The organism is Erythrobacter sp. JB1-15 (assembly GCF_057365035.1).
In genome coordinates this window covers 3,080,668-3,137,787 of the sequence record NZ_CP200295.1, presented here as the reverse complement: position 1 = coordinate 3,137,787, position 57,120 = coordinate 3,080,668, and the positions used below count along the sequence as shown (strand labels likewise).

Here is a 57,120-nt window from a genome sequence, read left to right as displayed (position 1 = left end):
TTTGCACAAGGAGAAGCGGCATGGCTGCGCAACACGTCGGCAACCACCCGAGCGCATGTGCGTGTTCGGATCGCGGGCACGACCAGCAATCTGGGAATGGGCTATCAGGAGTGGAACTCTCCGAAAAACGAAGAAAGCGTACAATGAGAAAACTGAGCTTGGCGCTTACCGCCATATCGCTTGTCATAGCCATTCCCGTTCAAGCGGGCATATCCAAAAACAGCAATGTGCCCGCCGGGGCCGCGCTGGTCATTGGAGGCGAAACGCCCAAACGAATCGACGTGGATGGTCAAAATCGCAGCTCTGTGCCGATAGACATGCTGGTTGAAAGCACAGCGGAAGATGGCGCGATTACCCGCCGGTTAGTCCGCACTCTCGCCCCGCGAGAGCGCTTCGTCCAATATATCCGTAAGGATGAAGCGGTGGTGTTTCGCAACACGTCGGGCACGGCGCGCGCGACCGTTTACTGGCATGTCAGCGGCTATTCGAAGCAAGCCAATCCGCGCATTGAGATGTGACTAACGAACAATCTCAAGCTTTACCCGCGCATGCCCGCGCGAAATCATGCCGAGCTTCTCGGCCGCGCCGCGTGACAGATCAATCGTGCGCCCTCTGATAAACGGTCCGCGATCATTGATCCGCACGATAACAGCGCGGCCATTGCTGGGATTGGTGACGCGGACCTTGGTACCAAATGGCAGCGTCTTGTGCGCCGCGGTCATAGCCCGCATGTTGAACCGTTCACCATTGGCGGTCAGGCGGCCGTGAAAGCGCCGCCCGTAATAGGAGGCAACCCCTGTGCCAAGGCTGCGAACGACCCGGCCACCCAAAACGGGCGCGCGCTTTTCGCGCTTGGGCTTGAAAGTTGAGAGGTCCACCGCGTCCGCCGGAATGCGCAGATCGGTCGCGGTATCGTCGTTATAGGGCGCGAAACTGTCGGTGAAAGAGGGCGAGGCGCCTGGGGCCCTACCAGAGGCTTGGTCCTGCATTGCTTGAGCAGGCGCAGCGGTGAAGCCAAAGGCAAGACCAAAGACAAGAGGTGCGCACAGCATTGCCGCCTTGGCGGCGCGAACCAAGCGCACACGCCGCAATGCGTCTGGCAAGCCAGGCAAATAGCGTTTTCCTACTCCCATCGCGCACGGTATAGGCAGGCGCGGTCGGAGGTTGCAATCGCCCGCGCGCTCATACGGGACACAATGCATACGGCCTGAGGCAAAAAGACCATAATTGTTGCATAGGGTACCGTTGGCAAAGCAGGATCGCATAGAGAAAGGAGCGGCGATTCTCAATACGCCTGTTTGCAAGGTTGCAATAGCGGCCCCAAAAGCAAATGGGGCCGGCATTGCTGCCGACCCCACTCTCACCAGCGCGTGGTCGCTTCGGGTCCGCTCCTTTGCCAGCAAGCTGGCTTGGGTGCTTCGCCATTGAAGTGCACTTGGCGCCCGGCGTATCTGCCTGACGCGTCGCTCCCGGGGGAGTAACTGGCGTCAGGTTTCCTCACCGGCGCTCGCACCGGCATCCGGCTTTTCTGGTCAAGTTCGGTCTCGTCTCATTCCAGCCGAAGCTGTCATAATTCGTCCGTCTCTTATCCTTCAAACCGAGGTCAAATCGCTTATGCGTCTGCTCTTTCAAACGGTTGCTGTTCTGGTTTGACCCAGCGCTGGTTTGACCCAGCAAAGCCCCCTCAATCGCCGACAAGCGTTTTGGCCTTAACGGTGATACACTTCGCGCTATCCTCAAACGATCCGTCTTAATTCGAGCATCAGTTCCGAAAAACCTCAGCTGTCGTTAATCCGACTCTCGAACAGTGCGTGGACAGTAACCACCGTATTCTTAATTCAAAGTCATCCAAATCAATCAAGGTCTTGCAACCGACTGTTTCGAACTCTTTTGCCTCAAGAACAGTTGTAGACTGCGCTTGGAATCGGATTTGGACAAGCCTCGAAAACGCAAGTTGTCCACTTTTGGCAGAATCGCTTGTGGAGGAGAGTGGACAACTGAACGGCTTATCGCAAATGGGTTTGGCGAGCGGCGTTCTTCGCCAGAGCGTTCACTCTGTTGGGAATGAAATGGCCAGTACCGCTTTTCGAAACTTGCGTTGGTCAGCGCAAAGGTGTCGCAGGCATCGCCGCGACTCGAAAAACTCAGCCGCGATCGCGCTGGGCGAGCAGTTTGAGCCGCAGGGCGTTCAATTTGATGAACCCTTCCGCATCGTGTTGATCGTATGCGCCGGCATCGTCCTCAAAAGTCACATGCGCCTCGGAATAAAGCGACTGGTCCGATTTGCGCCCGACAATGCCGGCAACGCCTTTGCAGAGTTTGAGGCGCACTGTGCCGCTCACTTGGGCCTGCGACCGGTCAATCGCGGCTTGCAGCATCTCGCGTTCAGGCGCGAACCAGAAGCCGTTGTAGATCAGCTGCGCATATTTGGGCATCAGCTCGTCTTTGAGGTGGGCAGCCCCGCCATCCAGCGTGATCTGCTCAATCCCGCGATGCGCGCGCGCATAGATTTCACCGCCTGGTGTTTCGTACATGCCGCGCGACTTCATCCCGACAAAGCGGTTTTCAACGAGATCAAGCCGCCCAATCCCATGCTTGCGGCCGAGCTCATTGAGAGCGGTCAAAAGCTGTGCTGGCGACATCGCTGTGCCGTTCAAAGAGACGCCATCACCGCGCTCAAAGCCGATCTCGATATACTCAGGCGTGTTGGGGGCATCTTCTGGGTGATCGGTGCGCGAATAGACATAATCAGGGGTCTCTTCCCACGGATCTTCGAGCACTTTGCCCTCAGACGAGGTGTGCAGCAGGTTAGCATCGGTGGAAAACGGTGCCTCGCCGCGCTTGTCCTGCGGAACGGCGATCTGATGCGCTTCGGCCCATTCGATCAGCGCGGTGCGGCTGGTCAAATCCCATTCGCGCCAAGGAGCGATCACTTTGATCGACGGGTCAAGCGCATAGGCGGAAAGCTCAAAGCGGACCTGATCATTGCCTTTACCTGTAGCCCCGTGCGCAATCGCATCCGCGCCCGTTTCATGCGCAATCTCAACCAAACGCTTGGAGATGAGCGGGCGCGCGATCGAGGTGCCGAGCAGATAATCGCCTTCATACCGGGCATTGGCGCGCATCATCGGAAAAACGAAATCGCGCACGAACTCTTCGCGCAGATCCTCGATAAAGATGTGCTTATCAGGAATGCCCATGGCGCGAGCCTTGTCGCGCGCTGGCTCAATCTCTTCGCCCTGGCCGAGATCGGCAGTGAATGTCACGACTTCCAATCCGCGCTCGACGCTCAACCACTTGGCGATAACCGAGGTATCAAGACCGCCCGAATAGGCGAGAACGACGCGCTTGATGTCTGACATACCTAAAAACCTTGAAAGGGGAGAAAAACGGATGCGCAGCGCGGCTAGCAGGGGGAGAGCCAGCGGCAACGGTTTCAGCGGTTTTGCGGCCAAAAGACTTGCGTAAGGGCTTAACCATTCCAAGATATGGAAGCGCATCAGGGGAGGCTGGCAATGCTGAAAATGTGGTCGAAAGCGCGCGAGCTGGCGCAAATGGCCCCGCCAGAGCGCAATCGCTGGGTTGATTTCCTGCGCGCTGTCTCGATTTTGGCGGTGGTGTTCGGGCACTGGCTCATGGCGGGGCTGTACGTCGATGAAACGGGCGCGTTGCAGCGCGGTGATCTGCTGTCGGTCGCCAATTGGACGCATTGGCTGACCTGGGCTTTTCAGGTGATGCCGGTGTTCTTTCTGGTCGGCGGCTATTCGAACGGGGTCAGCTGGGACGCTACCTTGCGTAAAGCTGAACCGGGCCAGACAGGTGTCTATCGCGACTGGCTAGCGAGCCGCGTGCAGCGGCTGATCGCGCCGACTTTTCCGGTGCTGCTTTTGTGGGCTGTGCTGGCGGTTGTGATGACGCAGGTTGGGCTTGATCGCCAGCAAATCCGCGACGCGACAGAGGCTGCCTTGATCCCTGTCTGGTTCCTTGCGGTGTATCTGCTGGTCACTGCCTGTACCCCGCTCACTCGCAAAGCGTGGGACCGGTTCGGCTGGCTGAGTTTCGCCGTCTATATTCCTATTGCAGTGGCGGTCGATTGGCTGACATTCACCGCAGGTTGGCCGTACATCAACTTCACCAATTTCATGTGGGTGTTTTTGGCCATCCATCAGCTGGGTTATGCTTGGCGCGATGGACGATTTGACAATCGCGGCTTTGCGTTTGCGTGGTTCGGTCTGAGCGCCGCGGCACTGGTTTCGATCACTGTATACGGTTTCTATCCTGTCTCGATGGTGTCTGCACCCGGCGGTTTCTCCAATTCGCTGCCGCCAACTCTCGCGCTGTTTGCTTTGGGGGCGGCGCAGGTTGGTCTGGTGCTGGCATTGGAGCCATTGGGCAGGAAAATGCTAGACAATCTGACCGTTTGGACCGCGACTGTCCTGATGAATGGCATGATCATGACCGTCTATCTGTGGCACCTCACTGCGTTTGTTCTGGTAATGACAGTGGTGTGGCTCGGATTTGGCGGGGCGGGTCTCGACAGCGTTCCTGGCACCGGGGAATGGTGGGCAACGCGCCCGATCTGGCTCGGCATCTACATTCTTGCACTGCTGCCAATGATAGCGATTTTCGCCCGACATGAGCGCACTTTTACCGCGATCAGAGGCGGGCGGACTGTGCCCAAAGTGCGCGTGGTTCTTGGTGTGCTGCTCATCTGCGCAGGCCTTGCCGCAACCGCAGGCGTTACGATTGCCAGCCCAGACAGCTGGACCGGCATCCGCCTTTCAGTTGTGGCAGCGCCTCTTATTGGGGCAGCTTTGTTAGGGTTTGGGCCAGCCTATCGCTCAAGCCAAAAAGGCGAGGCACCCAAGAGCAATTAAGGCTGACCGCTATTTGGCGAGCAACCGCTTTTCCTCCGCCTCGATATAGCCGCGCGTTATCGGCAAAGCATGGCGGCTGCGCGCGAACTGGATTTGGTAATTGCACATGCTGCCATATTCAAAAACGGTCGCAGCGCCGGCCAGATAGAACGTCCACATGCGGAAAAATCGCTCGTCATACATGGCGATCATCTGATCTTTGTTCGCCATACAATTGGCATACCAGCAGCGCAGGGTTTTGCCGTAATGCAGCCTTAGCGTTTCGACATCGGTCGCGATCAGACGGAATTTCTCTGACGAGGCAACCGTTTCGGAAAGCGCGGGGATATAGCCGCCGGGAAAGATGTATTTGCGGGTAAAGGCATCGGTTGATCCCGGCGATCCCATCCGCCCGATGGTGTGAAGCAGCATGGTGCCATCATCGCGCAGCAGGTTTGCGCAGGCTTCAAAGAAAGCATCGAATTGCGGCTGGCCGACATGCTCAAACATGCCCACCGAGACAATCCGATCAAACTTGCGCCCGGCAGCAGCAAAGTCGCGATAATCGACGAGTTCAATGCTCACCTTATCGGCAAGGCCCGCATCGCGCACCTTTTGGCGGGCAAGATCCGCTTGTTCTTCGGACAAGGTGATCCCAGTGACATTCACATCGTAGTTTTGGGCAAGAAAGATCGACATGCCGCCCCATCCGCACCCAATGTCCAGAATGCTGTTGCCGGGCCGAACAGCTAACTTTGCCGCGATATGCGCAAGTTTTGCCGTTTGCGCCTCGCCAAGAGTTTTGACGCCATCAGGCCAATAACCGCAGCTATACTGCCAATGCTCAGGATCGAGCATCAGGGCGTAAAACTCGTTGCCGATATCATAGTGGTGCGCAACGTTATTTTTGGAGGATACGCGGTTGTTGACCCGTTCGATTGCAAAGCTTGCTTTACCTATGAGCCGCCGCGAGAGGCTGGGCGGGCCGATATCGCCGCCTTTGTCCCATGCATTGTTTGCGCGCAGCAATGTGACGAGGCCCATGACATCGCCTTCCTCAATCACCAGTCGCCCATCCATAAAAGCCTCGGCAGCACCAAGGCGCGGGTCCATGATGATATCGCGCGGCACTTTCCCATCGGTTAGACGTAGGACGATTTCGGGAAAGCCTTTGGCTGGTTCGCCAAATGTTTCTGCGCTGCCATCGGCAAATACAACGCCCAATCGCCCCTGCTTCACGCCAGAGGACAGAAATCGCCTTAGAAGGGCCTTGCTCATACTTGTCTCCTGAATCTGTCGAACGGTGTTCTAAAGAAATGCTCGATCCGTTACAGGGGAATTGTCAAAAGCGAGGGGATAAAATGGCGGAGCTTAAAACCAAACCAACCGATGTCGCGGTTGAGGACTTTATCGCAGCGGTTGAGCCGGTCTCAAAACGCGACGATGCGCGGGTCCTGCTTGAACTGTTTGAGCGGGCAACTGGAGAGAAAGCGCATATGTGGGGGCCGTCCATCATTGGTTTTGGCAGCTATCACTACAAATATGATAGCGGACGCGAAGGCGATGCCGCACGTTCAGGGTTCAGTCCGCGCAAGGCCAAGCATTCGCTCTATCTGATGGGCCGGTATTGCGATGAAGTCACCGGAAAGCGGGTCGATCAATTGCTGGCCAAGATGGGCAAGCACAAGACGGGGGCAAGCTGTGTGTATGTGAACAAGCTTGCCGATATTGACCTTTCCGTTTTGGAAGAGATCATTGCGATTTGCTGGAACGCGATGGAGCGCAAATACCCCGCCTAAATGCCCGCATACCATTGGTAACCGTATTCATCTTCCCAAAACCCGCCTTTACCTTTGCCGATATCTGCGAGGTCTGAAACAGCCTCAATCCCGGTCAGATACTTGGCATGCTTGTAGCCCAATTGCCGCTCTATCCGCATGCGCAGGGGAGCGCCGTTTTTCTCGGGCAGGGGGGCGCCATTCAGAGCATGGGCGATTATCGTTTGCGGGTGATAGGCATCGACCAGATCGACGCTTTCGTAATAGGGTTCTCCGTACAGCACATCTGCGCAGCGAAAGACGATGAACGCTGCCTCGCGCTTGACCCGCGCCGCATCAAGCAAGGTGCCAAGCTGCGGCCCTGTCCATTCGGCAATCGCGCTCCACCCCTCAACACAATCGTGCCGCGTGATCTGTGTGCGCTGGGGCAGGGCCTTAAGCTCCTCAAGCGACAGCCGCAAAGGCTCCTCAACCAGCCCGCCAACTGACAGCCGCCAATCGGCAAACCCTTTGGCCAATTGGTCTCGGTAAAGATCGCTGTCGACTGTGACTGATCCATTGCCTTTGACATCGGGCGACCGGTCCTCGGGTGCATATTCACGTGCGAGCGCTTGCTTCCCGGCCAATGTGCGGTGAGCTGCGCGGTGCCAGTCTTCAGCAGCATCGAACATGCGGCCCGCAGCATCTGTCTTGCCCAGATCTGAGCACGCCCCTGTTCCCAGCGCGGCCAAGCCTGCAAGCAATCCTCTGCGCGGGATGTCTTTGCCGTCCGTTTCACTCATCAAAGTAGCCCTTATTGCCCGTCCGCATTGCCCCGCCTGTGATCATGCCTCGCACCAGCCGCCATGGCCCTGCCACCAGCACCATAGTGATGTGTAGCGCTGCAAAGCCTGCGAGCCCCCAAGCAGCGATGAAGTGCAGCGAGCGCGCGCTTTGCCGCCCGCCCAGCAGATCAACCAGCCACGGGGCAGCTGGCTCAAAGCCAGGACTGATCGCCAGCCCTGTTGCGATCATCAGCGGCAGGCCGATGCCCAGGACTGCGCCATAGAGCAGCTTTTGAACTGAATTGTACTTGGCCCCATCCAGCGCCTTGGTTTTGCGCGGGTTCGACCGCAGCACTGCCCACCATTGGCGCGGCGACCAGTCACGCGCGCTTGCCATGATGTCACGCGTGAAGTGCCGGTTCACCAGCATCGCGGTCCACATCACCAACAAGGCGATCCCGAACACCCATGCCGCGATGCTATGCCAATCGCGCGATGCAGCCAGATTGTAGGTTGAAGGCAGCGTGATCCATCCCGGAAAGCGCATCACGCTCATCCACGCATCTGCCGGGTCATAGCCATAATCGCCCCAATACAGGTGCCGATGCGCGTTTGAGATGCCAAGGCCCGACATGAACAGCACAAGCAGCGCTGCCGCGTTGATCCAGTGCCAAGCCCTCGTGATGAGCGAATGGCGTTTCATACCTGCAATCCTGCAAGCGCGCGGGCGAGGTAGATGACATCGCGGTCCTGATGCATTGCGTGCTGGCCGCTATCGATGAACAGGGTCTGCCCGCTCTTCATCACGCCAGTGCTGAGGAACAGCGCAGCATCAGCGATCTCGTCCGCGCCCGTCTTGCGGCCAAGCAGGTTGAGCGTGTGCGAGATGTCGGTTTCCTCTTCGCTTTGATCGTGGCTTGCCAGGATCGCGCCTGGCGCGATGCCATAGACCCGGTCGTCCTTGCCCGCCGCGCCCATGGATAGCATGGCTATGGTGGAGGCCAGCGCGTGTTTTGACATCGTATAGCTGAAGAAGTCGGGATTGGGATTGGCGATCTTCATGTCGGTGATCTGGATCACGCTTCGCACTCCGTCACCTTGCGCGGCAGCGAGGAAGGCCTGCGCCATGCGCGCAGGGGCCAGCGCGTTGATCTGCATCGCTTCCCGGTTCATGACAGGATCAAGCTGGCGCGCATCGTCATAGTCGAACACCGATGCCGAGTTCACCAGGCACCGCCAATTGGGCATCGCGTCTGCTAACCCTTCGATCATGCGAACAGCCGCGTCGTCATCGGTGAGATCGCACTGCGCGACTTCAGCCGATGGCAAGGTGTCCGCCAGTGCCTGAGCGGGTTCAGCAGAGCTCTTGTAATGGATCACCACATGCCAGCCTGCCTCGGCAAAGCCGCGCGCGATGGCAGCCCCGATGCGGGTTGCGCCTCCGGTGACGAGCACGGCCGGCAGGGTAGGCTGGGCAGCAGCGGCGCTCATGTCCGCACCGCCTTAAGCCGCTTGGCTGCCGCATCGCGCATGACCTGGGCAAGGGGAGCAAGGCGCGCGAGCGCTTCCAGTTCTTCAGCGGCAGCCTTGCCTGCGATCAGCGCGCCGAACACGCGCTCAACGCTCCACGCCTCATCACCCAGCTCGGCCCGTTCCATCACTTCGCCTGCCTCAGCCTCGCCAGCTTCCAGCACACGCATGTACCAGCCTGACCTGCCTGTCTTCACGATCCGCGCTGTCATGCCTTTCACGCCAAAGCGGTGATCAACCTTCCAGCATGGCTGGCGCGGCTGGCTTACCTCAAGCAGCGCAGTGCCAAGGCGAAAGCGGTCGCCGATATGCACGGCGCCTTCTGTGATCCCGCGCAGAGCCAGGTTCGATCCGAACGCCCCCGGTTCATCCAGCAGCGCTATTGCGGCTGCATCCTCCAGCTCAGCGCGCCAGGCATCGTGGTGATCGAGCGGATAGACATGGACCGCCTTGTCAGGCCCGCCATGCACGCGCTTGTCGGCCTGTTCATCAGGGGCAAAGCCATCGGCGAGCACTTGCACTGCGCCTTTGCGCGCCCGTTTCGCAATCGCGCTCAGCTCCGCCCCGTTGAAGGGGCGCGCTGTGCCGGTGCAGATCGCCTCGATTCTGCGCTTTCACGCTGCGGCCTCTTGTTCAGGTTCGAAGGCCAAAGCCTGAAGCATGGACCGCATGTTACACGGTCCTGGAAAGAAAAAGTCACCAACCGCAAGGCGCTTAACAAGCGAGAGTGAGAGGGATGATGCGAATGCCATAACACACTTGCAGCACATAACCGGGCCGTAGGAAAGGCGCACCGATCAAGCTTCCTTTTGAACCGTGATCGCGATCCAGTCGCGCTGGGTGCCATCTGAACCTTTACCAGCGAAGATATCCTCCGATTTTATGGCAAAACCTGCATCTGTATAGGCGCGCCGCACCCAATTCGCATCGGGGAAGTTGTGCAGCCGGCCCAGCAAATCGCGCCCTTCGCCGGTGCCAAGCTTGAAACTGGCATAATGCCAGCCATCCGGGCGCAGTGATTTCCAGATCCGGCCAAGAATATCGGGCAATTGCGCGCGGGGACAGTGCAGCAGGCAAGCATGCGCCCACACCGCATCATAATCTGCATCGGCGGCCAATTCATCAAACCGCATGAGCCGCGCGGCCACATCGTGGCGCTCATTCGCTTTGGCAATCATCGCAGGAATGCCGTCTGTGGCATCAAGGTCGAACCCGCGCTGCTTTATCCGGTGCGCATCACGCCCCGCGCCGCAGCCCAGTTCAAGCACGCGGGCACCGGGTGATAAACGATCCAGAAATGTGTCGAGATGCCGCGAATGGCTGATCGCCGAACTCAGCGAAAAATGCGGCGCGCGCGATTGGTAGAATTTGTAAGTGGCCGGGTCGATCATCATCCGTTTTGCTCTAGCCCTTAACGGGGAAGGGACAAAGCGCCCCGTGACAAGCTAACGCCCGAAACACAGGTTCCGGGCGTCTGTCTTATGGGTTTTTTGCGAGTCAGTATTTGAAGCGTTTTACGCTTTTGCGCTTGAAATGCTTCGCTTTGAGATTGTGATGATGAAAGTTGCGGTCATGCGCAAAGTGATCATGGTGCTTAAGATGCGTTTTCTTTTGAACGCGAAAGCCTTTGTGATGCCCATGAAGTTTTCTGCTGTGAAAGCCTTTGTGCTTGAGCTTTGCGATCCGCTTGTGGCGCAGGCTGCTGTAACGCTTGCCGCGCAATTCGGCAGTTTCAATCGAAGTTTGAACCGGTGTTTTTACATCAACACTATAAGTAATAGTTTGGCTCGGGGGAGGTATTGAAATATTAGCGGCTGCTGCATTGGTTGAAAGAACTGCGAGAGCGGCGGTGGCGATAGCAATCATTGTCTTTTTCATTGTCAGTGTTCCTTGTTTAATTTGGAGTGTGATTTTCATCACATGTAACACTGAGTAGTTCGGCTGATTTGTGGTTTGCGTTACAAAAGGAACGGAGACGACTTCATTTTTTGGTCGTCCCCGTGGAATTTGGCGCGTAACCCTTTGATTTAACGCTGTTATATGTTCGAAATTTCTGCGTCGATTGCTGCCTTTGCAGCCGCCTCGCGGTCTCTTTGCGCTCGGCTTTTCTTTTCGGCGGCCGTTTTCAGCTGGCCGCAAGCTGCATCAATATCGCGCCCGCGCGGGGTGCGCACAGGCGCGCTGATGCCGCCTTCGAATACGATATCGCTGAAGGATTTGATCCGTTCAGGAGTAGAGCACTCATAATCAGCCCCCGGCCACGGGTTGAACGGGATAAGGTTCACCTTGGCGGGCAGATCAAATTGTTTGAGAAGGCGCACCAATTCATGCGCATCCTCATCGCTGTCATTCTTGTCTTTCAGCATCACATATTCAAACGTGATGCGCCGCGCATTGGACGCGCCGGGGTAATCGGCGCACGCCTGCAGCAATTCTTCGATGCCGTATTTGCGATTAAGCGGCACAATCTCGTCGCGCACAGGCTTGGTCACCGCGTGGAGCGAGACCGCGAGATTGACGCCGATCTCTTCGCCGCAGCGCTCCATCATCGGGACAACGCCGCTGGTGGACAAGGTAATGCGCCGCTTCGACAGACCCAGCCCATCGCCATCCATCACCAGATGCAGCGCGTCGCGCACATGGTCAAAGTTATAGAGCGGCTCGCCCATGCCCATCATCACGATATTGGTGAGCAGGCGGCCATCAGAGGTGTAATGCGCGGCGGTTTCCTCATCGCCAAAATCCATCGCGCCTTTGGGCCATTCGCCCAGAGCATCACGCGCGAGCATCACCTGACCCACAATCTCGCCCGGCGTCAGATTGCGCACCAAGCGCATCGTTCCCGTTGCGCAGAACGTGCAATTGAGTGTGCAGCCAACCTGGCTGGACACGCACAAGGTTCCGCGCGTCTCATCAGGGATAAAGACCATTTCGAAATCGTGGCCATCATCGGTTTGGAGCAGCCATTTGCGCGTCCCGTCGGATGAATGCTGCGCTTCGACCACATTGGGCCGGCCAATGACAAAGCGCTCTTTCAGCCATGGGCGCATCGTTTTCGCGATATCGGTCATCGCGTCAAAATCAGTCACGCCCCGGTGGTAGAGCCAGTGAAACACCTGTTTGGAGCGCAATTTGGCCTGCCGCGCATCGAGGCCAGCCTCTGCAAACAGTTCGCGAATGCGCGGGCGGGCAAGGCCGATCAGATCCACACGCCCATCTTCGCGCGGAGTGATATCGCGCGGGGCAGGGACCGGGTTATCGCCGCCCGGAATGGTCATGAGAGTTGTATCTGGCATGGTGTGTGCCCGCGCATATAGGCGCGCGCGCATGGTTTGACTAGCCAGCGCAGGCCTTACCGCTTGGCGCAGCCCACGACGCTGGCATCCATCGCGGTTGCAACCCCTTGGAGGCTGTAGCGATCGGTAAAGCGCCGGCCATTGGCGGCAGTGAACGAAAGGTTCATATTTGATGCGGACCGCACGGCGGCAGTGATGGCGGCATCCATGCGCGCATCCTTGGCCCAAGCATTGCGCCCATTTGTGGCAAGTTCAAAAGTGTCGCTGCCGATCCGAAGCCGCGCCGACGTGCCACCGCGCGCCGCTGCTGACAGCCGGATATGCAGCTGATTGCGGATATTGCGGCGGGGCCATGTGCCAATGCTGGCGAAGCTGCCTGCCTTTTTGGCATTGCGAGGCTTGGCGATGGCGTAACACCGCGGCGTCTCCGGATCACGAAACGCGGCCCAATTGGAATACACGCCCAGCAGAATCCTTCGCGGCGACAGGGGCTGCGACCACCAAAGCGGTGAGGATAAGGGCAAGGGTAGCGGCTCTATTCATAGTGGATCGCCATCACTTCCCATTCTTTCGCGCCTGCGGGAAGTCTTACTGTGCGCAAATCCCCGACACTTGCGCCTTTCAGCGCCTTTGCCATGGGCGATTTCCATCCGATCCGCCCTTTGCTGGCATCTTGTTCGTCATCACCGACAAGCTGCACCGTCTGACGCGCATCATCCTCATCCGCCAATTCCACCCTTGCGCCGAAAAACACGCGCGTTTTGTCAGGCTGGTTCGCCGGATCGACCACGCGGCACAGCTTCATCCGGCGCGCCAGATAGGCTAGCTCGCGGTCAATCTCGCGCATGCGTTTGCGGCCATAAAGGTAATCGCCGTTCTCGCTGCGATCGCCATTGCCCGCTGCCCAGCTGACAATCTCGACGATTTCTGGGCGCTGCGTGCCGAGCAAATCGTCATAGCGCGCCTTTAACGCGGCCATTCCCGCAGGCGAGATGGGCGGGCCGGGCTTCGTCGCCATTGTGCGTTACGGCAGAAAGGTGTCGACCCGGCGCGGCAATCCGGCTTCATCTGGATACATGTGGCTATACGTCACCCCATTGCCGATCACGCGCATGATATAATAGCGCGTTTCGAAATTGGCGGGGATTTTCTCCACCCATGTCACCCAGTCAATCTCGCCCTTGCGCGGATCACCGTTTAAGCGCAGCCACTGGTTCACGCGGCCCGGCCCTGCATTGTATGCGCCCACAGCCAGCGGATAAGCACCGCCGTAATAATCCATCATCCGCGCAAAATATCCATCACCCAAGCGGATGTTGTAGGACGGGTCGGAATAGAGGCTGGCTGACATATATTGCAGCCCCAGCTTGCCCGCCTGTTCGCGCGCAGTGCCCGGCATCAATTGCATGACCCCGCGAGCGCCCGCATGGCTGGTGCGGGTCCGGTCAAATTCGCTTTCCTGACGGCTGATCGCGTGGACCATGGTCCAATCATTAACGCGCGGCGTGGGATAAGTGGGAAAGCCGATCCGCTCAAACCCCTTGAACCCTGATGCGCCCGCTTCCATCCCGATCACGACCGACATTTCCGGCATGCCCAATTCGGTTGCAAGCTGATGGGTGAGCATCAGGTCTTCAGCCGTTTTCGCAGATGATCCGATGGCCTGGAAAAAGCGCCGCTCGGTCCGCCAATCGCGCCGGTTCGCCGCCATAGCGCGGATCGCCATGGTCAGCGGGCGGCTGTCAAATTCAGCTCTCACTTCAGGAGAAATCCGCATTTCAGGCAGGGGCGCAAATTCGGGCATTTGCCGGCCCAAAGCGCCGATGGACAGCTGTCCGTAATAATAGTGCGGATACTCTGCCGCCATTTCGAAATAGCGGTTCGCCTCATCGCGCATGCCTGCCTGACGTGCGGCGCGGCCTGCCCAGTAAAAGCCCTTCGATTTGGTCAAAGGCGTGCGCGCACCCTTGCCATAGCGTTCGAACAAGGGCGCCGCCGCGCGGCCATCGCCCTGCCGCCACAAAGCGTTGGTGCCGCCTTTCCACATCAGATCGGTATAGGTGTCGCGCAATTTGAACGAACCCTTGGAAATATCCGTACCCGGCGCAAACAGATCGTCGATCTTGCTCGCAATGCGCACCGTGTCGGAAACGCTGGCGGCCTTGGCAGCGGTCAGCATTTCTTCGACCAGTTCTTCAGCTTCCAATGCAGGCGCATCAAATGGCACCCGGTTCGCAAGCGTCTGTATCATCGCGCCTGTCTGCCGGCGCGCGCGCTGATTGCTGGCAAGGTTATAGACATAACCTGCATCGCGCATCGCGCTTTGCGGTACGGGCACGCCGGCGGCCGCTGGCGTGGACCCATTCACCAGAGCGAGCCGCGCCATGGCGAGCGGGCGATCTCCAGCCCCGATATTCATCATCTGGCGGGTCGCTGCCGCGCCGTTCTTTTGCCACAGCAGCGCATCCATGCGCGCTGTGTGGTCCTCGTTTGAGAATTGCGCGCCGTAAAGGCTTTGCAAATACGCCTCGCTTGATGAAGCCATCGTGCCCCCGCGCCATGCAGCGCGCGCCGTCTCCAGCGCCTCTGGCCGTCCGGCCCCTGCCAAGGCGAGCGCATAACGCGCGCGGCCTGCATTGGTCAGCGGCGGATTGCGATCAAAATATTGCAATAGCAAAGCAGAACTGGGCGCTTCGTTATCGAGCGCTTTTTCTGCGCGCAGCCGGATTATCTCCATGCGCGGGAAAGTCGGAAATTCGAGCGCAAGGCTGGCATATTCGCCAAAACTGGCCGTGCGGCTTTTTTGAAGGCGTTCCCAGCGCGAGATTCCGGCGGCCACTTCGCCCGGCTGTTTGGCGACCATCTGCCCGCCGCTGTTTTGCTGAGCCCCATCAGAGCTTGCAAATTGGGCCGTGCAGGGCGCAGCAAGAGCAGCAGCCCCGGCAGCGATCAGAACGGCGAAAGTCTTGGGATAAGAATGCAATGTGTTAGCCATGCTGGACATTATGCAAAAAGGCTCCTTATCAAGCGCTGAACGACGCATCGGGCGAAACGCTTGATGGGTGATGTGAAAAACTAAAACTGCTGATTGGAATAAAACAATGTTTGCAGGGTCCATACCCGCTCTTGTGACACCTTTTCGCGAGGGAGAATTTGACGAGAAAACCTTTCGCGCGCTGGTGGATTGGCAAATAGAGCAGGGCAGCGCTGCCCTTGTTCCATGCGGCACAACGGGAGAGGCTTCAACCCTTTCCAATGCAGAACACCACAGAGTTATTGAGGTATGCGTCGAACAGGCTGCGGGCCGGGTGCCAGTGATTGCGGGCTGCGGCAGCAATGATACGCGCAACGCGGCCATGCACATGGTTTTTTCAAAGAAAGCGGGCGCGGCTGCCGGATTGTGCGTCGCGCCGTATTACAACCGGCCAAGCCAGGCGGGGCTGATCGCGCATTTCAGCTATTTGGCAGAGGAATGCGAGCTGCCCATCGTACTTTATAATGTGCCGGGCCGCACCGTTACCGATATTGCGCCTGCCACCACGATAGAGCTTGCCAACCGTTACCCCGACCGGATCATCGCGATTAAAGATGCGAGCGAGGATCTGTCACGCGTAGCCGATCACCGGCGCGGGATCGGGCATGAATTTTGCCAGCTATCGGGCAATGACGAACTGGCGCTGCCGTTTAACGCGGCAGGCGGCAAAGGCTGTATATCGGTGACGGCCAATGTTGCGCCCGCTTTGTGCGCGCAATTTCAGGCCGCGTGCAGCGATAATGATCTGGTGGAGGCGCGGCGATTGAACGACCTTTTGTACCCGCTGCATTATGCGATGTTTTCAGACAGCTCGCCCGGCCCGGTTAAATATGCGCTCAGCAGGGTGTTTGACGGGATCACGGACGAAGTACGCCTGCCGCTTGTGCCCAGCAGCGATGCATCGCGCAAAGCTGTAGACGAAGCGCTCGCCCATGCCGGGCTGATTTAGGGTCAAGGCCCCGTCGTTTAATCCGCAGGATTGTGCTTTTCGACAAAGCCGACCGCTTTTTTCAGCATTTGCTGCCGGGTGGCGGATAGCGAAAGCCAATGGTCCTCGCCTTCCAGCGTGACCATCTCATACGGCTTTTTGTGGTCTTTCAGCTTGTCCGCCATTTTCGACGAATGGCTATAGGGCACCACAGTGTCATCCTCGCCATGGATCAGCATGATGGGGGCATCAGCCCGGTCAGCAAATTGCAGCGGGGATGCCTCTTTCCAGCGCGATGGATCGCCCAATTGTTCGCGCAGAGCGATTTTGGTGGTGCGATCCCGGCCAGATGCGCGGTAATCTTCGCGGTACATATCGTTGATGTCGCTGACCGGCGCGACCGCGACTGCGCAGCGGTAAATGCCTTGTTGCAGAGTGACACCGGCAAGGGCGGCATATCCGCCATAGCTGGCCCCCACAATGCATGCACGGCTGGGATCGACAATTCCAGCTTCGGCGAGCGCTTTCAGGCCGTCTGATTTGTCCGTCTGCATCTTGCGGCCCCATTCGCCATATCCCGCGCGGCGAAAGGCCACAGTGCGATTGGTTGACCCTCTGAAATTGGGTTGGAACACGGCATAGCCGCGTGATGCAAATGCCTGCGCCCACCAATCAAAGGTTGGCGTGTCATAAGAATGCGGTCCGCCATGGGGCAGCATGACAACGGGCAGGTTTTTCGCTTCGCGGCCGGGCGGCAATGTCAAAATGCCGTCCAATTCCAGCCCATCTGAGGCGGTGTATTCAAACGTGCTGATTTTGCCGACATGCTTGGGTTCAACCGCCAGCCTTTCATAAGCGATGGCATTGGCGCGCGATGTGTCGAGATCGACCGCGTAATAGGTACCGGAATCGCCATTACCGCTGGTGCGCACGATCACATCGGAAAGATCGCTGGTCCAGCCTGACATCCATGATTCAAACGATGCAAACGCCTTGCGCACCCGCTCGGCGCGTTCCTGCAAGGTTTTGTCGGTGAAGATGTGGCGTTCATTGTCGTCTTCGCCCACGGTGTAACCCATCATTCGGCCCGTTGCGGGATCAAAGAGAATGGTCTCCCACTCTATCCCTTCAAGAAACGGGGTGGGGGTGCCGCCATCCTGACCGATAGTAAACCAATTGCCACGCGAATCCTCTTCATCGACAGTGACGCGATAGATCGCGCGGCTTCCGTCATTGGTCAGCCCGCGAAGGCCGATGGATGCGCGCTCCTGCTGACCTTTGGCGACCGTTTTGCCTTGCGCATTGGTGATGCTCCAAGCGCCTGTGGTGTAATTGACATCGCGCCGAAACGCGATTTCACCCTTTTCATCAATCAACCAGTCGCGCCCTTCATTGGTCCGGGCAGCGTTTTGTATCTTGGTCGCTTCGAGTGTTTCGAGGTTCACTTTGTAAAGATGCGGGCGGCCATGATCGAAAACATAGCGCGAGGTGTTTGAGCCCCCACGGCGATCCTTCTTGAATTCCAATGCGCCGAAAAAGCCATAATGCGTGCCGCCAATCTTGCGGATGCCGTGTATTCCTATGATCGAGTTGTAGACCTTTTTCACATTGCCAAAGATCAAAGCGCTTTCTTGATCTGCGGGAATTGGAATGACGGTCGCGATGTCGAATTCAGCTTTATCGGTGGTGAAATTGCGCCCGAGATCTTGAGTTTGGCTGGTCACCATCAAAATGCGATCTTCGCCAATCCAGCGAATGGAGCGGATTTTCATATCGCCGACCTTGACGATTTTGATCGGGTCGGTCTGGTTCTCAACCGCAAGCAGCACGCGCTGGCCCTGAACGGTCGCCACCAAAGCATGCCGGTTCCCCGATGGTGACAGCGCAGTGCGCTCTACATCGGGCAGTTTGCCGTATTCTTCGAGCGGGGGCATTTTCAACGCGGCGGCGCTGGCATCATCCTCAGCCGCAGCGCCCACTGGCAGCGACAGCACAGGCAAAGACATCGCACACAACAGAGCGACAACAGACGAACGCATTTGTAAAACCCCTTAGAAAATAGCCCCAAGCCCAAAGTAGAGCCAAATTGTGTGTCAGTTTCAAGAACAAACTCGTAAAATCAATAGCTAACGCGTGCATGGTTTGCCAATTGCGCCAAAATCCCTATGTCGCGTTTCATCATGGCACGCCCCAAACCCAAGACTTTCGATAAAACCAAAACCGTCGCGGAAAATCGCCGTGCGCGTTTTGATTATCATATCGAGGATAAGTTTGAGGCCGGGATCGCTTTGCAGGGGACAGAAGTGAAAGCTTTGCGCGCGGGCGAGGCGACGATTGCGGAAAGCTATGCCGAGGTAAAAGGCGGCGAGGTGTGGCTGATCAATTCAAACATCCCGGAATACAGCCACGGCAACCGCCAGAACCACGAACCGCGCCGCCCGCGCAAATTGCTGCTGAACGCGCGCGAGATTGGCAAGATGTTCGGCGCGGTTGAGCGCAAAGGCATGACGCTGGTGCCTTTATCGGTGTATTTCAACGGGCAGGGCCGCGCGAAAGTTGAACTGGCTCTGGCCAAAGGCAAGCAGGCGCATGACAAACGCGCGACCACCAAGGAACGCGACTGGAAGCGCGACAAGGCACGGTTGATGCGCGAAAAAGGGTGAGGATTTTCGTAAAATATAAATGGCGCGATTCACCCACTGGTCATAAGGGATGCGCTACCCATATCGCATGCATGAAAACGCTGATGTCCTGATGCAAAAACCCGGCGCTCCCAGACGCTCGAAAGCCGGCTCCAAGACCTGGGGTGCGGATACGATCCGCCGGTTCATGCCATCGCGTGAGCAATTGGCGAACAACAAATATCTCGCCCCAATTGCGCACCGTTTTCTCTCGCCTGAATTGTGGCGTTTCACTCGCCGCTCTGTTCCGCGCGGGGTCGCTTTGGGATTGTTTTCCGCCTTTATCATTCCGGTGGGCCAGATATTCCTTTCCGCATTTCTGGCCTTGCCGATGCGCGCCAATGTTCCGCTGGCAGCCTTGGTCACTTTCATCACCAACCCCTTCACGTTCCCTTTCTGGATTGTCGTTGCCAACCGCGTGGGCGCTTTGTTCATCGAATTTGACGCCGTCGCCGAAGAGGAATTGAACAGCGACACGTGGAGCTGGCTCACCGATTTCTTTGAGCTTGCGGGCACAACCGTGCTCGGCTTTGTCGTTCTGGCAGTTGTCACATCTTCGCTGGGTTACCTGATTTCGAGCGCGGGATGGCGCGTGCTGGTTGCACGCAGGCGGGCAAAACGTCTGGCAGAAATGGAAACCCGGCTCGACCACCGCCGTAACTCCAAGTAAGACAATCGCCAATCCGAAGAAGGGATCAGCCGGGCAGCTTTCCGTTTGAACACCCTTCGCAAGCAAGCAGGCGCGCGTGAGCAAATTGTCTTCCATACCCTCTGCATCTTCTGCACCCGCTGAGCCGGGGCTCGGCCTTGGCATGGCCCATGGTATAGTCCAGCCTGTGCCTGTCATGGGCCGCACTCTGGTCGCAGGCTTTCTTGCCGCGATCCTGGCAAGTGCAGGGCTGATTTACGTCGTCACCGCCAGCCTCGCAATGACGTTGGTGTTTGCTTTTGCGTTAGTCATCCTTGTTGGCGGAGTGTTTGCGCTCGAACATATGCGCGTCGCCCCTCAGCCAATCGAGGCAGGCGCCGCCGACTGGTCAGTCACTATCGCTGCGATTGAGGCGATGAGCGAGAAATCGGGCGAAGCCATCGCCATCACCGACAGGGCCAACAGGCTGGTCTGCGCCAATGATGCGTTTGCGCAGAGTTTTGGCATCGAAAACGCGCCGCCGGCTCTTCCGCTCGAACGTGTAGGGCTGGAGGCGATCACCAAAGCGGCAAGAGAAGCCTGGCGCGATGGGGCAGCAGGCGTTGAGGAGATCGAAAACGCCGCCGATCTGTCCTTGTGGAGCGCGATTGCGCACCGCGCCGGCCGGGGCGAGGATCACCTGATCTGGCGGTTCACCAAACTGCTTTCCTCCAGCGAGGAGACATTGGCCGAACTCGATCTGCGCGGCGCTTTTGGCAAAATGCTCAGCAGGGCAGGGATTGAAACCGCGATCACTGGCGCTGATGGCATTGTGCGATCCGTCAGCAGCGGCTTTGCCGAACGCGCTGCGGGCGATCCGAATGCGACCTTGGCAGGGCAGGATTTTGTCTCTTTCCTGCGCTCTGATGAAAGAGAGCGTCTGTTCTTCACGCGCGAAGGGCGGGGCGGCACTCCGCAAACGCTGATCGATGTGCCGCTGGTGGATCTGGAAACCCGGCCCGTATCAGCGGGCGAAGCTGGCCCGGATGATACGACCACCTTGATGCTGGTGGTCGATAGCGGTGTGGGCATTGGCAGCGGCTGGGATGGATCAGCACAAGCGGGCGTATCGCAGCTTGACGCGCTGCTGGCGCAATTGCCGCTGGGCCTTGCAATGACAGACCGCGATGGCCGTTTCCTGTTTGGCAATCAGGCATTCCTGCGCGTGGTCGAACGCGAAGGGCGCGGGCTGCCGTCTTTCCCCACCGATCTGGTGGTGCGTGAGGATAAAGCGGCGCTGTCCGATGCCGTGCGCCGCCATGGCCGCGGGCCAGCGACCAGCGGCGATATGGCGGTGCGTCTGTCCGCGCGGCCCGATGAACCGGTTTCGCTTTCGCTGGCAGGTGTGCGCGGATTGGGCGAGGCAGCGGTGCTTGTCAGCCTGACCGATTCTGTCGGAGGAAAATCAGCTCAAACGCCAGGTCGCACAGGCCACCAAGATGCAGGCGGTCGGCCAATTGGCAGGCGGCGTTGCGCATGATTTCAACAATGTCCTGACCGCGATTATTGGCACCTGCGATCTGATGCTGCTGCGGCACACGCCGGGCGATAGCGATTATGATGACATCCAGCAGATCCGCGCCAATTCCAATCGCGCCGCGTCCTTGACCCGCCAATTGCTCGCCTTTTCGCGTCAGCAGACCCTGCGGCCGGAAATCCTGCAATTGCCCGATGTGGTGAGCGAGGTAAGCCCGCTGATCAAGCGGCTGCTGGGCGAACAGATCACCTATTATGTCCAGCATGACCGCGATCTGGGTGCGGTGCGTGCCGATCCTCAGCAGCTTGAACAGGTGATCATGAACCTGGCTGTCAATGCGCGCGATGCGATTCAGGAAACCGGGCGCGGGGACGGGCGCATCTCGCTGTTCACGCGGTCCATGCAAGCCAAAGAGGTGATGAAGCTCGGCTCCGAAGTGCTGCCAGCGGCGGATTACACCGTGCTGTTGGTGCAGGATACAGGCGGCGGGATACCCCCGCATGTGCTGCCCAAATTGTTCGAACCCTTTTTCACCACGAAGGAACAGGGCAAAGGCACAGGGCTGGGCCTGTCGACCGCCTATGGCATCGTCAAGCAATCGGGCGGCTTTATCTTTGCCGACAATGTGATGGACAAGAACGGCCAGCCAACCGGCGCGCGCTTTACCGTCTATTTCCCCGTCCACCGCGGCGAGGTTCCCAAACGCAAAGAGGCCAAAGCGCCTGCCCCGTCATCCGATTGGTCAGTCGGCGGATCGATCCTGCTGGTGGAAGATGAGGACATGGTCCGCGCGGTTGCCGAACGCGCTTTGACGCGGGCAGGTTATGAGGTCACCGCATGCCCCGGCGGCGAAGAAGGGCTGGCCGCGATCGGAGAAGGCAAAGCGTTTGACCTCGTTGTCAGCGATGTCGTGATGCCCGGAATGGACGGCCCCGCCATGGTGCGCGCCATCCGCGAACGGCTGCCTGACATGCCGATCCTGTTCATGTCCGGCTATGCCGAGGAACAATTGCGCAAGGATATCGACATTCCCGATATGCATTTCATCGCCAAACCGTTCAGCGTTGCAGCGATTGGCGATAAAGTCGGCGCGGTGCTGCAAGCCGCCAAGGACGCATAAAGGTATTGTTTCGCAATAGGTTAGATCGCTTCCAACCGCTGCCGATGCGGCGATATTCGCGGTGTTGGAAATAAAATTCCGTTCCCCTCTTGTTCTTTTGGAACAAACGCGGTACATAGTGTATCCACAGAGGGGCCAATAAAATCTCTTAATGGCTCTGGTGAACCTAAGGAGGCCGTGCGATGTCTGCGAAACTTAAGCTGGTGGAAAAGGAAAAAGGCGTGGACCGTCAAAAAGCGCTCGATGCTGCGCTCTCGCAGATAGATCGGGCTTTCGGCAAGGGGTCAGCGATGAAGCTGGGCTCGAAAGAGGCGATGGAGGTTGAAGCGATTTCAACCGGATCGCTCGGCCTTGATATTGCCCTTGGAATAGGCGGCCTGCCTAAAGGTCGCGTGATTGAGGTTTATGGCCCGGAAAGCTCGGGCAAAACCACGCTTGCACTGCATGGTTATTGCGGAGGCGCAAAAAGCAGGTGGCACGGCGGCTTTCGTTGATGCGGAACACGCGCTTGATCCGGTCTATGCCAAGAAACTGGGCGTGGATATTGACGAACTAATCGTCTCGCAGCCCGATACTGGCGAACAGGCGCTTGAGATCACCGATACGCTGGTGCGCTCCAATGCGATTGATGTGCTGGTGGTCGATTCGGTGGCGGCTTTGGTTCCACGTGCAGAGATCGAAGGCGAAATGGGCGACAGTCATGTTGGCCTTCAGGCCCGGCTGATGTCGCAATCCTTGCGTAAGCTGACAGGGTCAATCAACCGGTCGAAATGCATGGTGATTTTCATCAACCAGCTGCGCATGAAAATCGGCGTGATGTATGGCAACCCGGAGACAACCACGGGCGGCAATGCACTGAAATTCTACGCATCTGTACGCCTCGACATTCGCCGCACTGGCCAGATCAAGGACCGCGACGAAGTGATCGGCAATTCCACCCGCGTCAAAGTGGTGAAAAACAAGGTGGCGCCGCCGTTCAAACAGGTCGAATTTGACATCATGTATGGTCAGGGCATCTCGAAAAAGGGTGAGATACTCGATCTGGGTGTGAAAGCGGGCCTCGTGGAGAAATCAGGTAGCTGGTACTCCTATGACAGCGTTCGCATCGGTCAGGGCCGGGAAAATTCGAAAACCTATCTCACCGAAAACCCCGAAGTTTGCGACAAATTGGAAGCCGCTATCCGTGGCCGCACCGATGAAGTCGCCGAAGAGATGATGACAGGCCCGGACGCGGAGCCTGACAGCTGATCTTCAAGCGGATGGCTGGCGTATCGCTGGCGCGGGCAGGGCGCTTTAGCCCACAGGCGTAAGTCTTGGCGTAAATTGCGCCGCTCGATTGTCCGGGAAAATGGAACACCGGTTCATGTCCCTTGCGGGTATGGGCCGGTTTTCCGTTTGGCGCGCCCATTCGCGATAGCGGTGGCGGTAGTTGCGGCGGCGGTGTCGGGTGCTGCGGTGGGGCTGCGGCGGGGGCAGCGACTCTCCATTGCGCATCCGGTAACGGCTTCGTCCGTGCCGATTGTGCCGAATTGATCGCAATGGCTTGTCGGCCCGGCTTGGATTGCCTAACTGCCGATGCATGTCTTCGAGCACTCTAACTTCCACCAACGATATCCGCCGCTCATTTCTTGAGTTCTTCGGCAGAGACGATCACGCCATTGTGCCAAGCGCACCTCTGGTGCCCCACAACGATCCGACGCTGATGTTCGTCAATGCGGGCATGGTGCCGTTCAAGAATGTGTTTACGGGCCTTGAAACACCCCCTTCACCGCGCGCGACATCCTCGCAGAAATGCGTGCGCGCAGGCGGTAAGCACAATGATCTCGACAATGTCGGCTACACCGCGCGGCATCACACATTCTTTGAAATGCTCGGTAATTTCTCGTTCGGCGATTACTTCAAGGAGCAGGCAATTGAAAACGCCTGGACGCTGCTCACCCGGGAATGGGGGCTGTCGGCTGATAAACTCACTGTGACTGTTTACCACACCGATGATGAAGCCTTCGATCTGTGGCGCAAAATCGCAGGTCTTCCCGAAGAACGCATCATCCGCATCGCCACGAATGACAATTTCTGGTCGATGGGCGATACAGGCCCGTGCGGCCCGTGCTCAGAGATATTCTACGATCACGGCGAACACATACCCGGCGGCCCTCCCGGCAGCCCGGACGAAGATGGCGACCGCTTTGTTGAGATCTGGAACCTCGTCTTCATGCAATTCGACCAGAGCGCTGATGGCACGCGCCGCGATTTGCCCAGCCCGTCAATCGACACGGGCATGGGGCTGGAACGGGTCGCCGCCGTCATGCAGGGCGTGCATGACAATTACGACACTGACACATTCAAAGCGCTGATCGCCGCATCGCAGGCCATCACTGGCGAAGCGGCATCCTCGGAACAGATCGCAAGCCACCGTATCATCGCCGATCACTTGCGTTCCTCCAGTTTCCTGATGGCGGACGGCGTGCTCCCGTCGAATGAAGGCCGCGGCTATGTCCTTCGCCGGATCATGCGCCGGGCGATGCGTCATGCTCATTTGCTCGGTGCTGATGCGCCGCTGATGCACAAATTGGTTGGCCAGCTGGTCACCGAAATGGGTCAGGCCTTTCCCGAATTGCCGCGCGGTCAGGCGCTTATCGAAGAAGTGCTGCTGCGCGAGGAAACACAGTTCCGCAAAACGCTCGATAAAGGGCTCAGACTGCTAGACGAGGCAACCGTCTCGCTCAGCGAAGGCGGCGAGCTAGAAGGCGAAACCGCGTTCAAGCTCTACGACACCTACGGCTTTCCCTATGATTTGACCGAAGACGCGCTGCGCGCTCGCGGGATCGGGGTGGACAAAACCGGGTTCGATGCCGCCATGGCGCGCCAGAAAGAGGCTGCACGCGCGGCATGGAAAGGGTCAGGCGAAGCGGCTTCGGGTGAGGTCTGGTTCGACATCGCAGAACGCGAAGGCTCGAGCGAATTTACCGGCTACACCGCAGTGCAGGGCAGCGGTCAGGTGACAGCTTTGGTCAAGGACGGGGCAGAAACTGATCGCGCTGGCGCGGGCGATGAAGTGACGATTATCACAAACCAAACGCCGTTTTACGGTGAAAGCGGCGGGCAAGCGGGCGATACAGGCACCATCACGAGCCCTGACGGCTTGACGGCGAAAGTCACCGATACATCCAAGCCTCTGGGCCGGCTCCACGCGCATCATGCGGTGATTGAGGCGGGTGAGATTGCGGTGGGCGACAATGTCCAGCTTGATATTGATGCTGGCAGACGGGACCGTATCCGTGCAAACCATTCTGCGACGCATCTTGTTCATGCCGCCTTGCGCAATCGGCTTGGCGGGCATGTGACGCAAAAAGGATCGCTGGTGGCGCAGGACCGTTTGCGTTTCGATTTCTCCCATCCTTCCGCTTTAACCGATGACGATATCGCTGCGATTGAGGCGGACGTGAACGCGGAAATCCGCGCCAATCAGCCCGTTTCAACCCGCTTGATGAGCCCGGATGACGCGGTTGAAGCGGGCGCATTGGCTTTGTTTGGCGAAAAATACGGCGATGAAGTGCGCGTTTTGTCCATGGGCCGCGCAGGCGATGAAGGCCGCGAGTTTTCAGTGGAATTGTGCGGCGGCACGCATGTGAGCGCGACGGGCGATATCGCTTTGTTCCGCATCATTTCAGAAAGCGCCGTGTCATCGGGCGTGCGCCGCATCGAGGCATTGACTGGAGATGCTGCGCGCCAGTGGCTGGTGGGCCGCGAGGATGCGCTAAAAGCGGCTGCGAGCGTAATTAGGGCGGCTCCCGATGAGGTTCCAGCGCGGATCACTGCATTGCTTGAAGAACGCAAACGGCTTGAAAAGGAGCTGGCGGAAGCGAAGAAAGCTCTGGCGCTCGGCGGCGGGGGTGGCAGCGATGGGGGCGGCGCATCTGCGTCCGATGAAGATGTGGGCGGGATCAAGTTCTCCGGCCAAGCGATCGAAGGCCTAAGCCCCAAGGAATTGCGCCCGCTGCTGGATGAGGCGAAGCAGCGCCTCGGCTCCGGGGTGGCAGTGATTGTCGCTGTCAATGATGGCAAAGCGAGCATTGCGGTTGCGGTGACCGATGATCTGACGGGAAGCACCAGCGCGGTCGATCTGGTGCGCGCCGGGGTCGAAGCGCTGGGCGGCAAGGGCGGGGGCGGACGGCCCGATATGGCGCAAGGTGGCGGTCCCGATGGCGGCAAAGCGGATGCGGCCATCGCTGCGGTGAAAGCGGCTTTGGCGGGGTAGGACTAACCGAAGGCCAAGATCGCCGTGCGCTTACGCGGTGCTTTCCTCACCCGAGCTGCGCAGTTTTGGCTTTTCGCTCAAACCGCCATCGCGCTCCAACGTCTCGCGATATTCGTCGCGCTTGGCGTGGATGGAGGCGATCACTGGCCCCATCGCCACTCCGATATCGACCAGCACAGCCTCTGACAGTTGCAGCGAGCTTTCCAGCGTTTCGGGCACGGCATGGCTTGCCCCTGCGCGGTAGAGCGCGGCGGCGTGATCCCCGTCGCGTGCACGCGCAACGATCAGAAGCTCAGGATAGTTCGCGCGCAGTTTGGTCACCAGACGCTGTGCCAAAACGGGTTCATCCATTGTCAGGACAACAGCGGGCGCCTGTTCAATGCCAAGCCGGGACAGCGCATCCCCGCGCACTGCATCGCCGAATGTGGCGCGGTAGCCATCGCGTTTGACTCGCGCGATCAGATCGGGATCGGAATCGAGGATCACATAGGCTTTGTCATGCGCGCCCATCATATCAGCGACCAAGCGGCCAACCCGGCCGCCTCCAATGATGATGGTGCGTGATGCGTCGGTGTCTTCTTCAGGCAATTCGGGCACGTTTTCGATCCGGCGCGCGATCACCCTTCCAAGCTTTGCAAGCAGCGGCGTGATCGTAAGGCCAATCGCCGTCACGATCTGCCAGAATTGTGCGGTTTCCCGGTCAAGCACCAGCGCACTGGTGGCCGCTGCCAGCACGATGAGCGTTGTTTCTGATGGGCTTGCCATCAACACGCCCGTTTCCGCCGCCGTGCTACGGCGCGCGCCCATCAGGCGTAAAAGCACACCGGTAACAATCGCCTTGAAAGTCAGCACGCCGACCACCGCGACCATTAGGGGGCCAAGCATTTCCCAGATCTGGAGGAGGTCAATGCTCATCCCGATAGTGATGAGGAACACGCCCAGCGCTAGGCCTTTGAACGGTTCGATGATCGTTTCCACCTCGCCGTGATACTCTGTCTCTGCGATCAGCAGTCCGGCGATCAGCGCGCCCACAATCGGCGACAGGCCCGTGGCAGCGGTGGCCAGGCTGGCTCCGATCACCACCAGCAAAGTGGCAGCCAGAAACAGCTCAGGGCTTTTCGTGCGCGCGGCCTGCGAGAACAGGTGAGGCAGGGCATAACGGCCCAGAACCAGCAGGACCAGAACCACCAATCCCCCCTGAATCAGCGTGTTGGTAAGGCCTGAAACCCCCTCTGCCGATGCATTGGGAGCAAGCGCGCCAAGGATGAACACAATCGGCACGATCATGATGTCTTCGAACAGCAGCATCGACAAGGCCGCGCGGCCAACCGGGCTTTTGGTGCCCGATATCGGCAGCACAATGGCGGTGGAGGAGAAGGCGAGCGCAAACCCCAACGCAAGCGCCGCAGTGCCATCCATCCCGCTTGCATAGAACAGGAACGCCGCGCCCGATGTGCCGATAATCAGCAATTCCAGCGAGCCAAGGCCGAACACGTATTTGCGCAATTGCCACAAGCGGTTGAAGGACAGCTCCAACCCGATGGCAAACAGCAACAGGATGATCCCGAAATCGGCAAATGGGGTCAGCCTGTCGGGGTCTGATATGGTCACATATTGCAGCCATTCGATATCGCTGACCAGCTTGCCGAGGCCAAAGGGGCCAACCAGCACGCCGATCAGGATGAAACCGATAATCGGCGTGACGCGGAACCGGGCAAAGACGGGAATGACAATCCCTGCCGCGCCCAGGATCACCAGCGCATCCTGCATTACAGGGGAAAAGGAAAGCTCACCTGCCATAATCCGGAATTAGCGCTCCTTGAGGGGCAAGTCACCTGTGCTTGCGCGCGATTGCGCCGGAACAGATGCGTTTTTGAACCGAAAAGGGCGGCCCATCCCAAAGGAATGGCCGCCCCTTTCATCCCGGCACCCTATACGCGCCGATTTTCAGGTAGGAAAGCGGGTTATCACCCTGCCTTTTGCATTTCCTTTTCAAGATTGGTCACAATCGCTTCGAAGAACTGCTCTGTCGTCAGCCAGTTTTGCCCCGGACCGATCAGCAAAGCCAGATCCTTGGTCATGGAGCCTTTTTCGACTGTCTCGATGCAGACGCGTTCCAGTGTCTCGGCGAATTTCACCACTTCGGGTGTCTCATCGAATTTGCCGCGATACATCAATCCGCGCGTCCATGCGAAGATGGAGGCGATGGGGTTGGTCGATGTTGCTTTGCCCTGTTCGTGCTGGCGATAGTGCCGGGTGACAGTGCCATGCGCTGCTTCGGCTTCGACGGTTTTGCCATCGGGTGTCATCAGCACGGATGTCATCAGGCCCAGTGAGCCAAACCCCTGCGCGACCGTGTCTGACTGCACATCGCCGTCATAGTTCTTGCACGCCCATACGAACTTGCCCGACCATTTCAGCGCCGATGCGACCATATCGTCAATCAGGCGGTGTTCGTAGTGAATGCCGGCTTCTTTGAACTTGTCTGCAAATTCCGCTTCGTACACTTCTTCGAACAGGTCTTTGAAGCGGCCATCATACTTCTTCATGATGGTGTTCTTGGTCGACAGATAGACCGGCCATTTGCGATCAAGCCCGTAATTCATTGAAGCGCGCGCAAAGGCACGGATCGAATCGTCAAGGTTGTACATCGCCATCGCGACGCCGGCGGTCTCAAACTCGAACACATCAAGGTCGATTTTCTCGCCATCCTCGCCTTCGAACACCAAGCGCAGCTTACCCGCGCCGGGGATCAGCGTGTCAGTGGCGCGGTATTGGTCGCCAAAGGCATGGCGGCCCACCACAATCGGATCGGTCCAACCCGGCACCAGACGCGGCACGTTGTCGATGACGATGGGTTCGCGGAAAACTACGCCGCCCAGAATGTTGCGAATGGTGCCATTGGGCGAACGCCACATCTTCTTGAGGCTGAATTCCTCCACCCGCGCTTCGTCAGGAGTGATGGTCGCGCATTTCACACCAACGCCGAATTCCTTGATCGCATTGGCCGCATCCACAGTGATTTGATCGTCTGTTTCATCGCGCTTTTCGATGGAGAGATCGTAATATTTCAGGTCAATATCGAGATAAGGAAGGATCAGCCTTTCGCGGATCCATTGCCAGATGATCTTTGTCATCTCGTCGCCGTCGAGTTCGACAACCGGGTTTTTGACCTGAATTTTCTGCATAGCTAACTGCTCATCCCACAAGAGTGATTGTGCACAACAGTGATGTCTGATGTGATCCCTGTGCGCGCTCTAGCAGAGGTGCGCGAAGGTTCAAGATGGTGCGGGCTATTACTCGTGTAGGCCCCAGACACTTCAGAAGACATGGACCGAGACATGGCCATAGACATGGACCGCATGTTACACGGTCCTGGCGAACAAAACTCTGCCACCAAAAACGCACCGCATGCGCCTGCTTGAAGGCAGCGGATCGGCGCAAAGAGGTGAGGGCGGGGGGCTTGCATTGCGAGGGGCGCTTTACCCCAGCCGCAGGCGTGTAGGAAAGCGGTCCATGACGGAACCGCATATCCAGTACCGTATCTCCGGCATGGGGCCCCTTGCGGGGATCAATCTATCAGAAAACCGTCAACGATGGTGGGCGTAGGAAGAGTTGAACTTCCGACCCCTGCAATGTCAATACAGTGCTCTACCACTGAGCTATACGCCCGCACTATCGTCGAAATGCTTCGGTTGTACCAACTGGTCATCCCAATTGGCTGGCCCAAAGCGAAGCGCGCAACTAGCGAAGCTGGCGCGCAAGCGCAAGAGCCTAAACGCTCGCTTCGCGCTGCTCTTCGAAAACGCGCTGCACTTCGAGCACCAGATCGCGCAGGTGAAACGGTTTTGACAGCACTTTGGCATGGGGCTGTTCGCGGCTAGCGCGCAGCGACACAGCGGCAAATCCGGTGATGAACATCACCTTTGTGCGCGGCGAAATTTCCGCGCAGCGCTGCGCCAGCTCAATCCCATCCATTTCCGGCATCACAATGTCGGACAATAGCAAATCAAACTCTTCCGCCTCCAACATAGGCACCGCATCGGTGCCGCGGTCAACCGAGCTGACATCATATCCAGCATTGGTAAGCGCACGCACCAGATAGGTGCGCATGGCCTCATCATCTTCGGCCAACAGGATGCGGGGATTGGAAGTTTGCGTCATGCGAGAGCCATTAGCACGCGGCTGTTAAGAAATCTTTCTCTCAAACGCCAAGTGTCGCACTTTGAGATGGCCTCGCGTGAAAGTGTAAAGATTGCACAGTTTAGCGCGCATTGCGGCTTTGACTTGGGGGCTCAAACGGGGCAGCACATCCGGCAAATGGCTGACAATCCATCCAACCCCGAAAACTCGCCGCCGTCTGCCGCGCGGCCCACTTCTGTTCGTCCCACTTCTGCTCATCCGGCATCGTATCGCCGCGAATTGGCGAAAGTGCAGGGCGGTCAGATCGGCTGCGGCGCAGATGGCGCGTCTTTGGGAGCAGCATTCACCTATATCGCGCCCACCAGCATGCCGCTGCCGATTGTGATCGCGGTGCCGCATGCCGGGCGCGCTTATCCGCCATCAGTGCTAGCCAATATGCGCGATGAGGAACTGGGCCAATTGCGGCTTGAGGACCGCCATGTCGATGCGCTGGGGGTTGAGATTGCAAAGGCCACGGGCGCAGGGCTGCTGGTGGCGCATGCCCCGCGCGCGATGCTCGATCTGAACCGCGCGCCCGAAGATGTTGATTGGGATATGATCGCGGGGGCAAAGCGTGATCCCGCCCGGCGCAAATCGCACTATGGCTCACACACCGCAGGCGCGCATTCTGGCGGGATCAATCGCCGCGCGCGCAGCGGTCTGGGACTGGTCCCGCGCCGCTTGCCCGGATTTGGCGAGATATGGCGGCAGCAGATTGACCGTCCCGAACTCGATCGCCGGATTGATTGCATTCACCGGCCTTACCACGAATTTTTGAGCCAGGAATTGCAGCGCATTCGCGATATCTGGGGCGCTGCTTTGCTGATTGATCTGCATTCGATGCCGCCTTTGCGCGCGCCAGTGGGCCATGATGCTGCGCCGCAAATTGTGCTGGGAGACAGGTTTGGCGCATCGTGCCATCATGTCTTCATCGCGCGGGCTATGCGCTATCTTGAGGAAAGCGGCACGGCTGCGGCGCATAATCGGCCTTATTCGGGCGGATATGTGCTGGATCGCCACGCATCGCCCACGCGCGGCCTGCATGCGGTGCAGGTCGAAGTGTGCCGTTCAGCCTATCTCGACACTCGCTTAAGCGAGCTGACTGGCGCGCTGAAGCCTCTGGCTGCAATGCTGGCCGGTCTGGCGCGCGAATTGGGCGGAGAGGCCGCGCGCCTTGGCGGTGAGGGGCAAGCCCGGCAGGCGGCTGAATAGGCTTTTGGACTGCGCCTTAAGTTTGATGCGCAACACTCTGATAAAATGAAAAAACCACCCCGTGCAAATAGCACGAGGTGGCCTAGGTTCAGGGAGGGCTGCACCTGAAGGTGCAGCGCCAGAGCGGTCAGTGAGGGGGGGACCGCTCAGGCCTGAAAATAAGTATCGCAAAGCGGGGCTTCAAGAGGCCTGCAAGCATTTTCGCGGCGCGATCGCTTGCAGGCCTGAAAGCCGATCAATTGATCGTTTGCTGCTCCGGCACTTTGCCTTGTGCGGATTGCTTTTCAAAGATGACACGCATCAGGTTCATCGAGAACATATGCGCCGTAATCAGCATCAGCATGCCGTTTTTGTTGAGCGCCTCAACCGTCTCAGCTGGCAATTCGCGCAGCTTGTTTTCATCGACCATTTTGAAGCCGCGATAGACGAATGGTTTTTCCGGATTGTCTGACCGGGTGATCGCAATTTCGCCATCCATCAAAATGTCGAGCTTTTTCAGCTCTTCCAGAAACGCTTTGGTGCGCTGGCCGGATTCCTCGAACTTCTTGCAGAATTCGAGCACGCCTTTGGTGTATTCGGTCGCTTCGCCATTGTCGAACAGGACATTGCCATCATCCTGTTTTTTCACGACATCTGCGCTGGGGTCAAAGCACAGCGACATATCGTCTGTGTCTTTTTGCAACTTGGCAAGCAGGAACGGATAGCGGCGTACATAGGCGGGGACATAGACGTCCGAAACCATCAGGCCATCATCGCCAATAAAGACATTCACGCCTTCATTCAGACCCATAAGCGCAATCGGCAGCGGGTCTTCGCCAGCGGTGAACACGATGGGGTAATTGCGCTGCGCATCGACAAATTCATCGACGGTGAGCGGAATTGCGTGCGTTTCGGCAAGGAAAGCGGCGTTGCTGAAAGCGCTGACTTTCCAATCGCCATGATCGCGGCTGTTTAGCGGAAGCAGGTCTTTGTAAAACAGCGGAAGTTGCGGCTGCGGCGCGCTGGCCATGGGGTAGTCTCCGAAAATAGAGGTGAAAAACTGGTCTCGGTGTGTGTTGGCATGGGAACAAACCCGCGCCGCAGACCGGATGGAAAAGGGCTTTAGGCGCTCATCCGAATTGGTGCAAGCGCGGCTGTGATTATGCGCTGATCTAGCGGATCAGGCGTGCGCAGGCGGCACCAGCTTGCCTGGATTAAGAATGCCATCGGGGTCAAGCGCGTGCTTTACTCGCCGCATCATCGACAAAGCGGCCGGATCGCCAAGGCGGCCAAGCTCATCCACTTTCATCTGGCCAATGCCGTGTTCTGCGCTGATCGATCCGCCCCACTGGGTGACCAGATCGTGCACGCGCGCGCTGATCTGTTTGCCCTGCGTCTCCTCCCATTCGCCGCGCACGGCGCTGGCAGGGGCAAGGATGTGGAAATGCACATTGCCATCGCCCAAATGACCAAAGGCAACGCCGCGCGTGCCTGAAAATTCCGCTTCGATTGCGGGAATCGCGGCGAGGATGAATTCCGGCATCACCTCTACAGGGACAGAGATATCGTGCTGCATCGCTGGACCCAAAGCGCGCTCTGCCGCCGATATCGAATCGCGCAGGTGCCAGAAAGCGTCCGCCTGCGCCTCATTCGCAGCAAAAGCGGCATCGTTCAGCAGCCCGTCCTCCATCGCCTGCGCCAAAGCCGCCTGAAGCGCTTCGCCAAGGCTGGCATCATCGCCGCGTGCGGCCACGCATTCGATCAGCGCGTTCCATTCGTGCCGCCCGGTAAGCGGAGAGCGGCTGCCCGGCACATGAGCAAGCACGCTATCGAGGCAATGGGCAGGCACCACTTCAAACCCTTCGAGCGTATCGCCCATCGCTGCCTGCATCGCGGTGAGCAATGTGCGCGCCTCTTTAATGCCGGTCAGGCCCGCCCACGCCGTCGCCCGCGCAGTGGGAGAAGGCAGCAGGCGCAAGGTTGCCGCTGTGACAATGCCCAATGTCCCCTCTGACCCGATCAGCAATTGTTTCAGATCAAATCCGCGATTGTCTTTCTTTAGCGCGGTAAGCCCCTCGTAAATCTGCCCATCGGCCAGCACCGCTTCTATCCCCAGCACCTGCGCGCGCATGGTCCCGTGGCGCAGCACCTGAGTGCCGCCCGCATTCGTCGAAATCAGCCCGCCAATCGTCGCCGATCCGCGCCCGCCCAGCGTTAAGGGAAAGCGCATGCCCGCCGCCTCTGCTGCTTCCTGAAAGGTTTGGAGGATTACGCCCGCATCCACCACCGCCTGGCCTGCATCCTTATCGAGGGAGCGGATCGTATTCATCCGCCGCAAAGACAGCACGAGCGCTTCCCCGCTGTCATCGGGCGTTGCCCCGCCGACCATGCCGCTATTGCCGCCTTGCGGTACAATCGCGACCCGGTGCCGGGCGCACAGGGCGACAGTGTCAGCAACCTCGCGCGTGTTTGCAGGCGACGCCAGCGCAAGTGCGCGGCCCTGATACCGCCCGCGCCAATCGGTCAGCCATGGCTCAACCAGATCAGGATCGCGCGTCAAACCCTTGGGGCTCAGCACCTTGGCTACCTCGTCCAGAAAGGCTGCATTGCTGCGGGAAGTTTCGGATAGGGTGCGCGTCGCCATAATTGTTGCGCCTATGCCACATTGTAACACCGCGTGACCAGCCTTTTACCGCGAGGCCCGTGCGCAGTTAAGCCGCTGTTCAATCATCAATGTTAGGGCGGCGATGCAGCCGTGCGAAAATTGCGGCTAAGGGATCTTCAGGAGGGAACCCGAACCACAATGCCAAGCCTGTTCTCCATCGCTGCACCCGCAGTGCTGCTTGTGCCAGCTATTGGCATGGGGCTTAGCGGCGAGCTGAGCGCAAGCGAGGGCGCGCCGATTGAAGCCGCTGAAGGGAATGCTGGCGACAAATCCGAGCAGCGCGCAGCGTCTGCGCAGATCAAATCACAGGCCAGCTCACAGGCTATTTCACAGGCCAAATCGGCCGATCCGCAAACTCTCACACAGGCCAGCGATCCGGTGCGCCAGTTCCGTCAGCATGCCGTCTGGCGCCAGACCCGGATCGAACAGCGCGTTATCATCCGCATCTCGCCGCGGCGCACCAGCAGCAGCGGCGGAGACCTGTTTTCGCGCCTGCCGCGCCGATCACTCAATGCACGCTATGTCGAACGCAAGACCGATAAATGCGTGGCAGTGGACAAGATTTCGGGCGTGCAAACAGGCAGTGGCAATCGGCTTTTACTGTTTATGCGCAATCAGAAAATCATGTCGATCAATCTCGAAAAAGCTTGCCGCGCGCGCGATTTCTATTCCGGTTTCTATGTCGAGAAAAACAAGGACGGCAAGCTTTGCGTCAAACGCGACCGGCTGCATTCCCGCAACGGGGTGAAATGCGAAGTGAAACGGATGCGCCAATTGGTCGCAGTAACCGAGTAAGCCCGCGCGCCAGCTGTCTCACTGGCATGCCCATACGCGTACACGGCGATTTCCAAGGCGATTTCTTGACTTTTTGCTGAATTTGCGACTAAGGCGCGCTGTCGCGAGCGAGGCTTTCTTGCTCTGCGCATACCCGGCAGACATTCTTTCTGCCTCCTTACCGATCATCGGCGCAGCTTCTTAATACAAAAGAACCTGCAAAGGGATCGCCTTTTCAAAGATTGAACACGCTGCATGACATTTGCCGATCTCGGCCTCTCACCTGAATTGCTGAAAGCCGTGGACCTTGCGGGTTATACGGAGCCGACCGCCATCCAGGCCGAAGCCATCCCCGCCATCCTGATGATGAAGGACATGATCGGGATCGCGCAGACGGGCACCGGCAAAACGGCGAGTTTCGTGCTGCCGATGATCGACGTGATGGCTTCCGGGCGCAGGCGGGCTTTGATGCCGCGCTCGCTTATCCTGGAGCCGACCCGCGAATTGGCCGCACAGGTTGCGGAGAATTTTGAAAAATACGGCGCGAACCACGATCTGAAAATGGCGCTGCTGATCGGCGGCGTGCAGATGGGCGACCAATTGAAAGCGCTGAACGAAGGCGTTGACGTGCTGATCGCGACACCGGGCCGGTTGATGGACCTGTTTGAGCGCGGCAAAATCCTGCTTTCAGGATGCGAATTGCTGGTGATCGACGAAGCGGACCGGATGCTTGATATGGGCTTTATCCCTGATATCGAATTCATCTGCTCCAAATTGCCCGAAACCCGGCAGACCATGCTGTTTTCCGCGACCATGCCGCCGCCGATTGAGAAGCTGGCCAAGACCTTTCTCACCAATCCCAAACGGATCGAAACCGCCCGCGCGGCCACCACGAACAAAGATATCACCGCGTTCAAAGTACCCGTCGAAGCGCGCAAGAAGCGCGAGACTTTGCGCTGGCTTCTGGCGCATGATCAGGTCGATACCGCGATCATCTTTGCCAACCGCAAAACGACCGTTCGCGAATTGAACAAGAGCCTTCAGGGCTACGGCTTTGCCTCAAGCGAAATCCATGGCGACATGGATCAGGGATCGCGCCTGAAAGAGCTGGAGCGATTCAAAGCGGGCGAGGTCAATATCCTCGTCGCCTCTGACGTGGCAGCGCGCGGGTTGGATATTAAAGGTGTCTCCCACGTTTTCAATTTCGACACGCCCTGGCACCCCGATGATTATGTCCACCGCATTGGCCGCACGGGCCGGGCAGGGGCAAAGGGCGCGCCTTCACCTTTGTGGCGAAGGAAGATGCTGAGGCAATCGACAATGTCGAGAAGCTGACAGGCTCCAAGATCAAGGTGTTTGGCAAAGACGATGTGCGCGTCGAATTGGCCGATCCGGGCGAGAAAAAGCGAGCGCAAAGGGATGATGCGGAAGCCCAGGAGGAGCGCGAGGAGCGCAAACCCCGCTCTCGCAATCGCAAACGTGACGAGGACGGCGAAGCCGCGCCCAAACCCCGCCGCAAACGCGCTGCTTCCTCGGATGACAAATCAGGCGACAAATCAGGCGACAGATCAGGCGAAGGGGCACAGGAAAAGCCCGCGCGCCAATCGCGCAGCCGCCGCCGCGATGAGGATGATGAACCCGTCGCGCCGGGCGAATGGAACGGACCAAAGCCGGGCTTTCTCGATGTCGGATTTGGCGGTTAGACCGGGCCATTTTCGCGCAGCATACCGCCTGCGCGCCCTTTAACCGATAAAGTAGGTTGCCATGGCCTATCCCAGCACCACGCGGGCAGAACGCTTAGCCGATGGGATCATCCACGCGGTCAGCCTTTCAGGATTTGCCATTGCAAGCGCGGTTCTCGCCTTTCGCGCCGCGCAAAGCGGATCGGCAGCGCTGCTGGTGGCGGTTAGCGTCTATGCGCTGGCTGCGATATTTTCGATCAGCATATCTTTCGCCTATCACCTGCACCCGCGCCACGATCTAAGAGCGCGATTGCGGCGGTGGGATCATGCGGCGATTTATCCCGTGATTGCAGGGACTTTCAGCCCGCTCTTAATATCGGCAGGCACATTTTACGCTTACGGTCTGCTTACCTTGATCTGGATATTCGCGCTGATGGGGGTCGCTTTCAAAGTGGTGAGCAAGGACATGGATCTCGCGCTGGTCGCTGGTATCGTATCTGGGCATGGGCTGGTTCGCGCTGTTCGCTTTGCCAAGCTTCTGGGCGCAATTGCCGCCCTTTACGACATGGGCGATTGCCGCAGGCGGGCTGTTCTACACCGCAGGCACCGTGTTCTACCGCCGCAAAGGCATGGCCTACCGCTATCCCATCTGGCACGCCTTTGGGACACTGGGCGGCACAAGCTTTTTCGCAGGCATCTGGGTTGCGGTGACGGGGTAGGGTGAGGGGTGAGCGGGGGGCAGTCAGTTTCTCTCCCTGAATCCGCGTTCCCACTTGTATTTTTAACTTGGCAAGGTGCTATCGCGCTGTCCGTTGTCGGCTCTACTGATATGCTTGGGCAATTTCCTGCGAAAGCAGTTTGAAGCTTATTTGATAACGATAGAACCTGATGTCTCTGGCCACTGACAACGCTCGCCGGATGCGCAAATCGTCCTCCAGAGCTATGATAGCACCTGCGACTTGTTGCTGGTCATTCGCAAGCTCGCTCGCAACATATCCCATATAGCGTTGCACTTGCCCAACAACGGCATCGCTGGCTCGTCCGCGCTTAAGTTCGACGACCAGCAGAGTCTTTTGATCCTTCGATATAGCGAGAATATCCATTGGACCTGTATCGGTTGGGTATTGCTGACCAATCAGCTCCTCATCATCAGAAAAGATGTCGAAGTCTCGACCTAGCTCGGTTTGAGACCAATTGTTCACTAGGAAGTCTTCAAGATGTGCTTCAAGCGCAAAAGCACTCGCGTCCTCGATTTCAGGATGCGTCGCAACAACATGTGGCTCCCGGCTGGGACCGAAAAGTCCTTCGATCTCGCTTGCGTGACCGTCGATCCGCGCAATCGTTCCCGGCCCGTTTGTAGACTTCTTCAAAGCCTCGCTTAGCTTTGACCTGGGAATCCGAATGTCCAGCCAATTAACTTTTCGGCGCTGGGGAAGCGGCTCGCTCGGAGCACAGAAATAGTCGCTGGCGATTTCACCGATCATAAAGTCGCCAGTTTGATCGGGAGACATCACCACGTCCCCAACGTTCATCCCTTCGCCAAGTGTCCATAACATGCCGCAGGCCAGTCCAGCTGCGACAGATGTCTTATCTGGGTTTCGATCCAGAAATACAGGCCTCATCCTCGCATTGAAGTCGCGCCAATTTTCATCGAATTGGCCTGATAAATCGCGGTCGAAACCCCAATGGACACCAATAAAACCGTCTCGCGCTGCATCTTCTGCAAACTTTGCACCCCGGCCAAGTCTTACACGGTAATATGAGCGATCCGGCAAGTTGAACTCCATGTTGTTAACTGTTTACACTCCGCAGCCTAACCCACCACGGTCACAAAGCTATCGATCACGCGCTTGGTGCCGACGCCTTCAAACTCGATTTCTAGCTTATTGCCTTCCTGGTCCACCACGCAGCCCGTGCCGAATTTCGCGTGCTCAACCATCGCGCCGATGCGGATGTCGGGGCGCGGGGGACTGGCGAAGCTGGCGGCGGATCGGCCCTGTTCGCGCACGCGCACCTGTTTCGTTTCATAACCCGATGCCACCGCGCGCTGCCATCCGGGCCCGCGCGTTTTGGCAGCAGCCGGGCGCTGGGCGGCGACATGAGCGAACGGGTCTTCGTTTTCCGACCAGTTTGCCTGCCACAGGCTGGCACCGCCCGTCATCGTGGTTTCCGCCTCGATATGTTCGTCCGGCAATTCCTCGATAAAACGCGACGGGATCGAGCTGATCCATTGGCCGTAAATGCGCCGGTTGGCAGCGTGCAGGATAATGCAGCGTCGCCGCGCGCGGGTGATCGCGACATAGCCAAGGCGGCGTTCTTCTTCGAGGCTGGCAAGGCCCCCTTCGTCAATCGAGCGCTGAGAGGGGAACACACCTTCTTCCCAGCCCACGCAAAAGACATGGTCAAATTCCAAGCCCTTGGCCGCGTGCATTGTCATGATGGTGACGGTTTCTTCAGCGTCGCCGCGATCATTGTCCATGACCAGGCTCACATGCTCTAAAAAGTCGCCCAGCGTTTCATATTCTTCCATCGCGCGCGCAAGTTCGGAGAGGTTTTCGGCCCGGCCCGCACTTTCAGGAGAGCGATCGCTTGCGAGCATATCGCTATACCCGCTTTCATCCAGCACTAGACGGAGCAGATCCGCAGGGGTCATTTCCTCTGCCGCCTGCCGCCAGCTTAGAAAGCTGCGCATCAATCCGCCAATGGTGTTCGCCGCGCGCTTGGGCATTTCGTCGCTGTCCGCCAGTTCCAGCGAAGCGGCGGCCAGCGGCAGCCCGGTGCGGCGCGCGTGCTGGTGCATTTTTTCCAAGGCTTTCGCGCCAAGCCCGCGTTTGGGTTGGTTATAGATCCGTTCAAACGCCAGATCATCCTGGGGTTGGGCAATCACGCGCAGATAGGCCAGCGCATCGCGAATTTCGGCGCGTTCATAAAAACGGAAACCGCCAATGATCCGGTAATTGACGCCGATCTGGATAAAGCGGTCTTCAAATTCGCGGGTCTGATATTGCGCGCGCACCAAAATGGCGACCTGATCGAGCGGCGCGCCTTCCCCTTCCAATCGCTCAATCTCTTCGCCCACGCGCCGCGCTTCTTCGGGCGCGTCCCACACGCCGATCACGCGCACTTTGTCGCCCGCTGTTGCCTGCGTCCAAAGCGATTTTTCATGGCGTTCAGAATTAGCGCGGATCAGGCCGGATGCCGCCCCCAGAATATGCGAGGTGGAGCGGTAGTTTTGTTCCAGCCGGACAACATGCGCGCCGGGAAAATCTTTTTCAAACCGCAGGATATTGGCAACTTCGGCCCCGCGCCAGGAATAGATCGACTGATCATCATCGCCCACCACGCAGATATTCTTGCGCGTTTGAGCCAGCAGCCGCAGCCACAGATATTGGACCGCATTGGTGTCCTGATATTCGTCCACTAGAATGTATTTGAACCGGTCCTGATACCCGGCAAGCACATCTGTGTGCGCGCGAAAGATGTTGAGGATGTGCAGCATCAGATCGCCAAAATCGCAGGCGTTCAAAGCTTTCATCCGGTCCTGATACAGCCGATACATGGCCGCGCCGCGCCATTGGCGTAGGCTTCATTTTCGGCTGCATCGAGATCACCGGGGTTCAGCCCCCGGTTCTTCCAGCGATCAATCAGCCCCGCCAATTGGCGCGCGGGCCAACGTTTTTCATCCAGATCATTGTCATTGATGAGCTGTTTTAGCAGCCGTAATTGATCATCGGTGTCGATAATCGTGAAATTGGATTGGAGGCCCGCGAGTTCCGCATGGCGGCGCAGCATCTTGGCGCAGATCGAATGGAATGTGCCTAGCCACGGCATTCCAGCACCGTTTGGGCCGTCACCGCCAGAGCCACCGGACGGGTCCAAATGCCCCGCCACCCGTTCGCGCATTTCGCGCGCGGCTTTATTGGTAAAGGTAACGCACAATATCTGGCTGGGCCAGGCGCGCCCGGTTGCGACCAGATGCGCCAGGCGCGCTGTCAGCGCCGCCGTCTTGCCCGTGCCAGCGCCCGCCAGCATCAAAACCGGGCCTTCTGTTGTCAGCACAGCTTCGCGCTGCGGCGGGTTCAGCCGCGCGGCATAGGCAGGCACGCTGCCTTGCGGCGGGGGAGGGGCGTCGGCGGTTTGGGGGAGAGTGTTTTCCATGGGTCTGTATGTGAACAGGTAGAGAACGAAGCCCCGTCAAGCAAGGGCGCATTGCACAGCTTTACCCGGCATCGTCACCGATCTGGCGCAGTCATCACCAGCAGCCATTTTCGATTTATCCCGCTTTTCCAACGCCTCTCGCCGGGATGTGCCATGGGCGCGGTGCCGGGGCGGCGCGGCTCTGGCCAGCGCGAGGTTGCCTGCGCATAAAGAATGCGTCCGGTCATAAGGGGATCGCAAAACCGGGCAAACGCAGTGTTCGTCGCGCTTGGGAGAAAACGCACAAATTCCATTGGAGAACACCCTCATGCGTACCCATTCACTCTACCTGGTCAGCGGCAGTTTTGCAGCGCTGACTATGGGCAATCCCACCCTCGTCGCTGCCATGGTGCAGGATGAAGCCGCGATCGAACAAGGCGAAGTTGTCACCGAAACTGCCTCCGCGATGACGGACGAACAGCAGATGATCTATGATGGCTGGCCCGCCGATCAGCAGGCTGCTTTTTCGGGATGGCCTGCCGAAACTCAGGATTACTACTGGTCACTTCCCGCAGAGCGTCAGGAATTGTTCTGGCGGATCACCGATGACAACAAAGTGTCGCTTACCGCCATGGGCGAAGAAGACCGCGCCAATGCCTGGCAAATGATCGAAGCGCGCGCCGCTGCGGTCGAAGGGGAAGCTGCGGCCCCGCCGCCGCCCGCCGCTCAGCCAGAGCCGGAAGCGCAAGTGATGCCGGAAGCTGAGCCCCAAGCAGAGCCCCAAGCAGAACCAATGCCGGAACCTCAACCGGAACTCTAATCCTTAACCGGATAGCCTTGCCCAAAATGGGTGGTCATTGGGGCGAGGCAGCCGGGTCGGTGTGACCAAGCGCAAGACGCATAAGCGTCAGCTTGGCCTTACCGACCCGGCGCTCTTTTTCGATATCTAAGCCCTTGACCATCACGTCTTCCTTGGCGGCGGTTTCAAGCGCGATCCAGGTCGCTTCACCAATCCAGCCAAGGCGCTGCAACCGGTCAAGCGCCACCGCGCCTGCGCCTGTGAAATAGGGCGGATCAAGCAGCAGCAGATCATAAGGCTCGCGCGCCGGGCCAAGCCGGGTGACGGAGGCCGCCTCAATTCGCGTTTGCGCGCGCGCATCCAGCGCGTCCACATTGGCTTCGATCGCATCAAGGGCTGCGCGGTCCTGTTCAACAAACAGGCACTGCGCCGCGCCGCGTGACAAGGCTTCAAATCCCAAAGCGCCTGACCCTGCAAACAGGTCTGCGACGCGCAGGTCTTCAAAACTTCCCAGCCGGCTGGTCAGCATTGAAAACAGCGTTTCGCGCGTGCGGTCGGCTGTGGGCCGGGTGGCATCGCCTTTGGGCGCGGTGAGTTTGCGCCCGCGCCAATTGCCCGCAATAATCCTCATTGCATCCTCACTTCTGGCGCTTCAGTGCTGCCTGAAAGCGCGCCAGATCGCCTTTGCGAATGATCGCTGCCTGGCCGCGCGGCAGATCGCCCAGTTCAAACGGGCCATAAGCGGTGCGGATCAGCCGGTTCACTTTCAGCCCCAGATGTTCGAGCACTTTGCGAACCTCGCGGTTCTTGCCTTCGGTGATGGTCATTTCGATCCATTGGTTTTTGGCGCTGCTCGCGCCGCCGCCGCTGCTGCCGCCTCCTGAGCGTTCAAGATTGGCATCAATCGGGCCGTAACGCACGCCGTCAATCTCCACGCCATCGGCAAGGTCTTCCAGCTGGCTTTGATGCACATCACCAAAAGCGCGCGCGCGGTAAGTGCGCGGAATACCGGTGGAGGGCAGCTCCATCTGGCGTTTCAGCCCGCCATCATTGGTCAGCAGCAATAACCCTTCGGTGTTGAGATCAAGCCTGCCAATCGGCATCAGCCGCGGCGTATCTTTGGGCAGGGCATTGGTGAGCGCGGCATAGATTGTGGGCCGCCCGGCAGGATCACGCTCTGCGGTGATAAGACCCGTTGGCTTGTGAAAAGTGTAAAGCCGCGTTGCCTCGGGCTCGGGGGCAAGCGGTTTTCCATCGACCCGCACTCCGCGCAAATCACGCAGGAACGTTGCGGGCGTTTTCACCAGATCACCGTCCAGCGTAATGCGCCCGGCCTCGATCATGCGTTCAATCTCTCGCCGGCTGGCAACACCAGCGCGCGCAAGCAATTTGGCGATGCGATCACCTTCGGGGCGATCAGAGCGGCGGTCAGGATTGGTTGGCATATCCCGGTGCGCCTAAGCGCTTAAGCGTGGTCCCGCAAGAGATCGGCAATGTTCGCATGAAACCGCGTGATCCCTGCCTCCAGCGTGCCAAGCGTAATATGTTCAATCGCGCCGGAGGAAAGCCCTTCCTGGCCAAGCTCTGCTGCGCGGAAATCTTCTGAGGCAAACACCCCGCCATCGAGCAGCGCCCAGCTGCGTTCCCAATGGTCGCGCGCTTTGTCGCTTGCGGGCGCTTCGGGGATCAGCATGAAGTCCTCAACGATAGTGTGTCCCACCGATTGCGGCATCAGCACCATGATGTTGATGTAATCAGGGCTGGGCACGATAATTGTTGCAGGCACCAGCTGATAAGCAAAAGTCGCCGTTTTGCGCAAAGCAGCCATACAGGTGAGGTCGCTCGCGTTCATCTCTTCGGCACGTCCGACAAGGCTGCGCTGATGCGGCCCGATCTGGTCGCCTGCGGTCACGCCGTCTTTGAAGAACGGCCCGATTGTGTCTGCGTGCAGACGGGTGACGTGATAGCTTTCCAGAAACGCATCCATGATGAGCTTCCAATTGCCGTTCACACTGTGCGTTTTGCGGCGAAACAGATGCGCGTCTTGCATTCCGAACGCGGCAAAATCCTCGCCCAGAATGTCGGCATGGGTGAAATCGGCATCGGGCGATGGCGAAAACCAGATCAGTCCGCCTGCCTCACGCGATGGCAATTCGGTAAGGCCGTGCTCCGATTTATCAAGCCCTGCGAATGTCTCTGGCCGGGGTAGAGCAAGCAGCTTGCCATCAAGGGTATAGGTCCAGGCGTGATAGGGGCACACAAGGCGCTTGGTGCACTGCACATCCTCCCCTTCGACCAGACGCGTGCCGCGATGCTGGCAGACATTGAGGAACACATGCGCGGCTCCAGCGGCATCGCGCGTGATCAGCAATGGCCGCCCGGTATCGCTGTGCGCGGCTGCCATGCCCGGTTCTGGCAGCAAAGCCGATGGGCACAGCACCTGCGGCATCCGATCAAACAAAGCCGCTTTCTCGCGCGCAAAGTGATCTGGCGAGGTGTAAAGCGATGCGGGCAGGGTTCCGATCGCGTCAGCCGTGCGTGTCTCGCCGCTCTCGATGATCTTGGCGAGCGCCAATTGCCCCGGTGTTGGACGCAGGGCCCGCTCGGTTCTTGAACCATCTGCGGTGTTGGAGCCATCCGGCAGGGGCGCGGCTGTGGACGCATTCATATCACTGTCACTCTGGCGTTCCTATTCCTCTCATCCCCCGCTAGTGTGCCACGAAACGGGTAAAACGCAAAAGGGATCGAGATTTGACAGAGGCAGCGGCAGATAATCAGGCAAAGCCGGGCTGGGGCACATTGCTGCGTTCGCTGCGCAGTCCCAAAAGCGGTTTCATGGTTCTGTTCGGCTTCGCCCAAGGGCTTCCGCCTGCTCTGTTTTTGGGTACTCTTTATGCCTGGTTAAGCGAGGCTGAGGTCGATCTTGAAACGATGGGCGTTTTCTCGCTCGTGGGGCTAATGTATGCTTTTCAATTCTTGTGGTCCCCGCTGCTCGATAAAGTGAACATACCCGGCCTCAGCAAGCTGGGTAAGCGCAAGCAGTGGATGGTGCCGATGCAGCTTGTTGTCGGCGCTGCGCTTGTCACGATGAGCACGCTAAACCCCGCCACATCCTTGGGCTGGTTCAGCCTACTGGCCGCGATTGGAGCTTTCGCCAGCGCCACGCAGGATATTGCGATCAACGCCTGGCGAATTGATGTCGCTGACGAGGTCGCAACGCTCGATATTCTCTCTACCATTACGCAAATGGGTTTCCGCCTTGCCGCATTGGTGGGCGGCGCATTTGGTCTGATATTGGCGGAACATATCGGCTGGCCTCAAACATATGTGATTATGGGCGGCCTTATGCTGGTTATCGGTTTTGCAGGACTGTTTGCGCCTGATGTTAAAGTGTCTGACAAGACCACTGCCATTGCTGCAAGCGATGAGGAATTTGCTCAGCTTAATGCGGTTGGCGAAGTGAATGAGAAGACTCGCAACCGCGCCCTTTTGACCGTGGGCGTTTTGTGGGGCTGGGCCATCATCACGGTGGTTGTTTTTATGTACCGTTCGATGACATCGGTGCCCGAAGACCGCCCCGATGTGACACTTTTTACCACCACCTATGGCCCCTTGATTGTTTTGGCGACCATCGTTCTGCCCGCTTTTGTCGCGGCATGGGTGGCCAAGCAAAAGCGCGACGGGACCAATGTTATCGTCGCGGTTGAGGCACCCGGTGTGGTTAAACCTGCGACTTTCACCGATCATCTTTACCGCGCGCTTGTGCTGCCATTGGTTGAATTTGTGAGCCGCATGGGCTGGTCGCTGGTGCTGATTTTGGCGCTTGTTCTCACTTACCGCATCACCGATTCCGTTTGGGGTGTGTTCGCATACCCGTTCTATCTGGGTGAACTGGGTTACACGGGTGAAGATGTTGCGTTTGCGTCCAAGATCCTTGGGATCTTTGCGATTATTCTGGGTCTTGCAGTGGGCGGCTGGCTTATCACCGTCTTCGGGCGGATGTTTATGCTGACATTTGGCGCGGCTGTCGCTGCGGCCACCAACCTGCTTTATGCAGAGCTCGCCCAAGGCGGCGCAATGATGCAAGCGGCCAGCGATGCAATTGGCTTTACCTGGGCGGTGGAAAGCATGGCGAGCGGTCTTGGCTTTATCTTCTTCACCGCGTCGCCGCCTTCTGAAGGCTTGGCAAAACTGGCTTTCACAATCTTCTGGGAGAACCTCGCCATTGGGATCGCAGGTGCCGCCTATATTGCCTGGCTCAGCTCGATTGTGGCCAAGAAATATGCGGCTGTGCAGTTCGCTCTGCTGTCATCCTTGACGCTGCTTATCGGCACTCTTGGCAGAGGGGCGCTTGGCCAGATGATCGAGGATCGCGGATATTACTTCGTCTTCATCTTTACCGCTCTCATCGGTGTGATTGCCGTGGTCTTGTGCGCGCTGGAATGGATGCGTGAAAGCCGCGCCGGGGCGAAAGCGGGCATTGTCACGCCTGATCCTGTCGCCGCTCAACCGGCGGCCTAACTTTTGAGCGAGCAGCGCACCTTTTGGAGCGCGGGCGCAGCCTATTTTGAAAAGGAAGTGCTCGCCGCCTTTGCGGTGGGCGTCTCTTCGGGCTTTCCCTATGCGATGATCGGCGCGACGCTGACGACGCGGTTGGCGCAGGACGGGATCGATGTGAAAACGGTCGCGGCTTTCAGCCTCGCTTTTCTGGTCTACAATCTCAAAGTGTTCTGGGCATGGATCGTAGACGGAGTGCGCTTGCCCGTTCTGGGCGCGCTGGGTCAGCGGGTTTCGTGGATGGTTCTAGCGGGCGCTTTGGTGATCGCAGCGGTGGTGAACCTTGCGCTGGTTGACCCCGCAGACAGCTTGACGGCCACCATCATAGCAGCGGTGCTGGTGGGAATTGCAGGGGCAACCTTTGATATTGTGATCGATGCCTACCGGATCGAGATATTGCGGCCTGACCAAATGGGCACTGGCGCAGGGATGAACCAATATGGCTGGCGCGTAGGCTCTGCTGGCGCGGGAGCCATCGCGCTGGTGGTGGCGGCGCGGTATGGGTGGGAAACGGCCTATCTGGCATGTGCGGGCTTTGCTTTGCCCGCTATGCTCACCGCGTTAATTATGGGCGAACCCGCAAGGCGAAAGGCAATGAATGCACGGCACGGGCTGGGGGAGATCTGGCAATCGGTCGCAGGGCCATTTGCGGAGTTCTTCGCCCGGCACGGCGCGTGGCTGGTGCTCGCCTTTATCCTTGTCCACAAAATCGGCGATACGCTGGCAAACCTGACATTTCGCCTGCTGTTTGAGCATCTTGGATACTCCAATGACGAAATCGCTTTGTACGATGTGGGCGTGGGGTTTTGGGCCTACATCATCGGCATATTCGCCGGCGGCGTGATCTATGCGCGGCTGGGATTGAAGCGCTCTGTCTTACTGGCATTGATCCTGATGGCGGTTTCGAATGTCAGCTTTGCCGCATTGGCGGGGGCAGGGCACTCCAATCTCGGCCTTGCTGGCGCGATAGGGTTTGAGAATTTCGCCAGCGGATTTGGCGGCGTGGTGGTGGTCGCGTATTTCTCGGTTTTGTGCGACTTGCGCTTCACCGCCGCGCAATATGCGCTGATCTCTGCGGGCGCGAGCATTGTGGGACGATTGTTGACAGGAACAGGCGCTGGCGCGCTAATTGAGGGGCTGGGCTATGTGCAGTTCTATCTGCTGACGACCGTTTTGGCGCTGCCGGGGATCGTGTTGTTTGCATGGATGATGCGCGCAGGGCTGGTCGATGATGCACTGGGGAGTGCGGGGCGGGAGACTTGAAACGGCTTCCTGCGAGAGCAGCGAGCCCGCGCCCGCCCACCCCATGGTGGGCGCGTTCCGCGCCGACCTGGGCGGCCGCTTTGCAACCGTTGTGCGTTAGTCCGGGATTTCATCATTCAACTTGAGCGCCTCGCCAGCGAGGTAGAGCGAGCCTGCGATCAAGATGGGGAGACCATCATCGGGAAGGCTGAGCACTGCGTCCTCCAGATTGTCCGCTGCCACCGCATCCGGGCCAAAGGCCGATGCAGGATGTGCGTCGTGACCGGGTACTGGAACAATTCGAAGCGAGCGAACGCGATCCCCTAGCGGATCAAGCAAAGCGCGCGGGTTTTTATTGTCAAGCATTCCAAGAACAAGATGAAGCGGCCCTTCAAGCGCCTCAGCAATGGCGACGCCTGCGCTTAGGTTATGACCCCCGTCGAGCCAGACGGGTGATGCCGTAAGCGTGGTTAGGGGACCGTTTGATAAAAGTTGCATGCGCGCCGGCCAGTTTGCCTTACGGGCACCCCTTTTGATGGCTTTGTCGTCTATCGATAACTTATCTTGAGCGAGAAGCATCGTGATCGCCAATCCAAGGTTGTGCGCCTGGTGCTCACCGACAAGCGAGAAATGCAGCCGGGTGTCGTCAAGGTAATCTGTGTGGTAGTAAGCATCGCCAAGCGAGGTGTAGAAGTTGAGATAGCTCTCTTCGAGTTTGGCGCCAGCACGCTGGGCCACATCGCGGATGGCGGCGCGCGCTTCAGGCGGATAGCTGTTCACCAAAGTGACCAAAGGCACACCCGGTTTCGCAATCCCCGCTTTCTCAAATGCAATCCGCGCGATCGGCTCTTTGGGAACGCCTTCCTCTGGCGCGAGCAGGAACTTCTCATGGTCGATGCCCAAAGCTGCAATCCCGCAAGCAGCAAGCACATCAGGCTCCATCACATTGGTAGCATCGAGCCGCCCGCCAAGGCCCACTTCAACCACGCACGCATCGGCAGGCACGCGGGCAAATTCGGTAAAGGCCGCCGCGATGGTTATCTCGAAGAAACTGCACCCAAGCCCCTCTGCTGCATCGAAGACCTCTTCGAGCAGTTCAGCCAGCCGCGAATCCTCGATCAGCTTGCCCGCAACCCGGAAACGTTCATTATACCGCACCAGATGCGGCGAAGTGGTTACGTGGACCCGGTAACCCTGCGCCTCAAGCATCGCGCGCAGGAAAGCGCAAGTTGATCCCTTGCCATTGGTGCCTGCAACATGAAAAACCGGCGGCAACCTTTTATGCGGATTGCCAAGCCGCGCCAGCAATTCGCGCACCGCATCAAGCCCCAGAACATCGCGCTGGATGCTCAATCCCGACAGGCGATCAAGCTGCGCCTGAACGCGCGGATCATCCGAACGGCCCATATCTCGCATGGTTAGAGGCGAGCGCCTTACGCTGCCGCTGAGGGCCGCATGTAATCGAGCACCTGCGCCAAGGTGGTTTTCAGGTCGCGCCGGTGCACCACCATATCAACCATGCCGTGCTTGTGCAGATATTCCGCGCGCTGGAACCCTTCGGGTAGTTGTTCGCGGATCGTGTCCTGAATGACGCGCTGCCCGGCAAATCCGATAAGCGCGCCCGGCTCTGCGATCTGGACATCGCCCAGCATCGCATAGCTTGCCGTAACCCCGCCCGTGGTCGGATCGGTCAGCACGACAATGTAGGGCAGGCCCGCTGCCTTTAATCGGCGCGTCATCACCGTGGCCCGCGGCATTTGCATGAGGGACAAAATACCCTCTTGCATACGCGCGCCGCCTGCCGCTGTTACCACGACATAGGCGGCCTTGCGCGCCAAAGCTCGTTCGGCCCCAGCGCAAAACGCCATACCAACCGCCATGCCCATGGAGCCGCCCATAAAGCCGAAATCCTGCACGCCCACGACTGCAGGATTGCCCTCAATCGCGCCCGATCCCACCACAAAGGCATCATCATGCGGGTTCTTTGCCCGCGCGATCTTCAGCCTGTCGGTGTATTTCTTGGAATCCTTGAATTTCAGCGGATCCTCGGTCACCTGCGGCTGCGGCAGCAGGTCAAAACCGGGATCAAGCAGCAGGCCAAGCCGCGCATCTGCGCCAATGCGCCCGTGATGTTCGCATTTGTGGCAGACCGAGAGGTTCTCCTCATACTCGGCGACAAACAGCATTTCCTTGCAATTGGAGCATTTGATCCAAAGGTCTTTTTCCGTGCTCTTTTTCTCATCGGAAAAGCCGAGCGAATTGCGAACTCTGTTGAACCAGCTCATGTTTTTGCTTCCCTGATTGCAGCGACCATGTTTGCCGTCAGCTCTTGTAACTTAGCCGGAGCATCTGCGCCATATTCGCCCACCAAGTCAACGAGGGCAGAGCCAACAACCACACCATCTGCAACTTTGGCGATCTGCGCGGCTTGCTCTGGCGTGCGTACTCCGAACCCGACCGCGACGGGAAGATCAGTGGCCGCTTTAAGACGTTTGACAGCATCGGCAATAGAGCTTTGCGCGGCTTGTTGCAGCCCTGTGATACCGGCGACGGAGACGTAATAGAGAAATCCATCTGCATTGGTGAGCACGGCGGGAAGGCGCTCATCCGTCGTGGTCGGGGTTGCCAGCGGGATCCATGCAACGTCATGCCCGTCAAGTTCTTCGGCGAGCTCTGCGTTCTCCTCAGGCGGCATATCGACGCAGATGACGCCATCGACGCCCGCCCGGTAGCATCGTTTCGTAAACCAAGGCGCACCGCGGCGGATCATCGGATTGGCATATCCCATCAGGATCAGCGGGACATCAGGGTGTCGCTGAGCAAAATCGCCCGCAATTTTGAACACGTCCTCCGTGGTGGTCCCTGCGCCAAGCGAGCGCAGGTTAGCAGCCTGAATAGCAGGCCCGTCCGCCATCGGATCGGTGAATGGCATACCTAGCTCGATAACGTCAGCTCCCCCTGCGACGAGCGCGTCAAGATTGGCCGCCGTGTCGCCATCGCCGGCAGTGATGAAAGCGACGAAGGCGGGGTGGGGTTTGGAGAAGGCGGATTGGAGGCGGGTCATCACAAAGCCCCCTCACCTTCAGGGGAGGGGGTTGGGGGAGGGGGACTTGCCTGCAAATCAGCCACAACTTCGCCCAAACGGGTCAAAACACCATCCATATTGTCCATCACTTCAAGGTTTGAAAATCTGATCACCGTGTATCCCTGATCGTTCAAATATTGTGTTCTTGCCGCGTCGTAGTTTTGTTGGCCTGCATGAGTGTCACCATCAATTTCAACCACCAACTTGGGCGCGTTTGAGACAAAATCAGCGATGTAGTTCCCAATCACCTTTTGCCTGCGAAACTTGATCCCTTGGAACCGCTCGGCTCTCAACTGATGCCACATCCGACGTTCGGGCTCTGGCATGACCTTGCGCATTTCTTTGGCCCTGTTCGTGAGGCGAGGGTCGCGCATTACCCCTCTCCCAACCCTCTCCCCTGAAGGTGAGAGGGCTTTTTGGGTCGTATCATTGCCCAAACAATTAGCCCGAGAGCTAAAATCGTGAAGCCAATCCAAGCAATCGCAAGATACCTTTCAAATTCTGGAGCTACCGGCTGGCAAAAGCCAAAGTGAATGCCGTCCTCTCTCGCGCGTCGGCAAGGGTCTCCATTTCTCTCCCAATCGACGACACGCGTAATGAGTGCCAAACTGTACAAGTAGCCCATCGCGAAGGACGATAGGACCGAAAGGGCAGCAATCAGCAACCGCCAATCGCACTTCACATCTCCACCCCAAGCTTCTCGGCCACGGTGAAAATGTCCTTATCGCCGCGCCCACACAGGTTCATGCAGATGATCTCGTCCTCGCGCATTTGCGGTGCGCGTTTCGCGACTGCTGCGAGGGCATGGGAGGGCTCCAACGCAGGAATAATCCCCTCGGTCCGGCAGAGAAGTTGGAAGCCTTCGAGGGCCTCATCATCAGTAACCGCAGTGTATTCAACCCGCCCACTTTCTTTCAGCCAGGCGTGTTCGGGGCCGATGCCGGGATAGTCTAGTCCTGCGCTGATCGAGTGGCCTTCGGTGATCTGACCGTCTTCGTCTTGCAGTAGGTAGGTCTTGTTGCCGTGCAGCACGCCGGGCGCTCCGCCCAAGAGACTTGCCGCGTGCTCATCGCCATCAAGACCGTGGCCTGCCGCCTCAACGCCGAGCATTTTTACATCCACATCGTCCAAGAACGGATGGAACAGGCCCAAAGCGTTTGAGCCTCCGCCAATGCATGCAATCAGCAGGTCGGGCAGCCGGCCAATGCGGGCGAGCAATTGCGCGCGCGCTTCGGTGCCGATGACGCTTTGAAAATTGCGCACGAGTTCCGGGTAGGGGTGCGGGCCTGCCGCCGTGCCGATGATATAGAAAGTGTCGTGGACATTCGCGACCCAGTCGCGCAGGCCTTCGTTCATCGCGTCTTTCAAAGTCGCGCCGCCGCTGGTGACGGGGACGACTTCCGCGCCGAGCAGTTTCATGCGGAACACATTGGGCGATTGGCGCGCGACATCTTCTGCGCCCATATAGATGACGCAGGGCAGGCCGAACCGCGCGCACACCGTCGCGGTCGCAACCCCGTGCTGGCCTGCGCCTGTTTCAGCGATAATGCGCGTTTTGCCCATGCGGATCGCGAGCAGGATTTGACCGATACAGTTGTTAATTTTGTGCGCGCCGGTGTGATTAAGCTCGTCGCGCTTAAACCAGACCTGCGCGCCCATTCCTGCTTTGGCAGTTTTGCGCAGTTCCTCGGTCAGCCGCTCGGCGTAATAGAGCGGGGAAGGGCGGCCCACATAATGTTCCAGAAGGTCGTCAAATTCGGCCTGAAAGGCCGGATCAGCCTGCGCGGCGCGATATTCGCGTTCCAGATCAAGGATCAGCGGCATCAGCGTTTCAGCGACATAGCGTCCGCCAAATTCGCCAAAATGCCCGCGGTCATCGGGCTGATTGCGGAAGGAATTGGGTTGTTTGTTCATGATTGCAGCGCCGCCTGACAGAAGGCCTTGATCTTGTCCACGTCCTTGATGCCGGGGCCGGTTTCGACCCCTGATGATGTATCGACCAGATCAGCACCTGTCAGATCGATTGCTTCGGCGACGTTTTCAGGGGTTAGCCCGCCTGCAAGGCCCCATGGCACGGTGTGCTCAAATTCCTTCAACAGCTCCCAGCGAAACGCGGCGCCATTGCCGCCGGGCAGAGCTTGCCTGCCATCTTTGGGTTTTGGCGCTGGGGCGTCGAACAGCAAACGGTCAACTTTGCCTTCGAAGCGGGCGGATTTCGTCAGCGTTTCTGCATCGCGCACGCCCAGCGCTTTCCACACTTCGACCCTGCCTTTTTCGCGCACCAATCCCGTCCATTCCGGCGTTTCGCGGCCATGAAACTGAACGATGTCGGGTTTGACGGTGTCGATCGCGTGCCCCGTTTCCTCAACCGAGGCATTCACGAGCAGCAGAACGGTTTTCGCCCTTCCTGCGATCAACCCGCGCAAGGTTGCCGCCATATCGAGCGCCACGTGGCGCGGGCTTTGCGCAAAGTGAACCAGGCCAATATGAGTCGCACCCGCATCAATAGCGGTGTTGATGGCAAGCGGGGTTTTCAGCCCGCAGATTTTGATTTGCATAGGTCTTAAAACTCAAATAGTTAAAGCGTCGCTTCAATCGCGCGGGCTGCCGCGACCGGATCATCCGCTCGGCTGATCGGGCGGCCGATCACCAGCACGCTGGCGCCATTGTCGCGGGCTGATCGCGGGGTGACGACGCGTTTTTGATCGCCTGTGCCTGAGCCTGACGGACGAAGGCCGGGGACGACGAAGAACCCGTCTTTCCATTGCTTGTGCACTTTGCCGACTTCGCGGCCCGAGCACACAATCCCATCGAGGCCCGCTTTCTCAGCCAATTCGGCCAAGCGCATCACCTGCGTCTCAGCGCTGCCGTAAATGCCTGTATCGGTGAGGTCATTGCTGTCGAGGCTGGTGAGCGTGGTCACCGCGACAACTTTGCACCCTTCGGCGGCCGCGGCCTTGGCATCCTCCATCATCGCGCGCCCGCCCGATGCATGGACCGTAACGATGGCAGGTTCATAGACATGCACCGCCATCATGGCAGCGGCGACAGTGTTGGGAATGTCGTGAAACTTGAGATCGAGAAAAATGGGGAGGCCCATATGCGCAATCTCGTGCACGCCGTGTCCGCCATGCGCGCAGAAAAACTCCAGCCCCAACTTTACCCCGCCAATATGCGACTTCACCTTTTTGAGAAGCGCGAGCGCGGGATCAACCTGCGGCACATCCAGCGCAAGAAAGATCGGATTGCTCATGTCGAGGCGCCTTGGCCGGGTGACAATCCCCCATCGCTCCCGGCGGTTTCCACAGGCTTATCCACTGGTGAATCCACCTCAGGTGCAATATCAGGTCTGCGCGATAGGGCGTTGGATTTGATTGAGCTTTCTAGGCTTCGAATGCGCCGATTAAGGCTCCATTTGACGCCGCGATGGTAGATCCAGAACGGCACCACACCAAGCAGCCAGAAAACCAGCGCAATGACGCCAACCGGCCAATCAAACCCGACAGGGTCAGCAGAAGGCCAGAACTTAACCCGCTGCGGCTCTCCATAATTGATCAGCACGAAGATAGCGACGAACACTGTCACCAAAACCCAGATAAGAGTGCGCACGATTTGCACGAGGTGAACCCCTGTTTTGAATTGCTTCGGTCACGCTCAGCCTAGGCTTTTTGCGCGCTAAGTCCAGTTTGACGGGCCAAGTCTGGGCAGACTCTTAGGGCCCGGTCAGGCAGATAAAGCCCGGCCGGGTAGGGTGAGTTTAGCCGAACACGCGGTTAAAGATCGTCTCGACATGTTTGAAATGGTAGGCGAGGTCGAATTTCTCCTCCAGCTCATCCTCGCTCAGCACTTTGGTTACCTCGCCATCGGCTTTCAGCAGATCAAGCAGCGACAGTTTGCCTGAGCTTTCCCACACTTTCATCGCGTTGCGCTGCACGATGGCATAGGCATCCTCGCGGCTGACGCCTGCCTGAGTGAGCGCAAGTAGCACGCGCTGCGAATGCACAAGCCCGCCCATGCTATCAAGATTGGCCTGCATCCGCTCAGGATAGACCAGCAATTTTTCCACCACACCCGTCAGCCGCGCAAGGCTGAAATCGAGCGCAATTGTCGCATCGGGGCCGATATAGCGCTCAACCGAGGAATGCGAGATATCGCGTTCATGCCACAGCGCGACATTTTCAAGCGCAGGCATCGCATAGCTGCGGATCATGCGCGCCTGGCCAGTGAGGTTTTCGGTCAGCACCGGATTGCGTTTGTGCGGCATGGCCGATGAGCCCTTTTGGCCCTTGGAGAAATACTCTTCTGCTTCCAGCACTTCGGTGCGCTGCAAATGGCGGATTTCCACCGCCAACCGCTCGATCGAGCCCGCAATCACCGCCAAAGTGGCGAAATACATTGCGTGGCGGTCGCGCGGGATCACCTGTGTGCTGATGGGTTCAGGGGTAAGGCCAAGCTGATCGGCAACATAATCTTCAACCGATGGATCGATATTGGCAAAGGTGCCCACCGCGCCTGACACGGCGCAGGTCGCAATTTCCGCGCGCGCTGCCACCAGCCGCGCCCGGCAGCGGTCAAATTCGGCATAGGCTTGCGCCAGTTTAAGCCCGAAAGTCACAGGTTCTGCATGGATGCCGTGGCTGCGCCCGATTGTGGGGGTGAACTTGTGTTCCTCAGCACGGGTTTTGATCGCGGCCAGCAGCGCATCAAGATCGGCCAGCAATATGTCGGATGCGCGCGCCAATTGCACTGACAGCGTCGTATCGAGCACATCAGAGCTGGTCATGCCCTGATGCATAAAGCGGGCTTCATCGCCGACTTGTTCTGCGACCCAGGTGAGAAAGGCGATCACATCGTGCTTTGTCACCGCTTCGATGGCGTCGATCGCGGCGACATCGATGGCAGGATTGGTCGCCCACCAATCCCACAGCGCTTTCGCCGCGCTTTCGGGCACCACGCCAAGGTCGGCGAGCTTTTGCGTCGCATGCGCCTCTATTTCGAACCAGATGCGAAATTTCGCCTCCGGCTCCCACAGGGCAGACATTTCGGGGCGGGCATAACGCGGGACCATGGGATCAGCTTTCCTTTGCGGTGGTGCGCATCAATGCGCTTGGCGTGCGGCTATGATCCGCAGGCGCGCTTGGCAAGAGTGTGCGGTGCGTCAGAAGCTGGCTTGTCCCCGATAACGGACACCTGCGAATACCCCAATTGGTGCCGGATTTGGACGTTTTTCTCCTTTGGAGTGATTTCCAAAACCGTTTGACTCGCCTAGTTTCACTTATAAACTGCAATTCTACACTTTGATTTCTGGGGCTTATTCATGACAATTCGAACTTGGCGCGCAGGTATTTGCGTTGCCGCATTGGTGTGGTCTTCGGCGTCGCTCGCGGGCGATGAACCGATTTACGAGCCTGCGCCCGATTGGATTGAGCCTGCCTTTCTCGATACGATTGATCGCGATCCCGGCAATTCAATGCTGGTGAATGACACGCAGCTGCGCATTATCGAAGGGCGTTTGTGGGAATACAAAGATCTCGTCTACAAAATCTCCAGCCTTGCCGATCTGTCCAATGTCGGCACGCTAAAGGCCCAGTGGCTGCCCGATAAGGGCGATCTAATCGTCCACGAAGTTGCAATCTTGCGTGATGGCGAAGTGATCGACCTGATCGCGGCGGGTGAAGAAATGGAAGTGCTGCGCCGCGAACGGATGCTCGAACAGCGCATCCTCGATGGATCGCTTACTGCGACCATGGCAGTGCCCGGATTGCAAGTGGGCGATGAATTGCGCCTGCGATATTCGGTGACGACGTCCGATCAGGCTTTGGGCGATCAGGTGCAAAGCCAGTCTTATCTGTGGCGCAAGCAGGAAAATGGCGGGTTTCCCGGTAGCGGTTCAGGCAACACGCAAGAAGCCGATTTTGCCCGCGTGCGCGCTTCGTGGCCCAAGGGTTTGGGCGTTCAATATAAGGCAGGGCCAAACCTTGACGTGCCCGCAACCGATGACGAGGGCGGCTTCACCACGCTTGAGGTGACATTGCCGCTTGAGAAAGCAGACGACATTCCCAGCGATGCGCCGCTGCGGTATCAAGCAGGCACGATCCTGCAATTGGGCACGTTTGAGGCATGGTCCGATGTATCAAGCGTGATGGCGCCCTATTACGAAACCAATGGCGCGCTGGCGGGATTGGATGATTTGAGCGCGAAGGTGGAGGATATTCGCACCCAATATTCCGCCGATCTGGAACGCGCGGTCGCGGCGCTCGAACTGGTGCAGGAAGACATCCGCTATTTGCTCAACGGGCTGGATGGCGGGAATTACCTGCCGCAGGATGTCGCCACCACCTGGGATAAGAAATACGGCGATTGCAAAGCCAAAACGGTGATCCTGCTCGCTATTCT

At 58.4% G+C, this 57,120-nt stretch carries 48 protein-coding genes, 1 tRNA gene and 4 pseudogenes (2 of these 53 cut by a window edge); 18 read left to right on the top strand and 35 right to left on the bottom strand.

Annotation, left to right across the window (positions count from 1 at the left end):
- Positions 1-147, top strand: the final stretch of a protein-coding gene (locus AC0V6L_RS15130) for a hypothetical protein (RefSeq protein ID WP_486154981.1). 276 nt of this gene lie to the left of the window's left edge; 147 of the gene's 423 nt are visible here — the last part of the coding sequence; its start codon lies off the left edge, out of view; it ends in the stop codon at positions 145-147.
- Complete coding sequence (locus AC0V6L_RS15125; protein WP_486154980.1) at positions 144-518, top strand: hypothetical protein; 375 nt, start codon at positions 144-146, stop codon at positions 516-518. The genes AC0V6L_RS15130 and AC0V6L_RS15125 overlap by 4 nt, the downstream gene beginning before the upstream one ends.
- Here AC0V6L_RS15125 and AC0V6L_RS15120 read toward each other — a convergent pair whose 3' ends face one another.
- Both AC0V6L_RS15120 and AC0V6L_RS15115 read right to left on the bottom strand, forming a co-directional pair.
- Positions 519-1,052 (bottom strand): septal ring lytic transglycosylase RlpA family protein, encoded by a 534-nt coding sequence (locus tag AC0V6L_RS15120; RefSeq protein ID WP_486154979.1) that lies wholly within the window; start codon positions 1,050-1,052, stop codon positions 519-521. It lies immediately after the preceding gene.
- A gap of 1,092 nt (positions 1,053-2,144) precedes the next feature.
- Complete coding sequence (locus tag AC0V6L_RS15115; protein ID WP_486154978.1) at positions 2,145-3,362, bottom strand: argininosuccinate synthase; 1,218 nt, start codon at positions 3,360-3,362, stop codon at positions 2,145-2,147.
- A gap of 153 nt (positions 3,363-3,515) precedes the next feature.
- Here AC0V6L_RS15115 and AC0V6L_RS15110 point away from each other — a divergent pair, with 153 nt between their 5' ends.
- Positions 3,516-4,877, top strand: coding sequence for an acyltransferase family protein (locus tag AC0V6L_RS15110; RefSeq protein ID WP_486154977.1), 1,362 nt, complete (start codon positions 3,516-3,518; stop codon positions 4,875-4,877).
- Positions 4,878-4,886: 9 nt separating this feature from the next.
- On the opposite strand, the gene AC0V6L_RS15105 is transcribed toward AC0V6L_RS15110, so the two are convergent.
- Positions 4,887-6,134, bottom strand: coding sequence for a class I SAM-dependent methyltransferase (locus AC0V6L_RS15105; RefSeq protein WP_486154976.1), 1,248 nt, complete (start codon positions 6,132-6,134; stop codon positions 4,887-4,889).
- 83 nt (positions 6,135-6,217) lie between these two features.
- Here AC0V6L_RS15105 and AC0V6L_RS15100 point away from each other — a divergent pair, with 83 nt between their 5' ends.
- On the top strand, positions 6,218-6,655 hold the full coding sequence (locus tag AC0V6L_RS15100) for a DUF1801 domain-containing protein (RefSeq protein WP_486154975.1): 438 nt from the start codon (positions 6,218-6,220) through the stop codon (positions 6,653-6,655).
- Here AC0V6L_RS15100 and AC0V6L_RS15095 read toward each other — a convergent pair.
- From AC0V6L_RS15095 to AC0V6L_RS15050, 10 genes are all read right to left on the bottom strand, one after another.
- On the bottom strand, positions 6,652-7,416 hold the full coding sequence (locus AC0V6L_RS15095) for a molybdopterin-dependent oxidoreductase (protein ID WP_486154974.1): 765 nt from the start codon (positions 7,414-7,416) through the stop codon (positions 6,652-6,654). The genes AC0V6L_RS15100 and AC0V6L_RS15095 overlap by 4 nt on opposite strands.
- Entirely contained in the window at positions 7,409-8,101 is a 693-nt protein-coding gene (locus tag AC0V6L_RS15090; protein WP_486154973.1) for a cytochrome b/b6 domain-containing protein, read from the bottom strand. Before AC0V6L_RS15090 ends, AC0V6L_RS15095 begins: the two co-directional genes overlap by 8 nt.
- Positions 8,098-8,889 (bottom strand): SDR family oxidoreductase, encoded by a 792-nt coding sequence (locus tag AC0V6L_RS15085; protein ID WP_486154972.1) that lies wholly within the window; start codon positions 8,887-8,889, stop codon positions 8,098-8,100. Before AC0V6L_RS15085 ends, AC0V6L_RS15090 begins: the two co-directional genes overlap by 4 nt.
- On the bottom strand, positions 8,886-9,443 hold the full coding sequence (locus AC0V6L_RS15080; protein WP_486154971.1) for an MOSC domain-containing protein: 558 nt from the start codon (positions 9,441-9,443) through the stop codon (positions 8,886-8,888). Before AC0V6L_RS15080 ends, AC0V6L_RS15085 begins: the two co-directional genes overlap by 4 nt.
- Positions 9,444-9,725: 282 nt before the next feature.
- Positions 9,726-10,322 (bottom strand): class I SAM-dependent methyltransferase, encoded by a 597-nt coding sequence (locus AC0V6L_RS15075; RefSeq protein ID WP_486154970.1) that lies wholly within the window; start codon positions 10,320-10,322, stop codon positions 9,726-9,728.
- Positions 10,323-10,425: 103 nt separating this feature from the next.
- Positions 10,426-10,806 (bottom strand): hypothetical protein, encoded by a 381-nt coding sequence (locus AC0V6L_RS15070; protein WP_486154969.1) that lies wholly within the window; start codon positions 10,804-10,806, stop codon positions 10,426-10,428.
- A 158-nt stretch (positions 10,807-10,964) separates the two neighbouring features.
- Positions 10,965-12,224, bottom strand: coding sequence for a dual-specificity RNA methyltransferase RlmN (gene rlmN / locus AC0V6L_RS15065; RefSeq protein WP_486154968.1), 1,260 nt, complete (start codon positions 12,222-12,224; stop codon positions 10,965-10,967).
- Between the two features lie 56 nt (positions 12,225-12,280).
- Entirely contained in the window at positions 12,281-12,685 is a 405-nt protein-coding gene (locus AC0V6L_RS15060) for an invasion associated locus B family protein (RefSeq protein ID WP_486154967.1), read from the bottom strand.
- A gap of 74 nt (positions 12,686-12,759) precedes the next feature.
- A complete protein-coding gene (gene greB / locus AC0V6L_RS15055; protein ID WP_486154966.1) occupies positions 12,760-13,242 on the bottom strand; it encodes a transcription elongation factor GreB in 483 nt (160 codons plus the stop codon).
- A 6-nt stretch (positions 13,243-13,248) separates the two neighbouring features.
- Positions 13,249-15,228: a lytic transglycosylase domain-containing protein gene (locus AC0V6L_RS15050; RefSeq protein WP_486154965.1), complete on the bottom strand. Its 1,980-nt coding sequence runs from the start codon at positions 15,226-15,228 to the stop codon at positions 13,249-13,251.
- Between the two features lie 97 nt (positions 15,229-15,325).
- On the opposite strand from AC0V6L_RS15050, the gene dapA reads away from it, so the two are divergent.
- Positions 15,326-16,207: a 4-hydroxy-tetrahydrodipicolinate synthase gene (dapA, locus tag AC0V6L_RS15045; RefSeq protein WP_486154964.1), complete on the top strand. Its 882-nt coding sequence runs from the start codon at positions 15,326-15,328 to the stop codon at positions 16,205-16,207.
- Between the two features lie 17 nt (positions 16,208-16,224).
- Here dapA and AC0V6L_RS15040 read toward each other — a convergent pair whose 3' ends face one another.
- The gene (locus AC0V6L_RS15040; RefSeq protein WP_486154963.1) at positions 16,225-18,225 is read right to left on the bottom strand and encodes an alpha/beta hydrolase family protein; all 2,001 of its coding nucleotides are present in this window, start codon (positions 18,223-18,225) and stop codon (positions 16,225-16,227) included.
- Between the two features lie 141 nt (positions 18,226-18,366).
- On the opposite strand from AC0V6L_RS15040, the gene smpB reads away from it, so the two are divergent.
- The 5 genes and pseudogenes from smpB to alaS all read left to right on the top strand — a co-directional run bounded on the left by smpB (position 18,367) and on the right by alaS (position 26,410).
- Positions 18,367-18,849 (top strand): SsrA-binding protein SmpB, encoded by a 483-nt coding sequence (smpB, locus tag AC0V6L_RS15035; protein ID WP_486154962.1) that lies wholly within the window; start codon positions 18,367-18,369, stop codon positions 18,847-18,849.
- Between the two features lie 166 nt (positions 18,850-19,015).
- A complete protein-coding gene (locus tag AC0V6L_RS15030; RefSeq protein WP_486155160.1) occupies positions 19,016-19,537 on the top strand; it encodes a DUF2062 domain-containing protein in 522 nt (173 codons plus the stop codon).
- Between the two features lie 175 nt (positions 19,538-19,712).
- Positions 19,713-22,152: pseudogene (locus AC0V6L_RS15025) on the top strand (response regulator).
- Positions 22,153-22,334: 182 nt separating this feature from the next.
- Positions 22,335-23,400 (top strand): annotated as a pseudogene (gene recA, locus AC0V6L_RS15020) (recombinase RecA).
- Between the two features lie 331 nt (positions 23,401-23,731).
- Positions 23,732-26,410, top strand: a complete 2,679-nt coding sequence (alaS, locus tag AC0V6L_RS15015) for an alanine--tRNA ligase (RefSeq protein ID WP_486154961.1) — start codon at positions 23,732-23,734, stop codon at positions 26,408-26,410.
- A gap of 30 nt (positions 26,411-26,440) precedes the next feature.
- Here alaS and AC0V6L_RS15010 read toward each other — a convergent pair whose 3' ends face one another.
- From AC0V6L_RS15010 to cpdR, 4 genes are all read right to left on the bottom strand, one after another.
- The gene (locus AC0V6L_RS15010; RefSeq protein ID WP_486154960.1) at positions 26,441-28,210 is read right to left on the bottom strand and encodes a cation:proton antiporter domain-containing protein; all 1,770 of its coding nucleotides are present in this window, start codon (positions 28,208-28,210) and stop codon (positions 26,441-26,443) included.
- Positions 28,211-28,377: 167 nt separating this feature from the next.
- Entirely contained in the window at positions 28,378-29,598 is a 1,221-nt protein-coding gene (locus tag AC0V6L_RS15005; protein ID WP_486154959.1) for an NADP-dependent isocitrate dehydrogenase, read from the bottom strand.
- A gap of 409 nt (positions 29,599-30,007) precedes the next feature.
- Positions 30,008-30,082 (bottom strand) — tRNA-Val (locus AC0V6L_RS15000).
- Positions 30,083-30,184: 102 nt separating this feature from the next.
- Entirely contained in the window at positions 30,185-30,574 is a 390-nt protein-coding gene (gene cpdR, locus AC0V6L_RS14995) for a cell cycle two-component system response regulator CpdR (RefSeq protein WP_486146687.1), read from the bottom strand.
- A gap of 156 nt (positions 30,575-30,730) precedes the next feature.
- On the opposite strand from cpdR, the gene AC0V6L_RS14990 reads away from it, so the two are divergent.
- On the top strand, positions 30,731-31,804 hold the full coding sequence (locus AC0V6L_RS14990; RefSeq protein WP_486154958.1) for an N-formylglutamate amidohydrolase: 1,074 nt from the start codon (positions 30,731-30,733) through the stop codon (positions 31,802-31,804).
- Positions 31,805-32,039: 235 nt separating this feature from the next.
- Here AC0V6L_RS14990 and AC0V6L_RS14985 read toward each other — a convergent pair whose 3' ends face one another.
- Positions 32,040-32,813, bottom strand: coding sequence for a SapC family protein (locus AC0V6L_RS14985; RefSeq protein ID WP_486146683.1), 774 nt, complete (start codon positions 32,811-32,813; stop codon positions 32,040-32,042).
- A gap of 150 nt (positions 32,814-32,963) precedes the next feature.
- Positions 32,964-34,427: an FAD-binding oxidoreductase gene (locus AC0V6L_RS14980; RefSeq protein ID WP_486154957.1), complete on the bottom strand. Its 1,464-nt coding sequence runs from the start codon at positions 34,425-34,427 to the stop codon at positions 32,964-32,966.
- A 159-nt stretch (positions 34,428-34,586) separates the two neighbouring features.
- Here AC0V6L_RS14980 and AC0V6L_RS14975 point away from each other — a divergent pair, with 159 nt between their 5' ends.
- The 3 genes and pseudogenes from AC0V6L_RS14975 (at position 34,587) to AC0V6L_RS14965 (ending at position 37,628) form a co-directional block, all read left to right on the top strand.
- Complete coding sequence (locus AC0V6L_RS14975; RefSeq protein WP_486154956.1) at positions 34,587-35,243, top strand: hypothetical protein; 657 nt, start codon at positions 34,587-34,589, stop codon at positions 35,241-35,243.
- 234 nt (positions 35,244-35,477) lie between these two features.
- A pseudogene (locus AC0V6L_RS14970) lies at positions 35,478-36,925 on the top strand (DEAD/DEAH box helicase).
- A gap of 61 nt (positions 36,926-36,986) precedes the next feature.
- Positions 36,987-37,628 carry a hemolysin III family protein gene (locus AC0V6L_RS14965; RefSeq protein WP_486154954.1) on the top strand — a complete coding sequence of 214 codons (642 nt, stop codon included), beginning with the start codon at positions 36,987-36,989 and terminating at the stop codon, positions 37,626-37,628.
- Positions 37,629-37,725: 97 nt separating this feature from the next.
- Here the strand turns inward: AC0V6L_RS14965 and AC0V6L_RS14960 are convergent, their stop codons facing one another.
- The 3 genes and pseudogenes from AC0V6L_RS14960 to AC0V6L_RS14950 form a co-directional block, all read right to left on the bottom strand.
- On the bottom strand, positions 37,726-38,691 hold the full coding sequence (locus AC0V6L_RS14960) for an endonuclease NucS domain-containing protein (protein ID WP_486154953.1): 966 nt from the start codon (positions 38,689-38,691) through the stop codon (positions 37,726-37,728).
- Between the two features lie 26 nt (positions 38,692-38,717).
- Positions 38,718-41,062, bottom strand: a pseudogene (locus AC0V6L_RS14955) (ATP-dependent helicase).
- A gap of 74 nt (positions 41,063-41,136) precedes the next feature.
- Positions 41,137-41,355, bottom strand: a complete 219-nt coding sequence (locus AC0V6L_RS14950) for a hypothetical protein (RefSeq protein WP_486154952.1) — start codon at positions 41,353-41,355, stop codon at positions 41,137-41,139.
- A gap of 14 nt (positions 41,356-41,369) precedes the next feature.
- On the opposite strand from AC0V6L_RS14950, the gene AC0V6L_RS14945 reads away from it, so the two are divergent.
- Positions 41,370-41,861: a hypothetical protein gene (locus tag AC0V6L_RS14945; RefSeq protein ID WP_486154951.1), complete on the top strand. Its 492-nt coding sequence runs from the start codon at positions 41,370-41,372 to the stop codon at positions 41,859-41,861.
- Positions 41,862-41,895: 34 nt separating this feature from the next.
- Here AC0V6L_RS14945 and rsmD read toward each other — a convergent pair whose 3' ends face one another.
- Genes rsmD through AC0V6L_RS14930 form a run of 3 tightly spaced genes read right to left on the bottom strand, consistent with a single transcriptional unit; the run spans position 41,896 to position 44,508 of the window.
- Positions 41,896-42,471, bottom strand: a complete 576-nt coding sequence (rsmD, locus tag AC0V6L_RS14940; RefSeq protein ID WP_486154950.1) for a 16S rRNA (guanine(966)-N(2))-methyltransferase RsmD — start codon at positions 42,469-42,471, stop codon at positions 41,896-41,898.
- Positions 42,472-42,478: 7 nt separating this feature from the next.
- Positions 42,479-43,285, bottom strand: a complete 807-nt coding sequence (locus AC0V6L_RS14935; protein ID WP_486154949.1) for a pseudouridine synthase — start codon at positions 43,283-43,285, stop codon at positions 42,479-42,481.
- 20 nt (positions 43,286-43,305) lie between these two features.
- The gene (locus tag AC0V6L_RS14930; protein ID WP_486154948.1) at positions 43,306-44,508 is read right to left on the bottom strand and encodes an aromatic ring-hydroxylating oxygenase subunit alpha; all 1,203 of its coding nucleotides are present in this window, start codon (positions 44,506-44,508) and stop codon (positions 43,306-43,308) included.
- Between the two features lie 83 nt (positions 44,509-44,591).
- Here AC0V6L_RS14930 and AC0V6L_RS14925 point away from each other — a divergent pair, with 83 nt between their 5' ends.
- The gene (locus AC0V6L_RS14925) at positions 44,592-46,361 is read left to right on the top strand and encodes an AmpG family muropeptide MFS transporter (RefSeq protein ID WP_486154947.1); all 1,770 of its coding nucleotides are present in this window, start codon (positions 44,592-44,594) and stop codon (positions 46,359-46,361) included.
- Between the two features lie 3 nt (positions 46,362-46,364).
- Positions 46,365-47,660: an AmpG family muropeptide MFS transporter gene (locus AC0V6L_RS14920; protein WP_486154946.1), complete on the top strand. Its 1,296-nt coding sequence runs from the start codon at positions 46,365-46,367 to the stop codon at positions 47,658-47,660.
- 96 nt (positions 47,661-47,756) lie between these two features.
- Here the strand turns inward: AC0V6L_RS14920 and AC0V6L_RS14915 are convergent, their stop codons facing one another.
- The 9 genes from AC0V6L_RS14915 to purB all read right to left on the bottom strand — a co-directional run bounded on the left by AC0V6L_RS14915 (position 47,757) and on the right by purB (position 55,792).
- A complete protein-coding gene (locus AC0V6L_RS14915) occupies positions 47,757-49,055 on the bottom strand; it encodes a bifunctional folylpolyglutamate synthase/dihydrofolate synthase (protein ID WP_486154945.1) in 1,299 nt (432 codons plus the stop codon).
- Between the two features lie 17 nt (positions 49,056-49,072).
- Positions 49,073-49,924, bottom strand: coding sequence for an acetyl-CoA carboxylase, carboxyltransferase subunit beta (gene accD / locus AC0V6L_RS14910; RefSeq protein WP_486146657.1), 852 nt, complete (start codon positions 49,922-49,924; stop codon positions 49,073-49,075).
- Positions 49,921-50,703 carry a tryptophan synthase subunit alpha gene (trpA, locus tag AC0V6L_RS14905; protein WP_486146655.1) on the bottom strand — a complete coding sequence of 261 codons (783 nt, stop codon included), beginning with the start codon at positions 50,701-50,703 and terminating at the stop codon, positions 49,921-49,923. The genes accD and trpA overlap by 4 nt, the downstream gene beginning before the upstream one ends.
- Complete coding sequence (locus AC0V6L_RS14900; protein WP_486146653.1) at positions 50,703-51,098, bottom strand: endonuclease domain-containing protein; 396 nt, start codon at positions 51,096-51,098, stop codon at positions 50,703-50,705. The genes trpA and AC0V6L_RS14900 overlap by 1 nt, the downstream gene beginning before the upstream one ends.
- Positions 51,099-51,402: 304 nt before the next feature.
- Positions 51,403-52,638: a tryptophan synthase subunit beta gene (gene trpB, locus AC0V6L_RS14895; protein ID WP_486154944.1), complete on the bottom strand. Its 1,236-nt coding sequence runs from the start codon at positions 52,636-52,638 to the stop codon at positions 51,403-51,405.
- Positions 52,635-53,282 carry a phosphoribosylanthranilate isomerase gene (locus AC0V6L_RS14890; protein ID WP_486154943.1) on the bottom strand — a complete coding sequence of 216 codons (648 nt, stop codon included), beginning with the start codon at positions 53,280-53,282 and terminating at the stop codon, positions 52,635-52,637. Before AC0V6L_RS14890 ends, trpB begins: the two co-directional genes overlap by 4 nt.
- A gap of 20 nt (positions 53,283-53,302) precedes the next feature.
- Complete coding sequence (pyrF, locus tag AC0V6L_RS14885; RefSeq protein WP_486154942.1) at positions 53,303-53,977, bottom strand: orotidine-5'-phosphate decarboxylase; 675 nt, start codon at positions 53,975-53,977, stop codon at positions 53,303-53,305.
- Positions 53,974-54,342 carry a LapA family protein gene (locus tag AC0V6L_RS14880; protein ID WP_486154941.1) on the bottom strand — a complete coding sequence of 123 codons (369 nt, stop codon included), beginning with the start codon at positions 54,340-54,342 and terminating at the stop codon, positions 53,974-53,976. The genes pyrF and AC0V6L_RS14880 overlap by 4 nt, the downstream gene beginning before the upstream one ends.
- A gap of 139 nt (positions 54,343-54,481) precedes the next feature.
- Positions 54,482-55,792 (bottom strand): adenylosuccinate lyase, encoded by a 1,311-nt coding sequence (gene purB / locus AC0V6L_RS14875; protein ID WP_486154940.1) that lies wholly within the window; start codon positions 55,790-55,792, stop codon positions 54,482-54,484.
- A 249-nt stretch (positions 55,793-56,041) separates the two neighbouring features.
- On the opposite strand from purB, the gene AC0V6L_RS14870 reads away from it, so the two are divergent.
- Positions 56,042-57,120 carry the beginning of a DUF3857 domain-containing protein gene (locus tag AC0V6L_RS14870; RefSeq protein ID WP_486154939.1) on the top strand. Its footprint extends 1,738 nt past the window's final position, so only the first 1,079 of its 2,817 coding nucleotides appear in the window; its start codon is at positions 56,042-56,044; the stop codon falls past the right edge of the window.

What these genes read in the sequence shown, in the direction of transcription:
- AC0V6L_RS15125 (WP_486154980.1), top strand. Translation starts at nt 144, where the DNA reads ATGAGAAAACTGAGCTTGGCGCTTACCGCCATATCGCTTGTCATAGCC.
- AC0V6L_RS15120 (WP_486154979.1), bottom strand. Translation starts at nt 1,052, where the DNA reads ATGCTGTGCGCACCTCTTGTCTTTGGTCTTGCCTTTGGCTTCACCGCT.
- AC0V6L_RS15115 (WP_486154978.1), bottom strand. Translation starts at nt 3,362, where the DNA reads ATGTCAGACATCAAGCGCGTCGTTCTCGCCTATTCGGGCGGTCTTGAT.
- AC0V6L_RS15110 (WP_486154977.1), top strand. Translation starts at nt 3,516, where the DNA reads ATGCTGAAAATGTGGTCGAAAGCGCGCGAGCTGGCGCAAATGGCCCCG.
- AC0V6L_RS15105 (WP_486154976.1), bottom strand. Translation starts at nt 6,134, where the DNA reads ATGAGCAAGGCCCTTCTAAGGCGATTTCTGTCCTCTGGCGTGAAGCAG.
- AC0V6L_RS15100 (WP_486154975.1), top strand. Translation starts at nt 6,218, where the DNA reads ATGGCGGAGCTTAAAACCAAACCAACCGATGTCGCGGTTGAGGACTTT.
- AC0V6L_RS15095 (WP_486154974.1), bottom strand. Translation starts at nt 7,416, where the DNA reads ATGAGTGAAACGGACGGCAAAGACATCCCGCGCAGAGGATTGCTTGCA.
- AC0V6L_RS15090 (WP_486154973.1), bottom strand. Translation starts at nt 8,101, where the DNA reads ATGAAACGCCATTCGCTCATCACGAGGGCTTGGCACTGGATCAACGCG.
- AC0V6L_RS15085 (WP_486154972.1), bottom strand. Translation starts at nt 8,889, where the DNA reads ATGAGCGCCGCTGCTGCCCAGCCTACCCTGCCGGCCGTGCTCGTCACC.
- AC0V6L_RS15075 (WP_486154970.1), bottom strand. Translation starts at nt 10,322, where the DNA reads ATGATGATCGACCCGGCCACTTACAAATTCTACCAATCGCGCGCGCCG.
- AC0V6L_RS15070 (WP_486154969.1), bottom strand. Translation starts at nt 10,806, where the DNA reads ATGAAAAAGACAATGATTGCTATCGCCACCGCCGCTCTCGCAGTTCTT.
- rlmN (WP_486154968.1), bottom strand. Translation starts at nt 12,224, where the DNA reads ATGCCAGATACAACTCTCATGACCATTCCGGGCGGCGATAACCCGGTC.
- greB (WP_486154966.1), bottom strand. Translation starts at nt 13,242, where the DNA reads ATGGCGACGAAGCCCGGCCCGCCCATCTCGCCTGCGGGAATGGCCGCG.
- AC0V6L_RS15050 (WP_486154965.1), bottom strand. Translation starts at nt 15,228, where the DNA reads ATGTCCAGCATGGCTAACACATTGCATTCTTATCCCAAGACTTTCGCC.
- dapA (WP_486154964.1), top strand. Translation starts at nt 15,326, where the DNA reads ATGTTTGCAGGGTCCATACCCGCTCTTGTGACACCTTTTCGCGAGGGA.
- AC0V6L_RS15040 (WP_486154963.1), bottom strand. Translation starts at nt 18,225, where the DNA reads ATGCGTTCGTCTGTTGTCGCTCTGTTGTGTGCGATGTCTTTGCCTGTG.
- smpB (WP_486154962.1), top strand. Translation starts at nt 18,367, where the DNA reads ATGGCACGCCCCAAACCCAAGACTTTCGATAAAACCAAAACCGTCGCG.
- AC0V6L_RS15030 (WP_486155160.1), top strand. Translation starts at nt 19,016, where the DNA reads ATGCCATCGCGTGAGCAATTGGCGAACAACAAATATCTCGCCCCAATT.
- alaS (WP_486154961.1), top strand. Translation starts at nt 23,732, where the DNA reads ATGTCTTCGAGCACTCTAACTTCCACCAACGATATCCGCCGCTCATTT.
- AC0V6L_RS15010 (WP_486154960.1), bottom strand. Translation starts at nt 28,210, where the DNA reads ATGGCAGGTGAGCTTTCCTTTTCCCCTGTAATGCAGGATGCGCTGGTG.
- AC0V6L_RS15005 (WP_486154959.1), bottom strand. Translation starts at nt 29,598, where the DNA reads ATGCAGAAAATTCAGGTCAAAAACCCGGTTGTCGAACTCGACGGCGAC.
- cpdR (WP_486146687.1), bottom strand. Translation starts at nt 30,574, where the DNA reads ATGACGCAAACTTCCAATCCCCGCATCCTGTTGGCCGAAGATGATGAG.
- AC0V6L_RS14990 (WP_486154958.1), top strand. Translation starts at nt 30,731, where the DNA reads ATGGCTGACAATCCATCCAACCCCGAAAACTCGCCGCCGTCTGCCGCG.
- AC0V6L_RS14985 (WP_486146683.1), bottom strand. Translation starts at nt 32,813, where the DNA reads ATGGCCAGCGCGCCGCAGCCGCAACTTCCGCTGTTTTACAAAGACCTG.
- AC0V6L_RS14980 (WP_486154957.1), bottom strand. Translation starts at nt 34,427, where the DNA reads ATGGCGACGCGCACCCTATCCGAAACTTCCCGCAGCAATGCAGCCTTT.
- AC0V6L_RS14975 (WP_486154956.1), top strand. Translation starts at nt 34,587, where the DNA reads ATGCCAAGCCTGTTCTCCATCGCTGCACCCGCAGTGCTGCTTGTGCCA.
- AC0V6L_RS14965 (WP_486154954.1), top strand. Translation starts at nt 36,987, where the DNA reads ATGGCCTATCCCAGCACCACGCGGGCAGAACGCTTAGCCGATGGGATC.
- AC0V6L_RS14960 (WP_486154953.1), bottom strand. Translation starts at nt 38,691, where the DNA reads ATGGAGTTCAACTTGCCGGATCGCTCATATTACCGTGTAAGACTTGGC.
- AC0V6L_RS14950 (WP_486154952.1), bottom strand. Translation starts at nt 41,355, where the DNA reads ATGGAATTTGTGCGTTTTCTCCCAAGCGCGACGAACACTGCGTTTGCC.
- AC0V6L_RS14945 (WP_486154951.1), top strand. Translation starts at nt 41,370, where the DNA reads ATGCGTACCCATTCACTCTACCTGGTCAGCGGCAGTTTTGCAGCGCTG.
- rsmD (WP_486154950.1), bottom strand. Translation starts at nt 42,471, where the DNA reads ATGAGGATTATTGCGGGCAATTGGCGCGGGCGCAAACTCACCGCGCCC.
- AC0V6L_RS14935 (WP_486154949.1), bottom strand. Translation starts at nt 43,285, where the DNA reads ATGCCAACCAATCCTGACCGCCGCTCTGATCGCCCCGAAGGTGATCGC.
- AC0V6L_RS14930 (WP_486154948.1), bottom strand. Translation starts at nt 44,508, where the DNA reads ATGAATGCGTCCACAGCCGCGCCCCTGCCGGATGGCTCCAACACCGCA.
- AC0V6L_RS14915 (WP_486154945.1), bottom strand. Translation starts at nt 49,055, where the DNA reads ATGCGAGATATGGGCCGTTCGGATGATCCGCGCGTTCAGGCGCAGCTT.
- accD (WP_486146657.1), bottom strand. Translation starts at nt 49,924, where the DNA reads ATGAGCTGGTTCAACAGAGTTCGCAATTCGCTCGGCTTTTCCGATGAG.
- trpA (WP_486146655.1), bottom strand. Translation starts at nt 50,703, where the DNA reads ATGACCCGCCTCCAATCCGCCTTCTCCAAACCCCACCCCGCCTTCGTC.
- AC0V6L_RS14900 (WP_486146653.1), bottom strand. Translation starts at nt 51,098, where the DNA reads ATGCGCGACCCTCGCCTCACGAACAGGGCCAAAGAAATGCGCAAGGTC.
- trpB (WP_486154944.1), bottom strand. Translation starts at nt 52,638, where the DNA reads ATGAACAAACAACCCAATTCCTTCCGCAATCAGCCCGATGACCGCGGG.
- AC0V6L_RS14890 (WP_486154943.1), bottom strand. Translation starts at nt 53,282, where the DNA reads ATGCAAATCAAAATCTGCGGGCTGAAAACCCCGCTTGCCATCAACACC.
- pyrF (WP_486154942.1), bottom strand. Translation starts at nt 53,977, where the DNA reads ATGAGCAATCCGATCTTTCTTGCGCTGGATGTGCCGCAGGTTGATCCC.
- purB (WP_486154940.1), bottom strand. Translation starts at nt 55,792, where the DNA reads ATGGTCCCGCGTTATGCCCGCCCCGAAATGTCTGCCCTGTGGGAGCCG.